At 50.0% G+C, this 51,716-nt stretch carries 45 protein-coding genes and 1 pseudogene (1 of these 46 running past the window's edge); 23 read left to right on the top strand and 23 right to left on the bottom strand.

Annotation, left to right across the window (positions count from 1 at the left end; translation table 11 throughout):
• Positions 1–434 precede the first annotated feature (434 nt).
• Positions 435–962, bottom strand: coding sequence for a molybdopterin-guanine dinucleotide biosynthesis protein MobB (mobB, locus tag A9180_RS08920; protein WP_064528007.1), 528 nt, complete (start codon positions 960–962; stop codon positions 435–437).
• Positions 944–1,528, bottom strand: a complete 585-nt coding sequence (gene mobA, locus A9180_RS08915) for a molybdenum cofactor guanylyltransferase MobA (RefSeq protein WP_064528005.1) — start codon at positions 1,526–1,528, stop codon at positions 944–946. Before mobA ends, mobB begins: the two co-directional genes overlap by 19 nt.
• Positions 1,529–1,597: 69 nt before the next feature.
• Here mobA and A9180_RS08910 point away from each other — a divergent pair, with 69 nt between their 5' ends.
• The 4 genes from A9180_RS08910 (at position 1,598) to A9180_RS08895 (ending at position 5,158) form a co-directional block, all read left to right on the top strand.
• Entirely contained in the window at positions 1,598–1,867 is a 270-nt protein-coding gene (locus A9180_RS08910; RefSeq protein WP_064528003.1) for a YihD family protein, read from the top strand.
• 76 nt (positions 1,868–1,943) lie between these two features.
• Positions 1,944–2,930: a stress response kinase SrkA gene (gene srkA / locus A9180_RS08905; protein ID WP_064528001.1), complete on the top strand. Its 987-nt coding sequence runs from the start codon at positions 1,944–1,946 to the stop codon at positions 2,928–2,930.
• Between the two features lie 16 nt (positions 2,931–2,946).
• A complete protein-coding gene (gene dsbA, locus A9180_RS08900; RefSeq protein ID WP_064527999.1) occupies positions 2,947–3,573 on the top strand; it encodes a thiol:disulfide interchange protein DsbA in 627 nt (208 codons plus the stop codon).
• A gap of 154 nt (positions 3,574–3,727) precedes the next feature.
• Positions 3,728–5,158, top strand: a complete 1,431-nt coding sequence (locus tag A9180_RS08895) for a DUF945 family protein (protein ID WP_064527998.1) — start codon at positions 3,728–3,730, stop codon at positions 5,156–5,158.
• Between the two features lie 40 nt (positions 5,159–5,198).
• Here A9180_RS08895 and A9180_RS08890 read toward each other — a convergent pair whose 3' ends face one another.
• Positions 5,199–6,131 (bottom strand): acyltransferase, encoded by a 933-nt coding sequence (locus A9180_RS08890; protein ID WP_074399502.1) that lies wholly within the window; start codon positions 6,129–6,131, stop codon positions 5,199–5,201.
• 363 nt (positions 6,132–6,494) lie between these two features.
• Between A9180_RS08890 and polA the strand changes: the two genes are divergently transcribed.
• Positions 6,495–9,281 (top strand): DNA polymerase I, encoded by a 2,787-nt coding sequence (gene polA / locus A9180_RS08875; protein WP_064527989.1) that lies wholly within the window; start codon positions 6,495–6,497, stop codon positions 9,279–9,281.
• A gap of 389 nt (positions 9,282–9,670) precedes the next feature.
• On the opposite strand, the gene yihA is transcribed toward polA, so the two are convergent.
• The gene (gene yihA / locus A9180_RS08870; RefSeq protein ID WP_064527987.1) at positions 9,671–10,303 is read right to left on the bottom strand and encodes a ribosome biogenesis GTP-binding protein YihA/YsxC; all 633 of its coding nucleotides are present in this window, start codon (positions 10,301–10,303) and stop codon (positions 9,671–9,673) included.
• Between the two features lie 234 nt (positions 10,304–10,537).
• Between yihA and A9180_RS24225 the strand changes: the two are divergent.
• From A9180_RS24225 to hemN, 3 genes and pseudogenes are all read left to right on the top strand, one after another.
• Positions 10,538–10,766, top strand: a pseudogene (locus tag A9180_RS24225) (hypothetical protein).
• A 118-nt stretch (positions 10,767–10,884) separates the two neighbouring features.
• Positions 10,885–11,394: a Der GTPase-activating protein YihI gene (yihI, locus tag A9180_RS08860; protein WP_064527986.1), complete on the top strand. Its 510-nt coding sequence runs from the start codon at positions 10,885–10,887 to the stop codon at positions 11,392–11,394.
• A 188-nt stretch (positions 11,395–11,582) separates the two neighbouring features.
• On the top strand, positions 11,583–12,956 hold the full coding sequence (hemN, locus tag A9180_RS08855; RefSeq protein WP_064527984.1) for an oxygen-independent coproporphyrinogen III oxidase: 1,374 nt from the start codon (positions 11,583–11,585) through the stop codon (positions 12,954–12,956).
• Positions 12,957–13,095: 139 nt separating this feature from the next.
• Here the strand turns inward: hemN and A9180_RS08850 are convergent, their stop codons facing one another.
• From A9180_RS08850 to glnA, 4 genes are all read right to left on the bottom strand, one after another.
• Positions 13,096–13,206 carry a YshB family small membrane protein gene (locus A9180_RS08850; RefSeq protein ID WP_064527982.1) on the bottom strand — a complete coding sequence of 37 codons (111 nt, stop codon included), beginning with the start codon at positions 13,204–13,206 and terminating at the stop codon, positions 13,096–13,098.
• A gap of 113 nt (positions 13,207–13,319) precedes the next feature.
• Positions 13,320–14,729 (bottom strand): nitrogen regulation protein NR(I), encoded by a 1,410-nt coding sequence (glnG, locus tag A9180_RS08845; RefSeq protein WP_064528037.1) that lies wholly within the window; start codon positions 14,727–14,729, stop codon positions 13,320–13,322.
• An 11-nt stretch (positions 14,730–14,740) separates the two neighbouring features.
• Positions 14,741–15,790, bottom strand: coding sequence for a nitrogen regulation protein NR(II) (glnL, locus tag A9180_RS08840; RefSeq protein ID WP_064527980.1), 1,050 nt, complete (start codon positions 15,788–15,790; stop codon positions 14,741–14,743).
• Between the two features lie 318 nt (positions 15,791–16,108).
• On the bottom strand, positions 16,109–17,518 hold the full coding sequence (gene glnA, locus A9180_RS08830) for a glutamate--ammonia ligase (protein WP_001271717.1): 1,410 nt from the start codon (positions 17,516–17,518) through the stop codon (positions 16,109–16,111).
• Positions 17,519–17,890: 372 nt separating this feature from the next.
• On the opposite strand from glnA, the gene typA reads away from it, so the two are divergent.
• From typA to A9180_RS08805, 4 genes are all read left to right on the top strand, one after another.
• On the top strand, positions 17,891–19,714 hold the full coding sequence (gene typA, locus A9180_RS08820) for a ribosome-dependent GTPase TypA (protein ID WP_001514692.1): 1,824 nt from the start codon (positions 17,891–17,893) through the stop codon (positions 19,712–19,714).
• A 217-nt stretch (positions 19,715–19,931) separates the two neighbouring features.
• On the top strand, positions 19,932–20,642 hold the full coding sequence (locus A9180_RS08815) for a GntR family transcriptional regulator (RefSeq protein ID WP_064527977.1): 711 nt from the start codon (positions 19,932–19,934) through the stop codon (positions 20,640–20,642).
• Between the two features lie 7 nt (positions 20,643–20,649).
• Positions 20,650–21,630 (top strand): sugar phosphate isomerase/epimerase family protein, encoded by a 981-nt coding sequence (locus A9180_RS08810; RefSeq protein WP_064527974.1) that lies wholly within the window; start codon positions 20,650–20,652, stop codon positions 21,628–21,630.
• Between the two features lie 101 nt (positions 21,631–21,731).
• On the top strand, positions 21,732–22,997 hold the full coding sequence (locus A9180_RS08805) for an MFS transporter (RefSeq protein ID WP_064527973.1): 1,266 nt from the start codon (positions 21,732–21,734) through the stop codon (positions 22,995–22,997).
• Between the two features lie 90 nt (positions 22,998–23,087).
• Here the strand turns inward: A9180_RS08805 and ompL are convergent, their stop codons facing one another.
• The 9 genes from ompL to yihU all read right to left on the bottom strand — a co-directional run bounded on the left by ompL (position 23,088) and on the right by yihU (position 33,829).
• Entirely contained in the window at positions 23,088–23,780 is a 693-nt protein-coding gene (gene ompL / locus A9180_RS08800) for a porin OmpL (RefSeq protein WP_064527971.1), read from the bottom strand.
• A 64-nt stretch (positions 23,781–23,844) separates the two neighbouring features.
• A complete protein-coding gene (locus A9180_RS08795; RefSeq protein ID WP_064527969.1) occupies positions 23,845–25,248 on the bottom strand; it encodes an MFS transporter in 1,404 nt (467 codons plus the stop codon).
• 45 nt (positions 25,249–25,293) lie between these two features.
• Positions 25,294–26,679 carry an MFS transporter gene (locus A9180_RS08790; RefSeq protein ID WP_064527967.1) on the bottom strand — a complete coding sequence of 462 codons (1,386 nt, stop codon included), beginning with the start codon at positions 26,677–26,679 and terminating at the stop codon, positions 25,294–25,296.
• A 45-nt stretch (positions 26,680–26,724) separates the two neighbouring features.
• Entirely contained in the window at positions 26,725–28,761 is a 2,037-nt protein-coding gene (gene yihQ, locus A9180_RS08785; protein WP_064527966.1) for a sulfoquinovosidase, read from the bottom strand.
• A 108-nt stretch (positions 28,762–28,869) separates the two neighbouring features.
• A complete protein-coding gene (locus A9180_RS08780; RefSeq protein WP_064527964.1) occupies positions 28,870–29,745 on the bottom strand; it encodes a sulfite exporter TauE/SafE family protein in 876 nt (291 codons plus the stop codon).
• A 60-nt stretch (positions 29,746–29,805) separates the two neighbouring features.
• Entirely contained in the window at positions 29,806–30,708 is a 903-nt protein-coding gene (locus A9180_RS08775) for an aldose-1-epimerase (protein WP_064527962.1), read from the bottom strand.
• Between the two features lie 65 nt (positions 30,709–30,773).
• The gene (yihS, locus tag A9180_RS08770; protein WP_064527960.1) at positions 30,774–32,015 is read right to left on the bottom strand and encodes a sulfoquinovose isomerase; all 1,242 of its coding nucleotides are present in this window, start codon (positions 32,013–32,015) and stop codon (positions 30,774–30,776) included.
• 15 nt (positions 32,016–32,030) lie between these two features.
• Entirely contained in the window at positions 32,031–32,909 is an 879-nt protein-coding gene (yihT, locus tag A9180_RS08765) for a sulfofructosephosphate aldolase (RefSeq protein ID WP_064527958.1), read from the bottom strand.
• A gap of 23 nt (positions 32,910–32,932) precedes the next feature.
• Entirely contained in the window at positions 32,933–33,829 is an 897-nt protein-coding gene (yihU, locus tag A9180_RS08760) for a sulfolactaldehyde 3-reductase (protein WP_064527956.1), read from the bottom strand.
• Between the two features lie 167 nt (positions 33,830–33,996).
• On the opposite strand from yihU, the gene yihV reads away from it, so the two are divergent.
• From yihV to fabY, 6 genes are all read left to right on the top strand, one after another.
• Positions 33,997–34,893 (top strand): sulfofructose kinase, encoded by an 897-nt coding sequence (yihV, locus tag A9180_RS08755; protein ID WP_064527954.1) that lies wholly within the window; start codon positions 33,997–33,999, stop codon positions 34,891–34,893.
• A gap of 33 nt (positions 34,894–34,926) precedes the next feature.
• Complete coding sequence (locus A9180_RS08750; RefSeq protein ID WP_064527952.1) at positions 34,927–35,712, top strand: DeoR/GlpR family DNA-binding transcription regulator; 786 nt, start codon at positions 34,927–34,929, stop codon at positions 35,710–35,712.
• 98 nt (positions 35,713–35,810) lie between these two features.
• Entirely contained in the window at positions 35,811–36,410 is a 600-nt protein-coding gene (yihX, locus tag A9180_RS08745; RefSeq protein ID WP_064527950.1) for a glucose-1-phosphatase, read from the top strand.
• Entirely contained in the window at positions 36,404–37,276 is an 873-nt protein-coding gene (locus A9180_RS08740) for a virulence factor BrkB family protein (RefSeq protein WP_064527948.1), read from the top strand. Before yihX ends, A9180_RS08740 begins: the two co-directional genes overlap by 7 nt.
• Positions 37,273–37,710, top strand: a complete 438-nt coding sequence (gene dtd, locus A9180_RS08735; RefSeq protein WP_000560983.1) for a D-aminoacyl-tRNA deacylase — start codon at positions 37,273–37,275, stop codon at positions 37,708–37,710. Before A9180_RS08740 ends, dtd begins: the two co-directional genes overlap by 4 nt.
• 44 nt (positions 37,711–37,754) lie before the next feature.
• Positions 37,755–38,696, top strand: a complete 942-nt coding sequence (fabY, locus tag A9180_RS08730; RefSeq protein ID WP_001517342.1) for a fatty acid biosynthesis protein FabY — start codon at positions 37,755–37,757, stop codon at positions 38,694–38,696.
• A gap of 7 nt (positions 38,697–38,703) precedes the next feature.
• Here the strand turns inward: fabY and A9180_RS08725 are convergent, their stop codons facing one another.
• On the bottom strand, positions 38,704–39,159 hold the full coding sequence (locus tag A9180_RS08725) for a type II toxin-antitoxin system HigA family antitoxin (RefSeq protein ID WP_064527946.1): 456 nt from the start codon (positions 39,157–39,159) through the stop codon (positions 38,704–38,706).
• Positions 39,116–39,466, bottom strand: a complete 351-nt coding sequence (locus A9180_RS08720) for a type II toxin-antitoxin system HigB family toxin (RefSeq protein WP_064527944.1) — start codon at positions 39,464–39,466, stop codon at positions 39,116–39,118. Before A9180_RS08720 ends, A9180_RS08725 begins: the two co-directional genes overlap by 44 nt.
• 410 nt (positions 39,467–39,876) lie before the next feature.
• On the opposite strand from A9180_RS08720, the gene A9180_RS08710 reads away from it, so the two are divergent.
• A complete protein-coding gene (locus A9180_RS08710; RefSeq protein ID WP_064527939.1) occupies positions 39,877–40,095 on the top strand; it encodes a CopG family transcriptional regulator in 219 nt (72 codons plus the stop codon).
• Positions 40,096–40,310: 215 nt separating this feature from the next.
• On the opposite strand, the gene fdhE is transcribed toward A9180_RS08710, so the two are convergent.
• The 4 genes from fdhE to fdnG all read right to left on the bottom strand — a co-directional run bounded on the left by fdhE (position 40,311) and on the right by fdnG (position 45,957).
• Complete coding sequence (fdhE, locus tag A9180_RS08705; RefSeq protein WP_000027708.1) at positions 40,311–41,240, bottom strand: formate dehydrogenase accessory protein FdhE; 930 nt, start codon at positions 41,238–41,240, stop codon at positions 40,311–40,313.
• Positions 41,237–41,872, bottom strand: coding sequence for a formate dehydrogenase cytochrome b556 subunit (fdoI, locus tag A9180_RS08700; RefSeq protein WP_000829031.1), 636 nt, complete (start codon positions 41,870–41,872; stop codon positions 41,237–41,239). The genes fdhE and fdoI overlap by 4 nt, the downstream gene beginning before the upstream one ends.
• Positions 41,869–42,771 (bottom strand): formate dehydrogenase O subunit beta, encoded by a 903-nt coding sequence (fdoH, locus tag A9180_RS08695; protein WP_000331377.1) that lies wholly within the window; start codon positions 42,769–42,771, stop codon positions 41,869–41,871. The genes fdoI and fdoH overlap by 4 nt, the downstream gene beginning before the upstream one ends.
• Before the next feature lie 126 nt (positions 42,772–42,897).
• Entirely contained in the window at positions 42,898–45,957 is a 3,060-nt protein-coding gene (fdnG, locus tag A9180_RS08690; RefSeq protein WP_149025972.1) for a formate dehydrogenase-N subunit alpha, read from the bottom strand.
• A gap of 193 nt (positions 45,958–46,150) precedes the next feature.
• On the opposite strand from fdnG, the gene fdhD reads away from it, so the two are divergent.
• The 4 genes from fdhD to A9180_RS08665 all read left to right on the top strand — a co-directional run.
• A complete protein-coding gene (gene fdhD / locus A9180_RS08680) occupies positions 46,151–46,987 on the top strand; it encodes a formate dehydrogenase accessory sulfurtransferase FdhD (RefSeq protein WP_064527933.1) in 837 nt (278 codons plus the stop codon).
• 312 nt (positions 46,988–47,299) lie between these two features.
• Positions 47,300–49,135 (top strand): ATP-binding protein, encoded by a 1,836-nt coding sequence (locus tag A9180_RS08675; RefSeq protein ID WP_064527931.1) that lies wholly within the window; start codon positions 47,300–47,302, stop codon positions 49,133–49,135.
• Between the two features lies 1 nt (position 49,136).
• On the top strand, positions 49,137–51,443 hold the full coding sequence (locus A9180_RS08670) for a hypothetical protein (protein ID WP_064527929.1): 2,307 nt from the start codon (positions 49,137–49,139) through the stop codon (positions 51,441–51,443).
• Positions 51,444–51,653: 210 nt separating this feature from the next.
• Positions 51,654–51,716, top strand: the 5' portion of a protein-coding gene (locus A9180_RS08665; protein WP_064527927.1) for a YiiG family protein. The gene runs 993 nt beyond the window's last position; only the first 63 of its 1,056 coding nucleotides appear in the window; it begins with the start codon at positions 51,654–51,656; its stop codon lies off the right edge, out of view.

The following is a 51,716-nucleotide window of genomic DNA, read 5'->3' as shown; positions in this document are numbered from 1 at the left end:
AGAAGTGAAACGCCGTAGCGCCGATGGTAGTGTGGGGCCTCCCCATGCGAGAGTAGGGAACTGCCAGGCATCAAATAAAACGAAAGGCTCAGTCGAAAGACTGGGCCTTTTGTTCTATCTGTTGTTTGTCGGTGAGAACTCTCCTGAGCAGGACGCCCCGCCATAAACGGCCAGGCATCAAATTGAGCGAAAGGCGACTGATGACAAACGCAAAAACTGCCTGATGCGCTACGCTTATCAGGCCTACATGGTTTATGCAATGTATTGAATTTGCATGATTTTGTAGGCCGGATAAGGCGTTCACGCCGCATCCGGCATGAACAAAGCGCACTTTGTCAGCAATCTGAAGGCCATCCGTCAGGATGGCCTTTTTGCGTTGGTGCAGAAAAAATGCCGGATGCGACGCTGGCGCGTCTTATCCAGCCTACTTTTGCTTATCCGCCCTGCTTTTGCATCCACTCCACCACAAAATCAGCCAGCCCCTCAATATCATTAATATCCAGTAACGCGACATCAAGATTAAGCGGTACATCGCTGGCTACGGCAATGACATGCCTGTCTATTACCAACTCTTCAGGGACATGTCCGGCCCCTTCGCGAAACAGCACAATTTTCGCGATCTCTTCATGCTTGAACCCTTCAACCAGAATCAAATCCAGTTTTGAGGCATCCATCCGACCTGCGAGAAAATGTAGATCCAGCTCTTCTTCGTCTGGCGTTTCCGTCATCAAGGCCCAACGTTGCTGGCTGGCAACGATGGTTTGAGTCGCCCCAGCCTTGCGCAACTCATAGCTATCTTTGCCTGGCTTATCGACATCCATATCATGATGCGTATGTTTAATCAGCCCCGGGCGGATCCCTCTGGCGCATAATGACGGGATCAGTTTTTTCAGCAGCGTCGTTTTTCCGGTGCCACTCCACGCGGCAAAGGCGAGTAACGGTATCATTGTCTTTCCTGCCATTGGGCAAGTTCCTCTGGCGTATTCACGTTCACAAATGCCTCTTTATGATCGCTGAAATCAACCGCGTGACCGCCAGCCAGGCGCATAAATGCCATTACCCGTCGCTCTCCGGTTCGTAAATATTCCTGCAACAAAGGCTCAATAGTGCGACTTACCAGAGCAATAGTCGGGTGATCTCGTTCACCGTCATGGACCCACACTACAGGAGCATCTTTGCGCTGGTGATTAAGCCGGGAGACTAAATCCTCGGGAATATAGGGCGTATCGCACGGACAAAACAGAAACCACTCGCCTGCTTCCTGCTGCATTACCGAAAGCATTCCCGCCAGCGGGCCAGGGTAATCCGCCAGTGAATCCGCGATTACTTTCAGACCACTTGCCTGATAGATTTCCTGATGGCGATTGGCATTGACCACAACGTGAGACAGCTGCGTCATAAGTGCGTCAGCGACATGCCGCCACAGCGGTTTGCCGTTTAATTCAAGCAACCCTTTATCCGCGCCGCCCATTCTTCTGGCCTTACCGCCCGCCAAAACAACGCCTGTTATCGTCGTCACCAGATTCACCGATATCGCCTCTTTTATTGTGGGATTGACCCTGCTAACGTGTCTGTCTCAAGAGTAAGGAGCATTACTATGAAATGTAAACGTCTGAATGAAGTTATTGAACTCCTCCAGCCAGCCTGGCAAAAAGAGCCAGACCTTAACCTGCTGCAATTTTTGCAGAAACTGGCGAAAGAGTCAGGTTTTGACGGCGATCTGGCGGATTTGACGGATGACATTCTGATCTATCATCTGAAAATGCGCGATTCCGCGAAAGATGCGGTAATCCCAGGGCTGCAGAAAGATTATGAAGAAGACTTCAAAACGGCGCTATTACGCGCGCGTGGCGTAATTAAAGAGTAAAAGCTTGTAAGCGCTACCAACAAAATCATTGTGAAATGATATCCTTCATCATTCGTAATGTTTTCCGGATGATGGGATGAACAACAGCGCTTTTACTTTCCAGACACTACACCCGGATACCATCATGGACGCTCTGTTTGAGCAAGGGATCCGGGTGGATTCCGGTCTTACCCCGCTTAACAGCTATGAAAACCGAGTCTATCAATTTCAGGACGAAGATCGTCGGCGTTTTGTCGTCAAATTTTATCGTCCTGAACGTTGGACAGCAGATCAAATCCTCGAAGAACATCAATTTGCGCTGCAACTGGTAAACGACGAAGTTCCGGTCGCTGCCCCTTTGGCTTTTAACGGCCAGACATTATTGATTCATCAGGGATTTTATTTCGCTGTTTTTCCAAGCGTCGGTGGTCGCCAGTTTGAAGCCGATAATATTGATCAGATGGAAGCGGTTGGTCGTTATCTGGGGCGTATGCACCAGACGGGGCGCAAACAGCTTTTTATCCATCGCCCGACCATCAGTCTGAATGAATATCTCATTGAGCCACGCAAGCTGTTTGAGGACGCTACACTGATACCTTCCGGGTTGAAAGCGGCATTCCTGAAAGCGACAGATGAGCTGATCGCCACCGTTACAGCACACTGGCGGGAGGACTTTACCGTTCTGCGATTACATGGTGACTGCCATGCTGGAAATATTCTCTGGCGCGATGGCCCAATGTTTGTCGATTTGGATGATGCGCGTAATGGTCCTGCAATTCAGGACCTGTGGATGTTGCTGAATGGCGATAAAGCTGAACAGCGGATGCAGTTAGAAACTATTATTGAAGCTTATGAAGAATTTAGCGAGTTCGACACCGCTGAAATCGGACTGATTGAACCTTTACGTGCCATGCGTTTGGTTTATTATCTTGCCTGGCTAATGCGGCGCTGGGCCGATCCCGCGTTCCCGAGAAATTTCCCATGGTTAACCGGGGAAGATTACTGGCTGCGACAGACGGCGACTTTTATAGAGCAGGCAAAAGTTCTACAAGAACCCCCTTTGCAATTAACACCTATGTATTAATCGGAGAGAGTAAATCATGAAAAAGATTTGGCTGGCGCTGGCTGGTTTGGTTTTAGCGTTTAGCGCATCGGCGGCGCAGTATGAAGATGGTAAACAATACACCACGCTGGAAAAGCCGGTTGCTGGCGCACCGCAAGTGCTGGAGTTTTTCTCTTTCTTCTGCCCGCACTGCTATCAGTTTGAAGAAGTTCTGCATATTTCTGAGAACGTGAAGAAAAAACTGCCGGAAGGTGTGAAGATGACTAAATACCACGTCAACTTCATGGGCGGGGAGCTTGGTCAATCTCTGACACAAGCGTGGGCTGTGGCGATGGCGCTGGGCGTAGAAGATAAAGTGACTGTGCCGTTGTTTGAAGGCGTACAGAAAACACAGACCATTCGCTCTACCGCCGACATTCGCGATGTCTTCATCAACGCAGGTATTAAAGGCGAAGAGTATGATGCAGCATGGAACAGCTTTGTTGTTAAATCTCTGGTCGCACAGCAAGAAAAAGCGGCTGCAGATGTACAATTGCGTGGCGTTCCAGCGATGTTTGTTAACGGTAAATATCAGCTGAATCCGCAGGGTATGGATACCAGCAATATGGATGTTTTTGTTCAGCAGTATGCTGATACAGTGAAATATCTGTCTGAGAAAAAATAATTTATTGTAATTTTCATAAAGCCCGTGAATATTCACGGGCTTTTTTGTTGTTTAATCAATATAAATACTTTCTGATAAATCACCTCGTTTCTGGACATTTTAATATCAAGCGCGGATATTAAAAGTTTTGCTGTTTTATCAGGGAATATTAGAAATGATACGTAAGTCAGCCACAGGCGTTATTGTTGCGTTAGCCATTATCTGGGGCGGTGGAACATGGTATGAAGGGACTCAAATCCAGCCTGGCGTCGAAAAATTTATTAAAGATTTTAACGACAGTAAAAAGAAGGGCGAGCATGCCTATGATATGACCGCCAGCTATAAAAACTTTGATAAAGGTTTTTTTAGCTCTCACTTTCAAATGATTATTACATTTGATAAAGGTGCGCCAGATCTCAATATCAAGCCAGGACAAGGTATTGCATTTGATGTGGATGTCGATCATGGTCCCTTGCCGCTATCAATGCTAAAAAGTGGCAATATCTTACCTGCTATGGCGGCAGCAAAAGTTAAATTAGTCAATAATGAACTGACACAACCGCTATTTATTGCCGCAAAAGATAGAGCGCCCGTCGAAGCGACATTGCGGTTCGCCTTTGGCGGTTCTTTCTCTACAACGCTGGACGTTGCCCCAGCAGAGTATGGAAAACTTTCCTTTGGTGAAGGTCGGTTTACTTTTAATGGCGATGACAGTTCATTGTCTAACCTCGATGTTGAAGGTAAAGTCGAAGATATCGTTCTGGAATTATCGCCAATGAACAAAATCACGGCGAAAAACTTTACCGTTAACTCCCTGACACGATTAGAAGAAAAGAAATTTCCACTTGGTGAAAGCGAGTCGAAATTTAATCAGATTAGCATTATCAATCACGGTGACGAAGTTGCCAAAATCGACGCTTTCGTCGCGAAAACCACACTACAGCGCGTGAAAGATAAAGATTATATCAATGCCAATCTGACCTACGAAATTGATAAGTTAACAAAAGGGAATCAGCAACTCGGTAGCGGTCAGTGGTCATTGATTGCTGAATCTATTGATCCCTTAGCCGTTCGTCAGTTTGTCATCCAGTATAATATTGCGATGCAGAAGCAACTTGCAGCACACCCTGAGTTAAAAAATGATGAAGCTGCACTGGAAGAAATGAATACTGTATTGTTCAAAGAGTATTTGCCGTTATTACAAAAAAGTGAGCCGATCATTAAACTACCTATAAGCTGGAAGAACGCAGTCGGTGAACTAAATGCTAATCTGGATATTAGTATTGCCGATCCAGCCAAATCCTCGTCATCCACAAACAAAGATATCAAATCGTTCAATTTGAACGTGGCTTTACCGCTTAATGTCGTTACTGAAACAGCAAAGCAACTTAATTTATCTGAAGGAATGGATGCTGAAAAAGCTCAAAAGCTGGCTGATAAACAAATCGGAGGAATGGCAACATTAGGTAAGATGTTTCAGTTAATCACAATTGACAACAATATCGCCTCGCTGCAACTGCATTATTTGCCAGGTAAAGTTGTTTTTAACGGTCAGGAGATGAGCGAAGAAGAGTTTATGTCTCGTGCCGGACGTTTAGTGCATTAAAATGATAACTCGCCTCTGCTAATACGGAGGCGAGTTATAACTACTTATCCTGATGCTGTGATGACATCAGTGAAGTCAGAAGTCGGTCTTTTTCCTGCCACAGTGTGTTCAGCCACTGCTGAAAATGACGTTTGAAGCTTTTGTCATTGATATAGTCGCCATGCAACTCTTCAGCAATAGGTTGTAAATCCACATGCACGACAATCCGCGTCAGTTTGCCACTTAACATATCGAAGAATGGCTGGCGGTTATTGTCCGGATAACACAGCGTAACATTGAGTAGTTTATCAAATTGTTTACCCAGCACATTCAGCGTCATCGCGATACCGGCGGCTTTGGGAGGCAGGAGGTTTTTAAATGTCGAGTGGGTTTGCTGGCGTTTCTGTTCAGTAAAACGAGAGCCTTCAACAAAATTCACAATCGTGGTGGGATGCAGGCGAAACTTTTCGCAAGACCGACGAGTAGTTTCAACATCTTTACCGCGTCGTTCCGGATGACGTATCAAATAAGCGCGGGAATAGCGCTTCATAAACGGCATATCCAGCGCCCAGCATGCCAGGCCAAGGAAAGGCACCCAGGCCAGTTGCTGCTTGAGAAAATATTTGTTCATTGGAATATGCTTACGAAACAACACGCACAGCACAACAATATCAGCCCAACTGCGGTGATTACAAATAAGCAGATACCAGTTCTTCTTACTTAGTCCTTCCAGTCCGCGAACTTCCCATTGCAGGTGTGGGTTAAGGTGCAGTAATAGCGCTAATCCTTCACACCAGCAATACATCATAAAATCACAAAAAAGCGATACCTTTCGCCAAATCACTGGCACAGGTAACAATAGTTTTACGATCCCGGCAATGATGATCGGGACAGAACAAAAAATGGTGACCAAAATGGTCAATACGATACTCACCAAAAGTGTTATCGCAGCGAGTATTCTCGTCATAATTAAATTATTCAAAAGGTTAGCCATAGACAGTGCGCTAAAGAAGCGCAAGGCGCAGATTTTAGCAGAAAATGGTCCAAATAACGGATGATCCTTAAATAGAAAAATAATTAATATCTATCCACATTAGAAAAAATCCCTATTACTCAATCACCAGCAATGCTTTTATTTTTAACTTTATGAAAAACAATAATAAACATAATGCTGTAACAAGCATGATAATAAATTAAAAGCGATGTAAATAATTTATACACAAAGTTATCCACACGACCATTTGCGAGCGATCCAGAAGATCTACAAAAGATTTTCACGAAAAGTGGTGAAAAACTCATGTTTTCATCCTGTCTGTGGCATCCTTTACCCATAATCTGATAAACAGGCACGGACATTATGGTTCAGATCCCCCAAAACCCACTTATCCTTGTAGATGGTTCATCTTATCTTTATCGCGCATATCACGCGTTTCCGCCGCTGACTAACAGCGCAGGCGAGCCAACCGGTGCGATGTACGGTGTCCTCAACATGCTGCGTAGTCTGATCATGCAATACCAACCGACGCATGCAGCGGTGGTCTTTGACGCCAAGGGAAAAACCTTTCGTGATGAACTGTTTGAACATTACAAATCACATCGCCCGCCAATGCCGGACGATTTGCGCGCGCAGATCGAACCCCTGCACACAATGGTAAAAGCGATGGGGCTGCCTCTGCTGGCCGTTTCTGGCGTAGAAGCAGACGATGTTATTGGCACTCTGGCGCGCGAAGCAGAAAAAGCCGGGCGTTCGGTATTGATCAGCACCGGTGATAAAGATATGGCGCAACTGGTGACGCCAAATATCACGCTTATCAACACCATGACAAATACTATCCTCGGCCCGGAAGAGGTGGTGAATAAGTACGGCGTACCACCAGAACTGATTATCGACTTCCTGGCTCTGATGGGCGACTCCTCCGATAACATACCGGGCGTACCGGGCGTCGGCGAAAAAACTGCGCAGGCACTGCTACAAGGTCTTGGCGGCCTGGATACGTTGTATGCCGAGCCGGAAAAAATTGCTGGGTTGAGCTTCCGCGGCGCGAAAACAATGGCGGCGAAGCTTGAGCAAAATAAAGAGGTGGCCTATCTCTCTTACCAGCTAGCGACGATTAAAACTGATGTTGAGCTGGAACTGACCTGCGAACAACTGGAAGTACAGCAACCGGCGGCTGAAGAGTTGTTGGGACTGTTCAAAAAGTATGAGTTCAAGCGTTGGACTGCTGATGTCGAAGCGGGTAAATGGTTACAGGCCAAAGGGGCGAAACCAGCAGCCAGGCCGCAGGAAACCATTGTTGTCGACGAAACCCCAGAAGTGACTGCAACAGCGATTTCTTACGATAACTACGTCACTATTCTGGACGAAGAAACTCTGAAAGCATGGATTACGAAGCTGGAAAAAGCGCCTGTATTTGCGTTTGATACCGAAACCGACAGCCTCGATAACATCTCTGCCAACCTGGTAGGGTTTTCTTTTGCTATCGAACCTGGCGTAGCGGCCTATATCCCGGTTGCTCATGATTATCTTGATGCGCCCGATCAGATTTCCCGCGAGCGCGCGCTCGAACTGCTGAAACCGCTGCTGGAAGATGAAAAGGCGCAGAAGGTCGGGCAAAACCTGAAATACGATCGCGGCATTCTGGCGAACTACGGTATTGAACTGCGAGGGATTGCCTTTGATACCATGCTGGAGTCCTACATTCTCAACAGTGTTGCCGGTCGTCACGATATGGACAGCCTTGCGGAACGTTGGTTGAAACACAAAACCATCACTTTTGAAGAGATTGCCGGTAAAGGTAAAAATCAACTGACCTTTAACCAGATTGCCCTGGAAGAGGCCGGACGCTATGCTGCCGAAGATGCGGATGTCACCTTACAATTGCATCTGAAAATGTGGCCGGACCTGCAAAAACACAAAGGGCCACTGAACGTCTTCGAAAACATCGAAATGCCGCTGGTGCCGGTGCTTTCGCGCATCGAACGTAACGGTGTGAAGATCGATCCGAAAGTGCTGCACAATCATTCTGAAGAACTCACCCTGCGTCTGGCAGAGCTGGAAAAGAAAGCGCATGAAATTGCAGGTGAAGAATTTAACCTTTCTTCCACCAAACAATTGCAAACTATTCTTTTTGAAAAACAGGGTATTAAGCCGCTGAAGAAAACGCCGGGTGGTGCGCCGTCAACATCTGAAGAGGTACTGGAAGAGCTGGCGTTGGACTACCCGCTGCCAAAAGTGATTCTGGAGTATCGTGGCCTGGCGAAGCTGAAATCGACCTACACCGACAAGCTGCCGCTGATGATCAACCCGAAAACCGGGCGCGTGCATACTTCCTATCACCAGGCAGTAACTGCGACGGGACGTTTATCCTCAACCGATCCTAACCTGCAAAACATTCCGGTGCGTAACGAAGAAGGTCGCCGTATCCGCCAGGCATTTATTGCGCCGCAGGATTACGTGATTGTCTCGGCGGACTACTCACAAATTGAGTTGCGCATCATGGCGCATCTTTCACGAGACAAAGGCTTGTTGACTGCGTTTGCTGAAGGAAAAGACATCCACCGGGCAACGGCGGCGGAAGTGTTTGGTTTACCGCTGGAAACCGTTACCAGCGAACAGCGCCGTAGCGCGAAAGCGATCAACTTCGGCCTGATTTATGGTATGAGCGCTTTCGGCCTGGCGCGGCAATTGAACATTCCGCGTAAAGAAGCGCAGAAATACATGGACCTTTACTTCGAACGCTACCCTGGCGTACTGGAGTATATGGAACGCACTCGTGCTCAGGCGAAAGAGCAGGGATACGTTGAAACCCTGGACGGACGTCGCCTCTATCTACCGGATATCAAATCCAGCAACGGTGCGCGCCGTGCCGCGGCTGAACGCGCAGCCATTAACGCACCAATGCAGGGAACCGCAGCAGATATCATCAAACGGGCGATGATTGCCGTTGATGCATGGCTACAGGAAGAGCAGCCACGCGTGCGTATGATCATGCAGGTACACGATGAACTGGTGTTTGAAGTTCATAAAGATGATGTCGATGCGGTAGCGAAGAAGATCCATCAGTTGATGGAAAACTGTACCCGCCTGGATGTGCCGTTGCTGGTGGAAGTGGGAAGTGGCGAAAACTGGGATCAGGCGCACTAAGATTTGCCTTAACAAGCCTTTTTTTCGTAACTAAGCAACATAACCAGCCACGATTTGTGATGGGTATTAGAAATTCCTATGCAACAACTGAAAAAAAATTACAAAAAGTGCTTTCTGAACTGAACAAAAAAGAGTAAAGTTAGTCGCGTAGGGTACAGAGGTAAGATGTTCTATCTTTCAGACCTTTTACTTCACGTAATCGGATTTGGCTGAATTTTTTAGCCGCCCCAGTCAGTAATGACTGGGGCGTTTTTTATTGTGCGAAAGAAAAACTCCGTATTGCCGGATGTGTTGTGCTTAACAGGCCTGCGGTGGATGTAACTCATTGAATTTGCATGATTTTACGTGCCGGAAATGCGATATCCGGCACATGCATAAGGGCTATAAAGTTATTCGCCTTCCTGCGTCTCTTCAACGGGTTGCATCTCGCTAAACCAGGTATCCAGTTTCTGGCGAAGCTTATCCACACCTTGCTTCTTCAGAGAAGAGAATGTCTCTACCTGCACATCACCGTTAAACGCCAGCACAGCTTCACGCACCATATTCAATTGCGCTTTACGTGCGCCGCTCGCCAGTTTGTCCGCTTTGGTCAGCAGCACCAGTACGGCGATATTACTGTCCACCGCCCACTCAATCATCTGCTGGTCGAGATCTTTCAGCGGATGGCGAATATCCATCAGCACAACCAGGCCTTGTAGACTCTGACGTTTTTCGAGGTACTCGCCGAGTGCGCGCTGCCATTTGCGCTTCATCTCTTCAGGAACTTCCGCGTAGCCATAACCAGGCAAGTCGACCAGACGTTTGCCGTCAGCCACTTCAAACAGGTTGATAAGCTGGGTACGTCCTGGTGTTTTCGAGGTCCGCGCCAGGCTTTTCTGGTTAGTCAGCGTGTTCAGCGCGCTGGATTTGCCTGCGTTGGAACGGCCTGCAAAAGCCACTTCGATCCCGGTATCGGAAGGTAAGTGGCGAATATCAGGCGCACTCATCACAAAATGCGTCTGTTGATAATTCAAATTAGTCAAAGCGGTCGTCTCCGTCAGTCAAAGCTTTACGGCGATTATACCTGAACCACAATAAAAGACGGATTTTTCGGCGTGAACGGTGTAAGTAAATACCATGTGCTTTGTGAGACATTGCCGATTGCTTTTATGAGAAATCGAAGAGAAATTTCTGCGACGCATGTCAAATAGGCTAAATAAATCATGTGATTAGTTTTATACAATAATCTGAAAATGAGTAAATACTGATGATAGTTTATTGTTTGTTTAACACAGAAGCGTAAAGTAGCACCCATAGAGCGAGGATGCTAACAGGAACGATGACTCAGGATGAGGGTCAGGAGCGCCAGGAGGCGAAGACAGAGGATTGTCAGGAAGACAAACGTCCGGAGACGTCACTAAAGGGAAATGGAATCAACACGGAATGTTCCGGCTAATGGAAAAACAGGGTGTGTTGGCGGCCTGCAAGGATTGTAAGACCCGTTAAGGGTTGTGAGTCAGGAAAAAAGGCGACAGAGTAATCTGTCGCCTTTTTTCTTTGCTTGCTTTCTGTTAGATTCCGCCGCAAATCTATACTAAATAAAACGGCTAAAAGACGAACCATTATGAAACCATCATCTTCAAACTCACGCAGCAAAGGTCACGCAAAAGCGCGTCGAAAAACACGTGAGGAGCTGGATCAGGAAGCTCGTGACCGCAAGCGTCAGAAAAAACGCCGTGGTCATGCACCAGGCAGCCGCGCAGCGGGCGGTAGCGTTACTTCGGGTAGCAAAGGCCAGAATGCACCGAAAGATCCACGTATTGGCAGTAAAACCCCTATTCCATTGGGCGTGACTGAAAAAGTCACCAAACAGCACAAACCGAAGAGTGAGAAACCTATGCTTTCACCGCAGGCTGAGTTGGAGTTACTGGAGACGGATGAGCGTCTGGATGCGCTGCTGGAACGTCTGGAAGCAGGCGAAACCCTGAGCGCTGAAGAGCAATCCTGGGTGGATGCCAAGTTGGATCGTATTGATGAGCTGATGCAGAAACTCGGCCTCTCTTATGACGATGACGAAGAAGAGGAAGAAGACGAGAAGCAAGAAGACATGATGCGTCTGCTGCGGGGCAACTAACAGATTGCCACCGTGGGCCTTCCTGTTCTGCTGATAACCCTTCCGGTTATATGTTATCTGGTGTGGTTATTCGTTAAACTACAGCGGTTGTCGCGGCGACAAAAGTGGCTGCGCAACCGGCTGATGACCCGAAACGGGCATCCGTCGGTACGCCGTAGCCGCCAGAGACGCCATCGGAAGGAGTGAGCATGTCTGTACAGCAAATCGACTGGGACCTGGCCCTGATCCAGAAATATAACTATTCCGGGCCACGATACACCTCGTACCCGACCGCGCTGGAGTTTTCAGAAGACTTCGGCGAACAGGCGTTTCTACAAGCCGTGGCGCGCTACCCTGAGCGTCCCTTATCTCTCTACGTTCATATTCCGTTCTGCCACAAGCTTTGCTACTTCTGTGGTTGCAATAAGATAGTGACTCGTCAGCAGCACAAGGCCGATCAGTATCTGGACGTGCTTGAGCAAGAAATCGTTCATCGTGCGCCGCTATTTGCCGGACGCAAGGTGAGCCAATTGCACTGGGGCGGCGGTACGCCAACGTACCTGAATAAAGCGCAAATCAGCCGCCTGATGAAGCTACTGCGGGAAAACTTCCAGTTCAATGCCGATGCGGAGATCTCGATCGAAGTCGATCCGCGCGAAATCGAACTGGATGTACTCGATCATTTACGCGCCGAAGGCTTTAATCGTCTGAGTATGGGCGTGCAGGACTTCAACAAAGAAGTGCAACGTCTGGTTAACCGCGAGCAGGATGAAGAGTTCATCTTTGCGCTGCTTAACCATGCGCGTGAGATTGGCTTTACCTCCACCAACATTGACCTCATTTACGGTCTGCCGAAACAAACGCCGGAGAGTTTCGCCTTTACCCTGAAACGCGTGGCGGAACTGAACCCCGATCGTCTGAGCGTCTTTAACTACGCGCATCTGCCAACTATTTTTGCCGCCCAGCGCAAAATCAAAGATGCCGACCTGCCGAGTCCGCAGCAAAAACTGGATATCTTGCAGGAAACTATCGCCTTCCTGACGCAATCGGGCTATCAGTTTATTGGTATGGATCACTTTGCCCGCCCGGACGACGAGCTGGCGGTGGCCCAGCGTGAAGGTGTGCTGCATCGTAACTTCCAGGGCTATACCACTCAGGGTGATACCGATCTGCTTGGGATGGGCGTTTCAGCCATCAGCATGATTGGCGACTGCTACGCGCAGAACCAGAAAGAGTTAAAGCATTACTATCAGCAGGTGGATGAACAAGGCAATGCGCTGTGGCGCGGTATTGCGCTAACGCGTGATGACTGTATTCGCCGCGATGTGATTAAGTCGCTAATCTGCAACTTCCGTCTGGATTACGCCCCCATTGAGCAGCAGTGGGATTTGCACTTCGCTGATTACTTTGCGGAAGATCTCAAGCTACTGGCCCCATTAGCAAAAGATGGGCTGGTGGATGTCAATGAGAAGGGGATTAAGGTGACGGCGAAAGGTCGCTTGCTGATCCGCAACATTTGCATGTGCTTCGATACTTATCTGCGCCAGAAAGCGCGGATGCAGCAGTTCTCACGGGTGATTTAAATAGTAAATGGCGCTTCGTTTACAAGTTAGAAAACGAAAGCGCCATTAATGTGCTGAGAACAAGGTTGCCTGATGCGCTACGTTTATCAGGCCTACAAAATCTGTTTTTGTACGCCGCATCCGGCATAGACAACGAGCTTCAGCTAAATAGCCCAATCATTGCGGCACACAGCACGGCAGCAACGGCAGTTTGCGGCGTGTGGCTGTTAACTGCGCCACTTGATAGCAGATTAATTATTGATTCCAGCATAATGATACTCCCCCCGTTTTCCGGGCAAGATCATACTGAACTTATCGGAACAGTAAAGCGCAAAATAACAGCAATTTGCGCTCAATAATCAATCTTTACACGGCGAGCCTGAATCACTCCATTCCCAGTTCTTTTAACTTACGTGTCAGGGTGTTACGCCCCCAGCCAAGTAAGCGCGCTGCTTCCTGTTTATGCCCCTGCGTATGTCGCAACGCGGTAGTCAGTAACGTCCGCTCCAACTCTGGCTGCGCTTCAGACAGCAAGTTTTGATGACCGGAACGTAGCGCCCGATCTGCCCACTGTGCTAACAGCGTTGCCCAACTGTCCGGCTGCATTTGTGAAGTGCTTTCCGGTACGGTTGATTCAAACAATTCGCCAGGCAAATCCTGAATCAACACTTCCTGTCCGGCTGCCATAACGGTTAACCAACGGCAGGTGTTTTCCAGCTGGCGTACGTTACCCGGCCACACCAGACGTGTCAGAGCGGCTTCGGTTTCCGGATGCAGCAGTTTGGCTTCGACACCCAGCTCGCGGGCGGCAACCTGCAGGAAATGGCGTGCCAGACGGGGAATATCTTCCCTACGCTCGCGCAGCGGCGGCAGATGAACACGGATAACGTTCAGGCGGTGGAACAAATCCTCGCGGAACTTGCCTTCCTGTACCCGCTGTTCGAGATTCTGGTGGGTCGCGGCGATAATCCGCACATCCACTTTCACCGGCGCATAGCCGCCAACACGATAAAACTGACCGTCTGCCAGCACGCGCAGCAAACGGGTCTGCACATCCAGCGGCATGTCGCCAATTTCATCAAGGAATAACGTGCCGCCATCGGCCTGTTCAAAACGCCCCTGACGAACGGTATTAGCACCGGTAAATGCGCCTTTCTCGTGACCAAACAGTTCTGATTCGATCAAATCCTTCGGGATAGCCGCCATATTCAGTGCGATAAACGGCGCTTTGGCTCGCGGACTGTGGCGATGCAGGGCATGAGCGACCAGCTCTTTACCGGTGCCGGATTCGCCGTTGATCAGCACGCTAATGGAAGAACGCGAGAGTCGACCGATAATACGGAACACGTCCTGCATGGCTGGCGCTTCGCCGATGATATCGGTCGTTGGGCCGTTAAGCTGAACATTACGCGGCTGCTGCTGCTCCTGGTAATGGCTGATGGCGCGCTCAACCAGCGCCACGGCCTCGTCGATATCAAACGGTTTGGGCAGATAATCAAACGCCCCTTGTTGATAGGCGCTAACGGCAGCATCCAGATCCGAGTGCGCAGTCATAATGATGACCGGAAGCATTGGATGACGCTGTTTAATCTGTTTAAGCAGCGCCAGTCCATCCATGCCGGGCATGCGGATATCCGACAGCAACACATCCGGCGTTTTACTCGCCAGCGCTTCCAGCACTTCTGCGCCGTTCTCAAACGTCGTACAGGTTAAACCCGCCCCAGCGAGCGCACGTTCAAGCACCCAACGGATGGAACTATCGTCATCGACTACCCAGACTATCCCTCGTTGCATAAACGTCACCTTTATTTCCTGATAGGCAGGTAAACCGAGAACTCGGTATGACCTGGCCAACTGGTAAATTCAATTTTGCCTGAATGCTGATCAATTAAATTACGGGCGATGGATAAGCCAAGCCCGGTGCCACCTTCGCGGCCGCTGACCATCGGGTAAAAAAGCGTATCCTGCAAATGAGGCGGAATGCCTGGCCCGTTATCTTCCACATCAATTCGCGCCGCCAGCCGATAACGCTCGCCATGTAAGGTCAGTTGAAACGCGGTGCGGGTACGCAGAATAATTTCGCCGCCTTCCGGTCCCAGTGCCTGTAGCGCATTGCGCACAATATTCAGCAGGACCTGTTCAATCTGCTCCGGATCGTGCGCCAGTTCCGGCAGGCTGGGGTCGTAATCACGAATCAACCGCACGTTGTCCGGCAGTTCCATCGACACCAGCGTCACCACGCGTTCAGCCACTTTGTGAATACTTTCGATGACACGCGTACCGGGCAGTTGTGGCCCCAGCAGACGATCGACCAGATTACGTAACCTGTCCGCCTGTTCGATAATCACTTTGGTATATTCCAGCAGTGACGGGTCGGGCAAGGCTTTGCTGAGTAACTGCGCCGCGCCGCGTAAACCGCCAAGCGGATTTTTAATCTCATGCGCAAGGCCACGGACCAAATCACGGGCAGCAACCTGCTGGGCGTGCTGTAGCTGTTCCTGACTTAAACGGCGCTGGTTATCCATCGGTGCCATTTCCAGCAGAATCATGCCGTCTGGCATGCGCTGGGCCGTCACAGAAAGAATATGCGAGCGCCCGTCGATCACCAGCGTCACTTCGTTATCGGTAAAACCTTGCCCCGCCTCCAGGCTTTCTTGCATCAGCTCGATATTTAGTGAGAAGTAGCTCAACAGTTCAGGTAACGGCGTACCAAACAATTTGCGGGAGCTTTGGGCGAGCAGTTGTTGCGCGGCGGGGTTGGCGTAATGGATCGCCAGGTTGTCATCAATTAACAAAATACTGTTAATCAGCGAGTTGAGGATCTGCCCAGCATCGGGCTGCGTGCCTGTTGCCATAAAGCAGTCTCCTGAACAGGTTGCACCATTTTAGTGCATTATAGCTTTTTACGGATAAAAAGCGCGAAGCATCACAGAAGTTACGGAGAAAAAAGCCCATGCAGAGATGGGCTGAAATTTCCACGGCAACTAAAAACCAGTCCCATCAGGCTATTTTATTTGCCATTTTGAACCTGGGCAGTGCTCGAACTCCTCACGTACTGGTGTACGCTCCGGGTTCTGCGCGCTGTCCGTGTTCAAACTGGCTGCAACAATTACGCCAGATGGGCCTGGTTTGAACCCCCGGCTTTTTAGCACCGGGTATTACAACTTCAACTATTAGACGCTGTAGTACAGCTCAAACTCTACCGGGTGCGGAGTCATACGCACGCGGTCATCTTCTTCGCGACGCAGGGCGATGTACGCATCAATCGCTTCATCAGTGAACACGCCACCGGCTTTCAGGAACTCGCGGTCCAGATCCAGTTCGTTCAGTGCTTCTTCCAGAGAGCCTGCAACCTGTGGGATCTCTTTCGCTTCTTCCGGCGGCAGGTCATACAGGTTTTTGTCCATGGCTTCGCCCGGGTGGATCTTGTTCTTGATACCATCAAGACCGGCCATCAGCAGGGCAGCAAAGCACAGGTACGGGTTAGCTGCCGGGTCCGGGAAACGCACTTCGATACGACGTGCTTTCGGAGAAGAAACCACCGGAATACGGATAGATGCAGAACGGTTACGCGCAGAGTAAGCCAGCATTACCGGAGCTTCGTAGCCCGGGACCAGACGCTTGTAAGAGTTGGTGGTCGGGTTTGCCAGGGCGTTAATTGCTTTAGCGTGTTTGATTACGCCGCCAATGTAGTACAGCGCCTGCTCAGACAGACCTGCATATTTGTCGCCCGCGAACAGGTTGACGCCGTTTTTAGACAGTGACATGTGGCAGTGCATACCGGAGCCGTTATCACCGAACATCGGTTTTGGCATAAAGGTCGCGGTTTTACCGAAGCGGTGCGCCACGTTGTGAACAACATATTTGTAGATCTGAATTTCGTCAGCTTTTTTGGTCATGGTATTGAAGCGGGTTGCCACTTCGTTCTGACCTGCAGTTGCAACTTCGTGGTGATGAGCTTCAACCACCAGACCCATCTGTTCCATCACCAGACACATTTCAGAACGAATATCCTGAGCTGAGTCTACCGGTGGAACCGGGAAGTAACCGCCTTTCACTGCCGGACGGTGACCTTTGTTACCACCTTCGTATTGGGTGGAGGAGTTCCACGCGCCTTCGATATCGTCGATAGCAACGTGAGAACCGGAGATAGAAGAGCCGAAACGGATGTCATCGAACAGGAAGAATTCTGGTTCTGGGCCGAACAGTACGGTATCGGCAATGCCAGTGGAACGCAGATAATCTTCAGCGCGCTTCGCAATAGAACGCGGGTCACGGTCATAGCCTTGCAGGGTGCCAGGTTCAAGGATGTCGCAACGGATAATCAGGGTAGAGTCGGCGAAGAACGGGTCAATCACTGCGGTGGATGCGTCTGGCATCAGCACCATGTCGGACTCGTTAATGCCTTTCCAGCCGCCAATCGAGGAGCCGTCAAACATTTTGCCTTCTTCGAAGAATTCAGCATTCACCTGATGAGCAGGGATAGTGACGTGCTGTTCTTTACCTTTAGTATCGGTGAAGCGCAAATCAACAAACTTCACTTCGTGCTCGTTCAGCATCGTCAGTACGTGTTCAGCGGACATACTTTAACTCTCCTGGATTGGTCATGGTCGTCGTGGTAACGAAATCTGCAATTATTTTGGCCGTGTCGCCGTAAAAAAGATAAAGCGAAATCTGTGCCAACTTTTAAATTACCCCTAAAAGGCGTTATCATGCTTAACATCGTGCAAAAGGGCTGCACCATGTTGAGAATCTTGCACCAATATAGTGCTCTAATGGAAACACTAAGCACCATATTGGTGCAATGACCTTTGGATAACCCTTTTTATGCTCCGTGAAAGCGATCACAAAGGAACTCTGCAATACTTGTTTGCGGAGGATGTTTGTGATCCTGTTTTGTAGTGCGATTAATCCGTGTACAATAACGCGCTATTTCTAATGCCTGAGGCAAAGTTGTGATCGAAAAATTGCGTAACATCGCCATCATCGCGCACGTCGACCATGGTAAAACCACCCTGGTAGACAAGCTGCTCCAACAATCCGGTACGTTCGACTCTCGTGCCGAAACCCAAGAGCGCGTGATGGACTCCAACGATTTGGAGAAAGAGCGTGGGATTACCATCCTCGCGAAAAACACCGCTATCAAATGGAATGATTACCGTATCAACATCGTTGATACCCCGGGGCACGCCGACTTCGGTGGTGAAGTTGAACGTGTAATGTCCATGGTAGACTCAGTGCTGCTGGTGGTTGACGCATTTGACGGCCCAATGCCGCAAACGCGTTTCGTAACCAAAAAAGCGTTTGCTTATGGCCTGAAGCCTATCGTTGTTATCAACAAAGTTGACCGCCCTGGCGCGCGTCCTGACTGGGTTGTGGATCAGGTATTCGACCTGTTCGTTAACCTCGACGCGACCGACGAGCAGTTGGACTTCCCGATCGTTTACGCTTCTGCGCTGAACGGCATCGCGGGTCTGGACCATGAAGATATGGCGGAAGACATGACCCCGCTGTATCAGGCGATTATTGACCATGTTCCTGCGCCGGACGTTGACCTTGACGGTCCGTTCCAGATGCAGATTTCTCAGCTCGATTACAACAGCTATGTTGGCGTTATCGGCATTGGCCGCATCAAGCGCGGTAAAGTGAAGCCGAACCAGCAGGTTACTATCATCGATAGCGAAGGCAAAACCCGTAACGCGAAAGTCGGTAAAGTGCTGGGCCACCTCGGCCTGGAACGTATCGAAACCGATCTGGCGGAAGCTGGCGATATCGTGGCGATCACGGGCCTTGGCGAACTGAATATTTCTGACACCGTTTGCGACACGCAAAACGTTGAAGCGCTGCCGGCACTCTCCGTTGATGAGCCGACCGTTTCTATGTTCTTCTGCGTTAACACCTCGCCGTTCTGCGGTAAAGAAGGTAAGTTCGTAACCTCTCGTCAGATCCTGGATCGTCTGAACAAAGAACTGGTACATAACGTTGCGCTGCGCGTAGAAGAAACCGAAGACGCCGATGCGTTCCGCGTTTCTGGTCGTGGCGAACTGCACCTGTCTGTTCTTATCGAAAACATGCGTCGTGAAGGTTTCGAACTGGCGGTATCCCGCCCGAAAGTAATCTTCCGTGAAATCGACGGTCGTAAACAAGAGCCGTACGAAAACGTGACTCTGGACGTTGAAGAACAGCATCAGGGTTCTGTGATGCAGGCGCTGGGCGAACGTAAAGGCGACCTGAAGAACATGAATCCAGACGGTAAAGGCCGCGTACGTCTCGACTACGTGATCCCAAGTCGTGGCCTGATTGGCTTCCGTTCCGAATTCATGACCATGACTTCCGGTACGGGTCTGCTGTACTCCACCTTCAGCCACTACGACGACGTACGTCCGGGTGAAGTGGGTCAGCGTCAGAACGGCGTACTGATCTCTAACGGTCAGGGTAAAGCGGTAGCGTTCGCCCTGTTCGGTCTGCAGGATCGCGGTAAGCTGTTCCTCGGTCACGGTGCAGAAGTTTACGAAGGTCAGATTATCGGTATTCACAGCCGCTCTAACGACCTGACTGTAAACTGCCTGACCGGTAAGAAACTGACCAACATGCGTGCTTCCGGTACTGACGAAGCCGTTGTTCTGGTTCCGCCTATCCGCATGACTCTGGAACAAGCTCTGGAGTTCATCGATGATGACGAACTGGTAGAAGTGACTCCGACCTCTATCCGTATTCGTAAACGTCACCTGACGGAAAACGATCGTCGCCGCGCGAACCGTGCGCCGAAAGACGATTAATTTCGCTTTTTAGTCATAAAAAACCTGCCAGCGATGGCAGGTTTTTTTTTTGCCTGTCGTAAGTCCTCACCAGTGCGAGCATCTCCCTTATAAGTCTGTGGTTACGTCAATAGAGAGCTTTGTCACAATTATCTGCAAAGTCATACGCCGTTAATTGCTTTCTTTTTTGGCGTAAGCGTAAGATGCCACATCTGGTTTAAACCAAAAGGATTAAACAATGACGGGAAACCAATCCACCGTAGAAAATGCAAAAGAGAAATTGGATCGGTGGTTAAAAGATGGCATCACCACGCCGGGTGGAAAACTCCCTTCAGAAAGAGAGCTGGGAGAGCTGCTGGGCATTAAACGTATGACGTTACGCCAGGCGTTGCTGAACCTTGAGGCAGAATCCAAAATCTTCCGTAAGGATCGTAAAGGTTGGTTCGTGACTCAGCCGCGATTTAATTACAGCCCGGAGCTGTCGGCAAGCTTTCAGCGGGCCGCTATTGAACAAGGGCGGGAGCCTTCCTGGAGATTTACTGAGAAAAAACGTACCCGCGACATTCCTGAAACGCTCATGCCACTGATTGCAGTGACGCCGTCAACCGAACTCTACCGCATTACCGGTTGGGGGGCGCTGGAAGGACATAAAGTTTTCTATCACGAAACGTATATTAATCCTGAAGTTGCCCCTGGTTTTATTGAGCAACTTGAAAACCACTCATTTTCTTCAGTCTGGGAAAAATGCTACCAAAAAGAAACGGTAGTAAAAAAATTGCTTTTCAAACCCGTCAGAATGCCGGGTGATATCAGTAAGTTTCTTGGCGGTTCAGCGGGCATGCCTGCGATATTAATTGAAAAACATCGCGCCGACCAGCAAGGGAATATTGTCCAGATAGATATTGAATATTGGCGATTTGAGGCCGTGGATCTCATCATTAATCTGTAGGTGTTTTATGGTGACAATAAATAACGCAAGAAAGATTCTACAACGTGTCGATACTCTACCTCTTTATTTGCATACCTATGCTTTTCATTTAAATATGCGGCTGGAAAGAGTATTGCCGGCTGATTTACTTGATATTGCGAGTGAAAATAATCTGCGAGGCGTCAAAATTCATGTTCTGGATGGCGAGCGTTTTTCTCTGGGCAATATGGCAGATAAAGAACTCTCTGCCTTTGGCGATAAAGCCCGCCGTCTGAACCTTGATATTCATATTGAAACCAGCGCCTCAGATAAGTCATCTATTGATGAAGCCGTCGCCATCGCGTTGAAAACCGGGGCATCGTCCGTGCGTTTTTATCCGCGTTATGAAGGTAATTTGCGCGATGTATTATCGATCATCGCTAACGATATTGCCTATGTGCGGGAAACGTATCAGGACAGCGGCCTGACCTTTACGATCGAGCAGCATGAAGATTTAAAAAGCCATGAACTGGTGTCGCTGGTCAAAGAAAGTGAGATGGAGTCTCTTTCCTTACTGTTTGATTTTGCGAACATGATCAATGCAAATGAGCATCCAATGGATGCCTTAAAAACGATGGCACCGCATATTACCCAGGTCCATATCAAAGATGCCTTGATCGTTAAAGAACAAGGTGGCCTGGGGCATAAAGCCTGTATTTCAGGTCAGGGTGATATGCCATTCAAAGAATTATTAACGCACCTTATCTGCCTGGGTGATGATGAGCCACAGGTGACGGCATATGGCCTGGAAGAAGAGGTTGATTATTATGCTCCGGCGTTCCGCTTTGAAGACGAAGATGATAATCCGTGGATCCCATACCGGCAGATGAGTGAAACACCATTGCCAGAAAAGCATTTGCTGGATGAGCGGTTACGTAAAGAAAAAGAAGATGCGATTAATCAGATAAATCATGTGCGTAACGTACTACAACAAATCAAGCAAGAGGCAAGCCATCTTCTGAATCACTAATAAGTTTCAACTCAGACGCAGTTAATAAAACCATTCCATAAGAATGGTCGGTATCTTATTGCCTTTAAAACAGTGATTTTAAAAATCGCTTAGGGGATGTTATGCTCACGAAAAAGAAATGGGCGTTATTTAGTCTATTAACACTGTGTGGCGGTACAATTTATAAATTACCGTCGTTGAAAGATGCGTTTTATATCCCGATGCAGGAATATTTCCATTTGACCAATGGTCAAATTGGTAATGCTATGTCGGTAAACTCATTTGTCACCACAGTGGGCTTTTTTCTGTCTATTTATTTTGCCGATAAACTACCGCGCAGATACACCATGTCATTCTCACTCATTGCGACGGGATTACTGGGTGTTTATCTGACGACAATGCCGGGTTATTGGGGCATCCTCTTTGTCTGGGCGCTATTTGGCGTTACCTGCGACATGATGAACTGGCCTGTTTTGCTCAAGTCGGTGAGTCGATTAGGCAATAGCGAACAACAAGGCCGTTTGTTTGGTTTCTTCGAAACAGGGCGTGGCATTGTCGATACCGTGGTGGCATTTTCTGCGCTGGCAGTATTTACCTGGTTTGGCAGTGGATTGTTGGGCTTTAAAGCGGGTATTTGGTTCTATTCCCTCATTGTGATCGCCGTGGGCATTATCATTTTCTTTGTCCTGAATGACAAAGAAGAGGCACCTTCCGTAGAGGTGAAAAAAGATGAAGATGCATCGCAAAACACCAGTATGACTTCGGTGCTGAAAGACAAAACCATCTGGCTTATCGCTTTCAACGTCTTCTTCGTTTACGCGGTTTACTGTGGCCTGACATTCTTCATTCCATTCCTGAAAAATATCTATCTGCTGCCCGTTGCGCTGGTGGGGGCTTACGGCATCATTAACCAATACTGTCTGAAAATGATCGGTGGACCGATTGGTGGCATGATTTCAGATAAGATCCTGAAATCGCCGAGTAAATATCTATGCTACACCTTTATCATCAGCACCGCGGCACTCGTTCTATTGATTATGCTGCCGCACGAAAGTATGCCGGTCTATTTAGGGATGGCATGTACGTTAGGCTTTGGCGCGATTGTCTTTACTCAGCGTGCAGTGTTCTTTGCGCCTATTGGCGAAGCAAAAATTGCTGAAAATAAAACAGGTGCGGCGATGGCGTTGGGTAGCTTTATCGGCTACGCCCCGGCGATGTTCTGCTTCAGCCTGTATGGCTACATTCTGGATTTAAACCCGGGGATTATTGGCTACAAAATCGTGTTTGGCATTATGGCCTGCTTCGCATTCTGTGGTGCGGTGGTTTCCGTAATGCTGGTTAAGCGCATTAGCCAGCGTAAGAAAGAGATGCTGGCGGCTGAAGCTTAATTAATGGCCGGATGTGCTTCATCCGGCCAACGAAAACCGTATCAGCCGTAGGCCGGATAAGGCGTTTACGCCGCATCCGGCAGTTTCACATCAGAAGAAATACTTCGTACCGATACGAATCTGGTTTTGTTCGCGGTGATACGGCTCGACGTTGCGGTCTAACCAGCGCAATTCAATATAGGGCAGCCAGTGCTCATTAATGCGGTAACGGAAGGTGTTAGTGATTTCCCAGTGGTGCTTCGTACCATTGCTGCTATTGAAATCATTAACGTTATAAAAATAGTGCGGCTCAAAGGTATATGAGAACTTATCGGTAATAATAAAGTTCCAGTAGTTACCAATCTCGTAGCTGTCATTATTATCCAGATCACCGTTCAAATCGGTTGAGCTGTAGTTATTATGGTTAAAACGGTTACGCACCGTCAGGTTAAACCACGGGGTAAATTTGTAGTTAACATCCAGATAAACGGCCCCCCCCGAACCGGCGCTCTTATCATTAATTAAGCCACCGGGCTGGATGGTTAATTTATCGGTTGGTTTGAATAAAGGATACCAACCTTCAATTTCGTTATATCCATGTTTTAGTTCATCTTCGCGCTGAAAGTTGTAGGTATTGGTTAACATAATACCCGCGCCCATATCGAAGTTATAACCCACACGTAGCATAACCTCGCCCTGATCGGAGGCAAGATTATATGCCTCCCTGTTTTCGACATATGCGCCTGCGAATACCGATGCGGAAGTCAGAGAGGATAATAAAATTATTGCATTTATTTTTTTCATAATAAGTCCATTTTTAAGCGTAGGGGGCCGCCACCCATCAGGATGGAAATAGCGGCTATCGACGTTATAATGTTACGGAAGCAGTTTTTTCTTCTGTAGCCATACCTTTGTTTTTACGTTGGTTAATTTCCTCAATAATCAGCGCAAAACGTTTCTCATTGAGCGTGTAAAAGAATCCCATCGTCAATGCAGCAATAATTGCCAGCGCACAAGGCCAGATAAAAATGAGCTGACGCAAACCCTGTAATGTCGCATCGCTTTGCGCGATGTTGGGAACATAACCGATTTGCGTCAGCATAATGCCTGGCAAGAAGCCAGCAAGTGCGGCGGAAATTTTACGAAAGAAGGTATAACCGGTATAAACAGAACCTTCGGCACGAATACCGGTTTTCCATTCACCGTAATCTACGGTGTCAGGAACTAACGCCCAGTTCAGGCTGTTTACAAAGGCAGTGCCAAAAAAGGCGACGCAAGAGAACATGACGAAAGTGAAAGAGTTACTGCCCCAGAAATAATTCAGGATATCACCCACCGCCCACAGCACCATGCCTGCCAGATAAACCTGTTTTTTACCAAAACACTTTACGCTTAATGGCACCAGTAATACGCCGATGAGAATACATCCCATACTGAAGAATCCCATCCACGATAATAAGTGAATATCATTCAGCACATACTGGGTGTAATAGACCTGAATCGCCAGCTTGATATTAAATGCTGCCAGGGTACACAGGTTAGCAATGCACAACACCAGCAAAGGCGGATTACGAAATATCGCGAAAAATGATTTGAGAATACTGGCCTTATGTCCGGAGGGCGTCGTGTCCACATAATGCTCTTTGACACCTTTGTAGCACAGCATCATAAAAATAAAGCCGCCAATGGAGAACATCAGCGCCGCGCAGGCGTAACCGACGGAGGCGTCAGAAAATAGCGACTGCAACGGAATAAATGCCACGGTGCAAATTAAAAGACCTATGGTTGCACCACCCTGTCGGTAGGCTGCGAGCTGCGCGCGCTCATTAGGGTTTTTGGTAATGGCTGGGATCATTGCGCCATACGAGCAGTTCATCAGACTGTATGAAAGTCCAAACATCATAAACAGCGCGGTAGCAATCGTCGTTTTAACCGGCAAACTAAAGGTGGTGGCGATAAACTGGAGCGTTGCAATTAACGCTGCCGGAACCGCAGCATATAAAATAAAGGGACGAAATTTGCCTTTTGGCCCAATATTCTTGCGCGAATCGAGTAAAAATCCGGTGAGCATATCGGTAAATGCGGTAAAGAATTTCGCCACCAGAAAGATAATCCCACCGTAATAAGCAGGCATCCCTAATTCATCGGTATAAAATTTGAGGAGATACAGAGTACCGATGCACAACATTAAATTCGAACCGACGTCGCCCATACCATAGGCGATTTTTTCCCGTATGTTCAGTTTTAATGTCAGTGGATTATGGTCAGACATAATCACTCCTTATAACGCCCCGCAGGGCGTCGTTTATTATCATTATTACGCCGTGCGTTTACGGGCTTCTATTTCTTCAACAATGCGGACGTACATCTTCTCGTTAAGACTGTAGAAGCAACCCATCGCAAAAATGGTGACTACCGCCAGCGCGCTTGGGTAGATGAAGATCAACTGGCGCAACCCTTCGATGGTGTGGTCAGCCTGTGCGACGTTCGGTACATAGCCAATTTGTGTCAGCATCCAGCCAGGGAAGAAGCCCGCCAGCGCCTGAGAAACTTTGCGGAAGAAGGTGAATCCGGTGTAGACCGTCCCCTCCGAACGCACGCCGGTGCGCCACTCGCCGTACTCGACGGTGTCGGAAACCAGCGCCCAGTTCAGGCTGTTAACGAAGGCCGAGCCGAAGAATGCCAGGCAGGAGAACGCCACAAAGCTGACCGAGCCGCCGCCGAAGAAATAGTTGAGCAGATCGCCCAGTACCCAAATCAGCAGGCCGCCAATGTAGACCTTCTTCTTACCAAAACGTCTGACTGCGCCAGGCATCAGGAACACGCCGATGAAAATACAGCCCATGCTGAAAAATCCCATATACGACAACAGAATGGGATCGTTAAGCACGTACTGGGTGTAGTAGACCTGAATGGCGAGCTTGACGTTAAACGCCCCTAAAGTGCAGAGGTTGGCAATGCACAAAATAAACAGCGGGCGGTTACCGGCAATCGCACGGAAAGATTGCAACAGGCCAGGCTTTTGCGCCGGATTGGCAGGCTGGGTTTCGACATAACGCTCTTTCACGCCCGAGTAGCAGATCCACATAAACAGCAGGCCGAACAGTGAAAACAGCGTGGCGGCGAAGACGTAGCTTAGTTGCGGGTTACCTTCGATAATATTCATCACCGGCACGAATCCCACCGTACACAGCAGCAGGCCCAGCGTAGCGCCACCCTGACGCCATGCCGCCAGCGACGCGCGTTCGTTGGGGTTTTTGGTAATAGCGGGGACCATCGCGCCATACGAGCAATTCATCATGCTGAAAAACAGCCCGTAGAGCATAAACAGGATGGTGGCCATCACCGTTTTACCGGTGACATCGAACGGCGTGCCGATAAAGTTGGCGATCGCCAGTAAGGTGACCGGGAATGACGCATACAGAATAAAAGGACGGAACTTCCCTTTTGGACCGATCTTGCGTCTGGAATCCAACATGATGCCGGTACCCATATCGGTAAAGGCGGTAAAGAATTTCGAGATCAAAAAGATAATGCCGCCATAGGTGCCAGGCAGCCCCAGAACGTCGGTATAAAACTTCAAAAGATAAAGCGTGCCGATATCCAGCAGAATGTTAGAGGCCAGGTCGCCGATACCGTAAGAGAGTTTCTCTTTAAAGGGCAGGCGTAAAGTAGCCGGATCTTCCGTTGTGATGTGACTCATCGTTGTTCTCCCTGTACCCGTGAGTTTCCCCACGGGCGGACGTGATTAGATGCTTTTTAACGAAGCGAAGAGTGCCGCCCATTCGCTATCGGCGCGATAAAACACCGGCGGCTTACCGATAGACGCTTCAACGGTTATCTCCCCACCGTGGAAGGTTTCTCCGCTCCAGGCATGTACCCAGTTATCCTCTGGTAGATAGAGCGTCCAGTCGCTGCGTCCTTGCTCGTGCACCGGAGCGACCAGAATGTCGCGACCTAACAGGTACTGATATTTCAGGGTGTAGGTGTGCGCGTCGTCTTCGTAATGCAGGAACAGCGGGCGCATAACAGGCAGGCCGGACTTCGCGTTCTGCGCGACAGCCTCTTTGAGGTAAGGTTTCAGGGTGGTGAAGACGGTGGTCATGCGGGCAAAATGGGCGATAGTTTCCGCGTCGCCATCAAACTGCCAGTTGTCGCCAGGACGGTTGCCTTCGTGGGTGCGCATCATCGGCGTGAAGGCACTGAAATCGCACCAGTGCAGCAACAGCTCTTTGCTGCGCTTCATCTCAAACAGGGTGGTGTAACCGCCGATATCACTGTGATGCAGGCCATGTCCGGTCATTGCCAGTGACAGCGCCGCCGGGACAACGGACGCCAGGCCATCGTCCAGACTCCAGTCCACGTTCTGGTCGCCTGCCCACATCATGGTGGAGTATTTCTGGCTACCGGTAGAACCGGCACGCATAAAGAAGAGGATCTCGCCGAGCTTGCCCGTTTCTTCAAGGGCTTCGTAGTTACATTTCGCCCACAGTGCGGGCCAGGCGTTATGCATAATTTCGGCGCTGATGCCGTTATGTAGGTAAGTGTCGGTGGGCAGATACTCGCCGAAGTCAGCCATCCAGCCGCCGCAGCCGAGTTCAATCATGTTCTTTTTGATCACTTCCTTGAACCAGGCGTAGGCTTCAGGATTAGTGAGATCGACCACGCCGCCGTAGAACTCGCCAAATTCCACCAGATAATCGCCACCGGCGGCATCTTTTGCCAGATAGCCGCGCTTTGCCGCCTCTTCGCAGAGATCTTTATCGCTGGCCACATACGGGTTGATATACGCCAGGAACTGCACGCCCTCTTTGTTCCACTGCTTAATGCGTGAGTCCAGTTGCGGGTAGTTTTCGCTGTTCCACTTCCAGTTCCACATTACGCGTTTGCCAAAAGAGGTCATACGGATCCCGGACCAGTCCTGCGCCCATATTCCGTTGACCTTCACGCCCGCGTTGCGCATGGTGTCCAGTTTCTTCTGGCACACTTCCGTCCCGCCCTGAATACCGAGCGTTACCCCGTCATAAATCCAGTCGGGCAGTTCTGGCTGGCGTCCCAGCAGAGCGGTTAATTTTTCTAGCAGAGAAATATATGTGTCAGCACATTCAAAACGTAGTGTTGCTTTGTCTTCCCACAGTGCCAGTTCGTGGTAATCCGGCGCACTGAAGTCGAAGTTCATATAACAGCTGTTATCAACATGGCAGTAATACTTCTGCGTGCTAACGAACGTAGGCTGCGGGAAGAAAGTCCAGTAGTAATCCCCACCCGCGTTTTCTTTGCAGTCGGCCTGCCAGGTGACATAACTCTGTTTGTTACGCCCAACACCTTGTTCGCTGGTCCATAATGGGAACGGTTTTCCACGCAGATCAAAGTATGAGAACTGCTCCCCACAGCCGTAGATATGATCTTCTGGCTGTGCGGCAAGGCGCAGCCAGATGCGGTTGTGGTGAATGTCGTCGTTTTGCAATTCCAGCAATAAATGGCCTTGATCGTCGGCGGAGATACGCATCGTGGCGCTAATGTCAGAACCACGGCTGAAATGGATTAACCAGCCATCTGGTGACTGGCTGACGATGGCGTCGGTAAGCGCAATTTTCTCCAGCAATTTATCTTTAATGCTGAAATTTCCGCGGAACATATCGATATCCGCGATACCTGAGCCAATCCATAAACAAGGATTATCTTTACTATGTGTTAAAATAAGACGTTGTTGGAAATGTAGGGTAAAACTGTCGTTATTTTGATGAAATTGAAAATCTGGTAACTGTGGGCGTGGCGTATCCATAAATAATCTCCATAGAGTATAAAACTAATATTTCATGCCATCCTGTTATTACAGGTTTCATTAATTAAAGAATGTGGTGCGGGTATAAATTAAAACCTGCACAAATGATTATTTACTTTCTTCAGCCCGGCGGATTGCCGCCACTTTTTTACCAAATGCCAGTTGCAGTATAACTAACAAGGTAAACGGAGGCAGAAGTGCGGCAGCGGCGGGAATTCCCAGCGCGCCTTTTATCAACATGGAACCGGAGGCAATCAGCAATAAAAAGACCATCACTCGGAACACTTTGACCGAAATGCGTTTATGCACATATTGCCCAACCAGTGAACCGAGGATCATGGTGGGAATACAAAACAGCACCAGTTTAAAGATAGAGACAGTCAAAATTCCGCTGGTTGCCAGCCCGCCGATCACCGCGATGTTGTTTGCGGTGAAGAAAGCGTTCAGAGTGCCGCGAAATGCCGCCGGGCCTAAATTACGCAGCATACCGTAGATAACCATCGGCGGTCCGTTGGTTGAGAACGCCGCGCCTAATGCGCCAGCTACTGCGCCTATAGGTGCGGCGATCCAGTTGCGGTCATAAATTGGCAAGCGAGGAATAAACATGCTGTAAAACGAGTAGAGGATAAGGAATCCGCCTAATCCCACTTTCATAAAATGGTCGGGTAAATACGATAGCGCATATAAACCGACGGGTATTCCCAGAAACGAGAAAATAATCAACACCATTGCTGAACGCCAGTCCGTTTCTTTGCGTGACAGCCAGGTGGCGTACAAGGCGGTCGCGGTGCCGACAATCACTGAGAGCGGTGTTGCCATTTTTACGGGGAGCATTAACGTGACGAGCGGCATGGTGGTTAAACCGCCGCCAAACCCCGCGCATATCCCCACAAACGTATAAAGAAACATTAACGCGATAACGATACATACCACGTTTGTTTCCAGTATGGCCCCATCCGGCGAAAATAAAGTAAAAAAGTCCATAATATTTCCTGTTGTGTAAATACAACCCTAAACAATGTTCTCGTTCTATTCTTAATAAAATTAATTGCGCTGCCCGTGAATATTAAAAAACAGGCGGTGCGTTTTTCCTGGTTCCAGTAATAATAAGTCGGTGCCGGAATTAAAGGCGTTCGGTGGGCAACTCATTGGTTCTACCGCTAATCCCTGGCGTTGCAATTTTTCACCGCTATAAATTTGTACCCAGGGTTGATCGGAACAGAGACTAACAGTAAGCGCCTGTTGCTGATGGGTAATGATTATTTTCCAAAGGTCATTAACGGTTTTGAAAGTATGGTCGATTCGCGTATTCGCGATTTTTTTCGTCTGTATAAAATTTAAATCCAGTTCATCAACGTGGTGGAGCGTTGTTGGATTAGCGTGCTCATCGACGGCATAGACCTGGATTGCCGGAAGCTCTAATAAACAATCATCGACGGACATTAAATTACAGGTTAAATAGGGATGAATACCCGCCCCATAAGGCGCTGCTACTGTACCGATATTCTGGCTAGAGATTTCAACGGCCAGGCCGCTTTGTGCATTAAGTGAATAAACAACCTGCGAAGCCAGCATAAACGGATAGCCATAACTGGGCGGCAGAAACGCCGTCAAAGTGACGCTGGTGGCGGTTAGTTCGCTGATTTGCCAGTCACGCCACGCGAGCAGCCCATGAATAGAGGCTTTTGAACTATGTTCATTAATGGGTAACTGATATTCCTGCCCTTGATAGCAATAACTGCCGTTAGCAATCCGGTTAGGCCACGGAATAAGCACCTTACCCAGATGCGCCAGCGGCATCTCTTCGGGTTTATGTGGAATGACTAAATGACAGCCCTGAAAGGTTAATTCAGCCAGACCTGCGCCAACCGTCACGATAGTCGCGTGATAATCCCCCGCGGCAAGTGAAACGGTCTGTCCACTGCAATGCATTTTGGTGATTTGCATACGAGGCACCTTTGTTGAAAAACGACATATCTGGTGTGCATTCTGATATGCCGTTTTTCAGTCAGTTATTTGGCATTAACATCAAGCAGACCCGCCGCAACCGCCGGAGCCAGGCCAGGCGCTAACGGGATACGCGGGATCACCAGGCAATGCAGCAGGTGATAAATATCCTGTTTGCCGTCCCAGACTTTCGTGGTGACCTTATTGTCCGGGTCCAACTCCTGCCACCATGAACCATTTTCGTAGTCCATCAGATACTTAATGCAGTAGTCCCACCATGTTTGATACCAGGTTTCATACTGGCGATCGCCAGTAACGGTATAGAGCGCGTAAGCCGTACCCATCGCCTCGACGATAGGCCAACGTACACGTTCACGGACCACTGGTTTGCCTTCCCAGTCAACGGTATAAACAATGCCGTCCGCGCCATCGGGCGCCCAGGCATCGCGCACGGTGGCGTTGAACAGACCTTTGGCATCTTCCAGCAGCCAGGCCGGCGGCTGCTCGCTACGGGCTTCCAGGGCGGCGTGGATGTGCAGCATTAAACGGCCCCATTCGATCCAGTGGCCCGGAGTACCACCGAACGCGCGGAAGCGGTGCGCCGGGTTGTCTTTGTTGTAATCTGGCAGCGGGGTCCACTGGGTATCGAAGTGTTCGTTAACGCGATAATGATTATTTCTGGCGACGTCGTGAATAATGACGGAAGCCACGCGAATCGCGCGATCCAGCCATTTTTTGTCATGCGTTACGTCATAAACAATCAGGAAGGCTTCCACCGCGTGCATGTTGGCATTGCCGCCGCGGTACTCTTCGGTTTTGCTGAAGGCTTCGTCCCAGGACTCAAGGCACATCTGCTCTTCTTCACTCCAGAAATATTTATCAATAATTTCAATGGTGTAATCAAGCAGCTTACGGGCTTCCGGGTGACCGGTAGTGACGGCGCTGGCGGCGCCCAGCAGGGCGAAGAAGTGCTGATAACCCTGTTTGGAGGCATCCACCACGCCCTCGTCATTCACGCAGGCATACCAGCCGCCATATTTTTTATCGCGCAGTGCGCCGTTCATGGCTTTGATACCGTGATCAACCAACGAGTAAGCGCCAGGGCGGCCCATCGCCGCAGCAACGGAATAAACGTGCAGCATACGGGCGGTGATCCACAGATGTGTACCCATCTCTTCTTTGATTTGCCCTTTATTGCCCAGCCAGCCAAAACCAGTCGGTACTACGGCATTTTTACCAAAATCAAAGATGCGATCGGTTTCCTGTTCCAGCCAACGGTTGTGACTTAAGGTGTTAAACCATTTCATATCTGTATCCTCATCTTAACGGCGTTTAGCCATCATTTCGTCGACGATATCGCCAAGTTGTTGTAATTTCGGTGCGCAAACGTCACGCAACATCAGCTCGTTGTCTGGTAAACCGACGACCGACGCCCAGACGGCCCGACCGGCCAGGAAACCTGATGCGCCCGCCGTCATTGCCACGCGCACGGCACGTGGGAACAGTTTTTCGTCGACGCCGGAAGAGAGGATCACCCACGGCATATTGATATGGTCATTCAGACGTTGTGAAGCACTGAGAAGCTCCTGTTGCGGACCTTTACCGTAAAGCGGCATTTCAACTTTGTAGAGGTCTGCACCGCTGTCGCCCAGCTCTTTGGCGGCATCGATGATCGCTTGTTCGCGATCGAAGTTATCGCCACGACGCGGTGGGCGGACGACTGGCTCAATGATGCTCACCAGACCGTGCGAGTGGCACAGTTCGTTGAACTCTTTCACCATATCCAGGCGTTGCTGCGCATCTTCATCACTACGCCACAGCACCAGCAGTTTTAAGGCTTTGCCACCGTCTTGTTTGATTTGTAGCGGGTTGATTTTGCGGTCAATGACTACGCTATCTACCGGAATACCGTTGCCTGGGATGAACTCATCGGCGGCGACAATCATGGCGCAACTTGTGGCAATCGCGTTTTGCTCAACCACCTGGCGGTAGCAGAACTGTTGATCCACCAGAATCGCCGAGGCATAAGGTGAAAGGGCCTTCGCGGCGTTAACTTTGAAATCAGTTAAAACGCTATCGGCTACCGGAGTTGGCGCGCCAGCCGCAGCAAACATCATGCGCATGGCTTCGCGCTGATCGACTGCCAGCATGGCGAAACCGCCCGATGCGCGCGTAATGTCGTTGATGGTGTACTTATTCATTCATTTATTCCTTTATCCAGTCGTTACATTTTTACTTTGGCAGTCATCCCGGCACTGACACGGACCTGTTCCAGAATGGCGGACCAGTCCTGGCGACCGCGACCCGCTGCACGCGCCTGGTTGTAAACCTCCCGTGAGGCGGCCCCCAGCGGCATCGGCACATGCAACTGGTTGGCGACATCAAGGGCGATACCAAGATCCTTATGGGCAAGATCGATCATGAAGGCGGGAGAAAGATCCCCGCTGAGGACTTTGTTCGGCCAGGAAGTGGTGAAGTGACCTTTACCGGCAGCAGTGCCGCTCATTACCTTGACGGCAACATCGAAGGGAAGATTCAGGGCTTCGCACAAAACGGCGGCTTCTGCCGACAGCGCATTGAGCGCGATGCTCATGTAGTTGTTGATGAGCTTAACGCGGATACCCATGCCCGGACCGCCTGCGTTGATCAATTCGCTGCCCATTGCCATCAGCACGGGTGTAGCGCGTTCAACCTGTTCAGCAGTGCCGCCAGCCAGCAGTAGTAGAGTACCGGTAATGGCATTTGCGGAAGTACGGCCTACCGGAACATCCATCATGCTGAAGCCTCTGGCTTGCATATCGGCAATCAATTTATCGGTTTGCAGCGGATGGATGGTCGACATATCGATAACCAGCGCATCGGTAGATAAGCTTTCGCAAACGCCGTTTTCACCGAACAACACGCTGCGCACCAGATCGCCATTCGGCAACATGGTAATGATAAATTCGGCATCTTTAGTGGCCTGCGCCGGGTTGGCGGCGGGAGTCGCGCCTTTGTCTACCAGATGCCGCACGGCTTCGGCGTTCACATCGAAGACGTGAAGTTGATGCCCTTGCTGCAATAAATTGCTCGCCATTGGCGAACCCATTTGCCCTAAACCGATAAACGCGATTGCTGCCATAACTCTCTCCTGAATACAGTGATGTCACTTTTTGTCATTTATGACACGCTTTGTTTGTCTGTTTTTGATCGTATTTGTAATTTATGGTCAAAAAATTGACAGCCGTCACTTTTTAAACAATTGGTGAAATTAAAATGGACGTATCCAAAAATGCTTAAGGAATGACCATGATTCGTATTGCTTGTGTAGGTATTACCGTGATGGATCGCATCTATTACGTGGAAGGGTTGCCGAGCGAGAGCGGTAAATATGTGGCGAAAAATTACACCGAAGTCGGCGGCGGGCCTGCGGCAACGGCGGCGGTTGCGGCGGCAAGGCTGGGAGCGCAGGTCGATTTTATTGGGCGCGTCGGTGATGACGACACCGGCAACAGCCTGCTGGCAGAGCTGGAATCCTGGGGCGTTAATACCCGTTACATCAAACGGTATCACCAGGCGAAATCTTCGCAATCCGCCATCATGGTGGATGCCAAAGGTGAGCGGATAATCATTAACTATCCCAGCCCGGACCTGCTGCCTGACGCAGAGTGGTTGGAGGAAATTGATTTCTCTCAGTGGGATGTTGTGCTGGCAGACGTACGCTGGCACGACGGCGCTAAAAAAGCCTTTACCCTGGCGCGGCAGGCGGGCGTGATGACCGTGCTGGATGGTGACATTACGCCGCAGGATATCAGCGAGTTGGTGGCATTAAGCGATCACGCGGCCTTTTCAGAACCGGGTCTGGCGCGCTTAACTGGCGTGAAAGAGATGGCCAGCGCGCTAAAACAGGCACAAACGCTCACAAATGGTCATGTCTATGTTACCCAGGGCAGTGCAGGCTGTGACTGGCTGGAAAATGGCGGGCGTCAACATCAACCGGCCTTCAAAGTTGATGTGGTAGATACCACAGGTGCGGGCGATGTTTTTCACGGCGCATTGGCGGTGGCGCTGGCAACAGGTGGAGGTTTATCGGAGTCAGTCCGCTTCGCCAGCGGTGTAGCGGCGTTAAAATGCACGCGTCCCGGTGGACGAGCTGGGATCCCTGACTGTGATCAAACCCGATCTTTTTTGTCACTTTTTGTATAAAATGCCAGGGTGATGGTTTTTCGAGGAATTTTCATGAGCCTTACCGAACTAACCGGTAACCCGCGGCACGACCAACTCCTCATGCTGATCGCCGAGCGTGGGTATATGAATATTGATGAACTGGCAAATCTGCTGGATGTCTCCACGCAGACGGTTCGCCGGGATATTCGTAAATTAAGCGAGCAAGGACTGATTACGCGCCATCACGGTGGCGCAGGACGAGCTTCCAGCGTCGTCAACACTGCTTTCGAGCAGCGTGAGGTTTCGCAAACAGAGGAAAAAAAAGCCATCGCGGAAGCGGTGGCTGACTATATTCCTGACGGATCGACGATTTTTATTACTATCGGCACCACGGTTGAGCATGTTGCCCGTGCGTTGCTCAATCATAACCACCTGCGGATCATTACCAATAGTCTGCGTGTGGCGCACATTCTTTATCACAACCCGCGCTTTGAAGTGATGGTACCAGGCGGCACGTTGCGTTCGCATAACAGCGGTATCATCGGCCCTTCTGCGGCGTCGTTTGTTGCTGATTTCCGCGCTGATTATCTGGTTACAAGCGTTGGTGCGATTGAGAGTGATGGCGCGTTGATGGAATTTGATGTCAATGAAGCCAATGTTGTGAAAACTATGATGGCGCATGCGAGAAATATTCTGCTGGTTGCCGATCACACCAAATATCACGCGTCCGCAGCGGTAGAGATTGGCAATGTAGCGCAGGTCACCGCGCTTTTTACCGATGAGGAACCACCCGCCGCCTTGAAATCGCGCTTACAGGATAGCCAAATCGAAATCATCCTTCCCCAGGACGACGCGTAGATTTTTGTGACAGCTTGCATACCTTCACATGTGGGCGCGTAGCCAAACCCCTCCTTTCCCGCTACAGTTAATTTCCTGTGGCGAGAAAGGAGGCAAAAATGCTCTATATCTTTGATTTAGGTAATGTGATTGTCGATATCGACTTTAACCGTGTGCTGGGAACCTGGAGCGATTTAACGCGCGTTCCGCTGGCATCTCTGAAGAAGAGTTACCATATGGGCGAGGCGTTTCATCAGCATGAGCGCGGGGAGATCAGCGATGAAGAATTCGCTGAAGCGCTGTGCCATGAGATGGCCCTACCGCTAAGTTACGAACAGTTCTCCCACGGCTGGCAGGCGGTGTTTGTCGCGCTGCGCCCGGAAGTGATCGCCATCATGCAGAAACTGCGTGAGCAGGGGCATCGTGTGGTGGTGCTTTCCAATACCAACCGCCTGCATACCACCTTCTGGCCGGAGGAATACCCGGAAATCCGCACCGCCGCCGACCATATCTATCTGTCGCAAGATCTGGGCATGCGCAAACCTGAAGCGCGAATTTACCAGCATGTTTTGCAGGCAGAAGGTTTTTCACCCAGCGATACGGTCTTTTTCGACGATAACGCCGATAATATAGAAGGAGCAAATCAGCTAGGCATTACCAGTATTCTGGTGAAAGATAAAACCACCATCCCGGACTATTTCGCGAAGGTGTTATGCTAAAAACGATTCAGGAAAAAGCCAGGCATCGTACCCGTCCGCTATGGGCCTGGCTGAAACTACTCTGGCAACGCATTAATGAGGACAACATGACAACCCTGGCAGGTAACCTTGCCTATGTGTCGTTACTCTCATTAGTGCCGCTGGTTGCCGTTGTTTTTGCGCTTTTTGCCGCTTTTCCCATGTTCTCAGACGTTAGTATCCAGCTGCGTCACTTTATTTTTGCCAACTTTCTGCCTGCCACAGGCGACGTTATTCAGCAATATATTGAACAGTTTGTTGCTAATTCCAACAAGATGACCGCCGTCGGGGCATGTGGTCTGATCGTCACAGCGTTACTGTTGATGTATTCCATCGATAGCGCACTAAATGCCATCTGGCGCAGTAAGCGGGCGCGCCCCAAAATTTACTCATTTGCTGTGTACTGGATGATCCTGACGCTGGGGCCACTGCTGGCGGGGGCCAGTCTGGCGATCAGCTCCTATCTGCTCTCCCTGCGCTGGGCGAGCGATCTCAATACTGTCATCGACAATGTGCTGCGCATTTTTCCGCTGCTGTTGTCGTGGATCTCCTTCTGGTTGCTTTACAGTGTTGTTCCCACCATCCGTGTACCGAATCGCGACGCGATTGTCGGCGCGTTTGTCGCCGCACTCCTGTTCGAAGCAGGAAAGAAAGGTTTCGCGCTTTATATCACCATGTTCCCGTCATATCAGCTCATTTATGGCGTCCTGGCAGTGATCCCCATTCTCTTCGTCTGGGTCTACTGGACGTGGTGTATCGTCTTGCTTGGCGCGGAAATTACTGTCACTCTCGGGGAATACCGCAAACTAAAACAAGCAGCTGAACAAGAAGAAGACGACGAACCATGATTGCATTAATTCAACGCGTAACCCGTGCCAGCGTCACCGTGGAGGGAGAAGTGACGGGCGAAATTGGCGCGGGACTTTTGGTGTTATTGGGTGTCGAAAAGGATGACGACGAACAGAAAGCAAACCGTCTGTGCGAGCGAGTGCTCGGCTATCGCATCTTCAGTGATGCCGAAGGCAAGATGAATCTCAACGTGCAACAGGCGGGCGGCAGTGTGCTGGTGGTTTCCCAGTTCACCCTTGCCGCAGATACCGAACGAGGGATGCGGCCAAGCTTCTCCAAAGGCGCATCGCCGGATCGCGCAGAGGCGTTATATGACTATTTCGTCGAACGCTGCCGTCAGCAGGAGATGAACACGCAAACAGGACGCTTCGCTGCCGATATGCAGGTATCGCTGGTCAATGATGGTCCCGTGACATTCTGGTTGCAGGTATGAGCCAGCTTCCAGGATTGTCACGGGAAACAAGAGAGAGTATCGCTATGTATCACCTTCGGGTTCCACAAACAGAAGAAGAATTAGAGCGCTACTATCAGTTCCGCTGGGAGATGTTGCGTAAGCCCCTGCATCAACCGAAAGGTTCTGAACGCGACGCATGGGATGCGATGGCGCATCACCAGATGGTCGTCGATGAACAGGGTAATCTGGTGGCGGTGGGGCGTCTGTATATCAATGCCGATAATGAAGCCTCCATTCGCTTTATGGCCGTTCATCCCGACGTGCAGGACAAAGGTCTGGGGACGCTGATGGCGATGACCCTGGAGTCGGTAGCGCGCCAGGAAGGCGTTAAACGCGTGACCTGTAGCGCCCGTGAAGACGCGGTGGAGTTTTTCGCCAAGCTGGGGTTTGTTAATCAGGGAGAAATCACCACACCGACTACTACGCCGATTCGCCATTTTTTGATGATTAAACCCGTCGCCACTCTGGATGATATTTTGCATCGCGGCGACTGGTGCGCACAGCTCCAGCAGGCGTGGTACGAACATATCCCGTTAAGCGAAAAAATGGGCGTGCGCATTCAGCAATATACCGGGCAAAAATTTATCACTACCATGCCGGAAACCGGCAATCAGAATCCGCACCATACGCTGTTTGCCGGGAGTTTATTCTCGCTGGCAACGCTCACCGGTTGGGGGCTTATCTGGCTGATGCTGCGCGAAAGGCACCTCGGCGGCACTATTATTCTCGCTGATGCGCATATCCGTTACAGCAAGCCAATTAGCGGTAAACCACATGCGGTAGCCGACCTTGGCGCGTTAAGCGGTGATCTCGACCGTCTGGCGCGCGGACGTAAAGCGCGGGTACAGATGCAGGTCGAAATCTTTGGCGACGATACGCCAGGTGCGGTGTTTGAAGGCACGTATATCGTTCTGCCCGCAAAGCCATTTGGCCCGTATGAAGAGGGTGGGAACGAAGAAGAGTAGGGCGTTTTTACTTATCAATAAACGCTTCAGCCGGGAGGTTAAAACGCTCGCTTAACGCCTTGATATGGCGAACGGTGAGCGCCCGGCGACCATTAAGAATATTACTCACATTGGATTTAGAGCCAAGTTCTTGTGCCAAATCAGCCGCTTTAAGTCCATGTTGATCCATGAGGATCCGTAACAGACTTACGCCGCACGGGGTCGATGCTAATCGTTGATTGAAATGCTGAAATTCCGGAGCGTTATTTTCATATTCGCGGATACGCGCGCTGAGTAATTCAAACAAAGGGTTTTCCAGATCGTCACGATCGACTAAAAATTCGATCAGTTTCAGCGCCTTATGGTATTCCTCTTGATCCGCTTTAGGGCCACATAAAGGGATGTCTTTTACTGCGTGGGTGAAGGTCTTAACCAGCATTTCAAAATTGGCCGAGTCTTCTGCTGGAGTGTGATGGGTTCTCATTTTTATGGCTCCGGTACCAGGTTGTGAGTCGGTCATATTCATTGTGGGTAACAATATGTTTGACAAAACATTTTTGGAGCCTGAAATCGATATAGGCTATAAGCCGTAAATGATTGCCTGCAATATTAATAACCCACCATTTATCTCTGTATTTAAAGTTATCCAGAGAGGAAATATATCTTTTCATCTCACCCGGATCGCTAAACGCTCTTTTCTCAAGGAGATTTAATAAATCAATAAGTGCATCCTCGTAAAGTGGAAAGCGTTTTATCGCCTCGTTAAAAGGCTTGTGGCTGATAACATGCATGGTGTAATTCCATTACGAGTTTTCAACCTGAAAACACTGTAAAGCAGACCTGTGATATTTTCAAGTTGAAAACAAATTTTCTCTGGATCCGGAGCTATCTGCCTGCTCTCCAGGCCACATCCCGTAGCGCCGTACGCGCTGCCTCGCTGATAAAATCACGTGGGTGACCCGTGGTGATAAACTCTGCAATTCCTTTTTCAAGTGCCATTATAGAACTCATTTTACTGTATGAATGTACAGATTTATACGCCCGTTTTTGCTGGATGGAAACAGGGAAATTCGCGGGCGTTAAAATTCTGGAAAGCGCCTCGCAAAAACAAAACAACATGCAAAAATCAGCTTTTGTTAATTAATTTTCTGACGTAATTTTCACACATAAATTAATGAACAATATATGTAAGGTAGTGGTAATGGCGATGAATACGGTTTTTCTTCATTTATCAGAAGAGACAATTAAACGGCTGAATAAACTCAGGGGCTGGCGTAAGGTTTCGCGATCTGCAATTTTACGCGAAGCGGTAGAGCAATATCTGGAGCGGCAGCAATTTCCGGTGCGTAAAGCAAAGGGTGACAGGCAAAGGGGGGAGGTAGTTAGTGTTGACGATCAGTGTAAGGAGCATAAGGAATGACAAAAAATTTTCATTCTTGAATATAAAAAAGCCAGATGCCCTTATTCTGGTATTAATACAAGGCTGTTTTACTTGAACTTATAATAACTGCAACTGTTACATCGTATCTGGAAAACGCCTCGCGCAATACGAGAGATTTTGCGGGAATAGCAGGTGTCGTCACACCCTATGAACTGTAATCCGGGCGACCTGCGCCACCCGGAAAACTTCAGAGATTACTCTCCTTCCCCCGGAAACAGGAACGGGTTGATGGAACTACGGGCATAGCCTTCTTGTTCCATTCGCGCGTCCAGCACCAGAGAGGCGAGGTCATCTGCCACGGCTTCAACTTTTGGCTCTTTTTCCTGATAAAGAATCTTCAGGTAAGTGCCGCAGTCATCACAGCTTTCGGCTTTAATTGCAGCCTGTTCGTCATCCAGCGACCAGTAGTGCAGTTTGCCGCTCTGTTCGCAGTTGCTGCATTTTACGCGCACTACGTGCCATTCGGTTTCACACAGGTTGCAGTGCAGATAACGTAGCCCCTGAGTGGTGCCAATTTGCACCATGCTGGAAACCGGCATGGAACCACAAACCGGGCAATATTGACGTTGTTCGCCGTATTCTGCGCGGGCTTTGCCGGGGATCAGGTTGGCCATCTGCGCCCAGTAGAGTGACAGTGCCGCCCAGATAAACGGCGCTTTATCACTGCTAACGGACGAGAAATCAGAGGCAAACAGTGCGCTGGCCATATCTTCCAGCTCCTGAGTTGATGCCTTCTCCAGATTCTCAATCACTGCCAGCGCCGGGCCGCTCATTTCTGGTTTCAGTTCAGCAATCAGCGCCATCAGTAGCTTTTGCCAGTGCTTATCACGCGGCAGGACGTGAATATCCAGCGGTGGCTTGCCTTGTGCGCTGGCTTCTTTAATGCGCGCAGTCAGATCCATCTCCAGCGGATGGTCGTACAGCACCACTTCCTGGGCATGAGCGATAAGCGCAGCAAAGCGCAGATAATCACCTAGCGGATTATTTTCTGCCAGTTCGCGCAGACGCTCGGCGCGGCGGTTGTATAAATTTTTGAGCCGAGGGAACAATAACGGCGGAATCATATCCGCCGTACGTTTCTCGCTCGAACCCAGCTCATCTTGCGGGATTATGCGAATACTCATTCAGCTTTCTTTTCCGTTGTCTTGCGGACCTCACGGTACCAGCGAGGGTGATGTTTCTTCGCCCATGCGCTGGTAACCCATCCTTCCACCATGGCGGTAATCGTGCCTTTCACCCAAAGGGCGGCGTAGATATGCACCATGATAACCACAATTAACGCCACTGCGGCAAATGAATGCAGCATTAACGCGAATCGGATCACCGGGATTGAGAAAGCAGGCGCAAAATAAGGACGCCAGATAATCACACCGCTCACCAGCAGCAGGACCAGGAAAATAATCGCCGCCCAGAAAACGCATTTCTGACCGAAGTTATAACGCCCGGTGTCACCTACTTCCTCGTTGACGACGATCTTACGAATATTCTTCGCCCAAAAGATATCATCCCGATTGATTAGGTTGTGATGCCAGTAACGGAAAAACATGATGATGAACGAGGCAAACATAACCACGCCGACAAACGGGTGCAGAATTCGCGCCAGTTGCGGTGTGCCCATGATTTGCATCAACCAGTTGAAGGACGGGAACAAAAAGCCCAGCCCGCTCACCGCCGCCAGGATGAAGCAGAAGGCGGTTACCCAGTGGTTGATACGTTCCGGCGCGGTGTAGCGCACGATGGTGTCACGTCGTTTCATTTGCGCTCCTCGTCTTTCTCTTCGTGCAGATTGTTCTCTTCCTCATCCGCACGGTTCGGACCGACACCCACGTAGTGGAAGATACTGGCCGCAAAGGTAGCTGCAAAACCAACAGCCGCGAGCGGTTTCCAGATGCCTTTCCAGAACTTCACGGTTTCGCTGATTTCCGGGTTCTCCGGCAAGCCATGATACAGATTCGGCTTGTCAGCATGGTGCAGCACGTACATCACGTGTGTACCACCAACGCCTGCCGGATCGTACAGGCCCGCATTGTCGTAACCACGGGTTTTCAATTCAGCCACGCGCTCGCTCGCCAGCGTTTTCATTGACTCTTTCGTACCGAAGTGAATCGCCCCCGTCGGGCAGGTCTTCACGCAGGCCGGTTCTTGCCCAACTACCACGCGGTCAACGCACAGCGTACATTTGTAGACGCGGTTGTCTTCCGGGTTGAGGCGCGGGATATCGAACGGACAGCCCGCAATGCAGTAACCGCAGCCAATGCACTGCTCGGACTGGAAGTCGACGATGCCGTTGGCATACTGAATAATTGCCCCTTCCGCCGGACACGCTTTCAGGCAGCCCGGATCGGAACAGTGCATACAGCCGTCTTTGCGGATCAGCCATTCCAGTTTGTCGTTCTGCTCCACTTCCGAGAAGCGCATTACCGTCCACGATTTGGCGCTTAAATCATTGGGGTTGTCGTACACCCCAATGTTATTGCCAACGGTATCGCGAATGTCGTTCCACTCTGAACACGCCACCTGACAGGCTTTACAGCCGATACAGGTGGTGACGTCGATAAGTTTCGCCACTTCTTCCTGGAAGTCCCGCGCCTGAGGCGCGGGGGTCAGACCGTTAGTCGCGGAACGACGAATGATATCTTGAGATTGGTAAGCCATATTTCGTCTCCGTTTACCCTTCATCTTTCAGCTTGCAGGTTCGCTGGCTTCCTTATTCATCCCGGTCACATAGTGTTTCTATGCTCCCGGTCTTCATGGCGTCGCCAGCTCCCTGCAATCTGAAATCTATTGGGTATCCACCTTTTCCACATTCACGAGGAAGGATTTAAACTCTGGCGTCTGCGTGTTCGCATCACCAACGAATGGCGTTAACGTATTGGCAATAAAGCCTTTTTTCGCAACGCCTTCATAGCCCCAGTGAATCGGAATACCGATGGTATCGATATCTTTGCCGTTCGCTTTCAGCGTGCGAATACGTTTGGTCACCACCGCTTTGGCTTTGATATAGCCACGGTTGGAGGAGACTTTCACGGTATCGCCCTGGGCAATGCCCAGTTTATTCGCCAGCGACTCACCGATTTCCACAAACTGCTCTGGCTGCAAAATCGCGTTCAATAGCGCGTGTTTGGTCCAGTAGTGGAAGTGCTCGGTCAGACGATAGGTGGTTCCGACATACGGGAATTTATCGGCTTTACCTAATGCTTCGGCGTCGTCTTTAAAGATACGTGCAGCCGGATTCGAGATAACGTTTGGATGCAGCGGGTTAGTTCCCAGCGGCGTTTCAAACGGCTCGTAGTGTTCCGGGAACGGACCTTCCGCCATCTTATCGAGGGCAAACAGACGCCCCATGCCTTCCTGCTGCATGATAAACGGCCCGACGCCACTGCCCGGAGGCGCTGCGCTGTAGTCCGGAATATCCCAGCCGGTCCACTTGGTGCCATCCCATTTCAGCAACTGACGCTTCGGATCCCACGGGTTACCCTGCGGGTCTGCGGAGGCGCGGTTATACAGAATGCGGCGGTTAAGCGGCCATGCCCATGCCCAGCCCAGCGTGTTACCGAGGCCAGACGGATCGGCGTTATCGCGACGCGCCATCTGGTTGCCTTCCGGCGTCCAGCTACCGGCGAAAATCCAGCAGCCACAGGAGGTGGTGCCGTCATCGCGCAGCTGGGCGAACGAGCTAAGTTGTTGGCCTTTCTTAACGATAACCGCACCGGTTGCCGGATCGGTAATATCGGCCAGCGCCTTACCGTTGCTCTCCATCGCTACTTCTTCAGAAGATGGCTCATGCGGAATGGCGTAGTTCCAGGTCATGTTCAGCACCTGATCCGGGTTCGCGCCACCCTGTTCGGCATACATCTTGCGCAAGCGCAGGAAGATACCGGAGAGGATCTCGCCGTCAGTCAGCGCAATCCCCGGGGCGTCCGCACCCTTCCAGTGCCACTGTAACCAGCGACCGGAGTTAACGATAGAACCGTTCTCTTCCGCGAAGCAGGTCGATGGCAGACGGAACACTTCGGTCTGGATCTTCGACGAGTCAACTTCGTTCAGCTCACCGTGGTTCTGCCAGAAGTTGGAGGTTTCAGTGTTCAGCGGGTCGATGGTCACGAGGAATTTCAGTTTCGACAGACAACCGATCACTTTGTTTTTGTTCGGGAATGAGGCAACCGGGTTAAAGCCCTGGCAGATATAGCCATTGACCTTGCCCTCTTTCATCATCTCGAAGTATTGCAGGACGTCGTAGCCTTTATCCCACTTCGGCAACCAGTCAAAGCCCCAGCTATTTTCCGCCGTCGCTTTATCACCAAAGAATGCCTTCATCATCGAGACGAAGAATTTCGGGTAGTTGCTCCAGTAGTTTACCTGACCTTCCAGCAGCGGTTTCGGTGTGCTGGCGGCGAGGTAGGTTTGCAGATCGGTCTGCTTCTCGCTTGGCAGCGTCATGTAACCTGGCAGGCTCTGTGACAGCAGCCCCAGGTCCGTCAGCCCCTGAATGTTGGAGTGACCGCGCAGGGCGTTAACGCCGCCGCCAGCCATGCCCATATTGCCGAGGAGCAACTGGATCATCGCCATCGTACGAATGTTCTGCGCGCCAACGGAGTGTTGCGTCCAGCCGAGGGCATACAGGAACGAGGCAGTTTTATCGTGAGCACTGGTTTCTGCGATGTATTCGCAGACTTTCAGGAACGCGTCTTTTGGCGTACCACAAATGTTTTCAACCACATCTGGCGTATAGCGGGAAACGTGCTGTTTCAGCAAATTCCATACACAGCGCGGATGTTGCAGCGTGGTATCGCGTTTGGCGAAGCCGTTTTCGTCCAGCTCGTAAGTCCAGCTGGATTTATCGTACTTGCGTTTTTCCGCGTCGTAGCCGGTGAACAGGCCATCTTCAAAGCCGTAATCCTCACGCACAATCAGGCTGGCGTTGGTATAAGCTTCGGTGTATTCGCGGTTGAATTTTTCATTGTTCAGCAGGTACAGCAATACGCCTGACAGGAAAGCAATGTCAGTACCGGAACGAATAGGGGCATAGTAGTCAGCCACCGCCGCCGTACGCGTAAAGCGAGGATCGATAACAATCAGCTTTGCGCCGTTGTGAATTTTGGCTTCCATCGCCCAGCGGAACCCGACCGGGTGAGCTTCAGCGGCGTTACCGCCCATCACCACGACGAGGTTGGCGTTCTTGATGTCGACCCAGTGGTTGGTCATCGCACCGCGACCAAATGTTGGAGCAAGACTTGCTACCGTTGGTCCGTGTCAGACACGCGCCTGGTTGTCGACCGCGAGCATACCCAGCGCGCGGGAGAATTTTTGCGTTAAATAGCCGGTTTCGTTACTCGACGCGGAAGCACACAGCATCCCGGTGGAGAGCCAGCGGTTAACAGTCACGCCTTCGGCGTTTTGCGCAATGTAGTTAGCATCGCGGTCTTCTTTCATCAGTTTGGCGATGCGATCAAACGCTTCTTCCCAACTGATTTGCTGCCATTTATCAGAACCTGGCGCACGATATTCCGGGAACTTCAGACGGCTTTCGGAGTGGATGAAATCCACCAGGCCAGCGCCTTTCGGACAAAGCGCACCGCGGTTTACCGGGTGATCCGGGTCACCTTCGATATGGAAGATAGATGCTTTGGCGTTTTTTGCTCCGTCACCGAGGCTGTACATCAACAGCCCGCAACCAACAGAACAATAGGTGCAGGTATTACGGGTTTCGCGGGTGCGCAGCAGTTTATACTGCCGTGTTTCCGCTAGCGCTACGCCGGGCGCAAAGCCCAGTGCCGCTGCCGTGGTGCCTGCCATACCGCCAGCGCAGATCTTAAAGAACTGCCTTCTGCTGACCTGCATGGATTGCTCCTTGTTTCGACATTGTCACGTCCCATTTACATTCGCTTGCTGAGTGTGCAGGGAGTGGGAGTTATTTTTCTTTGCGGAAGGGGCCGCAAAGGTCCAGAATTGGCTCAATTTCCCTCCATCCAGGAAGGGTTTGTAACAGAATACCATAATGTTGGTGTGCGTGTTCTTATCTGGTTAAGAGAAAGTGAAAAAAACACAGCAAAAAGAAATCAAAAATGTGACAAATGTCACAGGCGTTAGCCAAATTGAGTTATGGCGTCGTGACGATTTACAACACCCTCGGTTGGACGAGGTGGCGGAAGAAGTTCCCGTTGCGCTGGTGTACAACGGTATTTCGCATGTGGTGATGATGGCATCGCCCAAAGACCTTGAACTTTTTGCGCTCGGTTTTTCGCTTTCCGAAGGAATTATCGAAAGCCCACGCGATATTTTCGGTATGGATGTTGTTCCTTCCTGTAACGGTCTGGAAGTGCAAATTGAGCTTTCCAGCCGTCGCTTTATGGGGCTTAAAGAGCGCCGCCGGGCGCTGGCCGGGCGCACGGGCTGTGGTGTATGTGGCGTAGAACAGCTTAATGACATCGGTAAACCGGTACAGCCGCTGCCGTTCACCCAGACGTTTGATCTCAACAAACTGGATGACGCTTTGCGCCATCTCAACGATTTCCAGCCAGTGGGGCAACTGACCGGTTGTACCCACGCCGCCGCCTGGATGTTGCCATCTGGCGAACTGGCGGGCGGACATGAAGACGTGGGCCGCCATGTGGCGCTGGATAAACTGCTGGGTCGCCGGGCGCAAGAGGGCGAAAGCTGGCAGCAAGGTGCGGTGCTGGTTTCCAGCCGTGCCAGTTATGAAATGGTGCAAAAGTCGGCGATGTGCGGCGTAGAGATTTTGTTTGCGGTGTCTGCCGCGACCACGCTTGCTGTAGAAGTCGCCGAGCGTTGTAATTTGACGCTGGTGGGCTTTTGTAAGCCGGGTCGGGCCACGGTTTATACTCATCCGCAGCGGTTGATTCATAATTAAAGAAAAACCGCAATTCGCAGTCTGGATTGCGGTTTTATTTTTCTATTAAATAATCCTCAATATATTATTCAGCAGTTAAATAATAATTGCACTACAAGAAATTATCTCGTTAACTCCGGTTTATATCGATATACTCCAGTCGCATTAATCCTTTAAGGATTAATCATTATTTATATAAGACATTTTGTTTTAATCATCGCGTCAATAAATAAATGTTTCCGATGCGTGAATGAAAATAACAAACCTTGCACCGGTTGTAAAAAACAGCAATGTATTTTCAATAAGTAGGTGATGGATTATGAGTATTGAAAAATGAGTACATTACAGTTACCTGGCAGTTCATATTCTACAGAAGTTAATTTAAACGGCTTAATTGAGGTGCTCAGTAAGCATCTTTACTCCACTCCCGTGGTTGCCGTGCGCGAGCTGGTGCAGAACGGCCATGATGCGATCGTGCGTCGCAGGATTGAGCAGCCCGATGCGCCGACAGATAACATGATTCGTGTGGTGGCAGATGTGGCGAAGTCCACCATCACCATTACCGATACCGGTGCGGGTCTGACAGAAAGCGAAATTCACGGCTTCCTGGCTACAGTGGGCGTGGGTTATACCCGAATGTTGCGCCAGCAAGATGATGACACAGGGCTTATTGGTATGTTCGGCCTCGGGTTTTTGTCAGCGTTTGTGCTGGCAAAAGAGGTCACGGTGTTGACCACATCCTGGCAAACACCGGGTCAGAGCTGGAAATACCACTCTACTGACGGGCAAAAATATACCGTTACGCCGCATCAGTCCTCGGAAACGGGTACGCAGGTGATCCTGACGCTTAAAGAAGAGTACAGCCATCTGGCGAGTAACAATTTGCTGAACCGCGTTCTTTCCCGCTACTGCATATTGCTGCACGAACCGGTCTTTGTCGGCGATGCCAGCGAGTCGGTAAATAAACTTCAACCACCATGGCGTGAAGTTGCCCCCGAAGGCGTGACCATGCACCGCGCGCTGGTGCAGCGTAAAAATCTCGCCTTTGCCGCCCAGTTTGAATCCTCCTTCGAACCGATTTGTACTATTCCGGTGGTGCCAGCAGGGATGAGCGATGCAGTGGGGATTTTATGGATTCAGGATGGCGCAACCTACGGCACCAGCGATAACCGCAACCTGTCGCTGTTTTTGCGCGGCATGTTACTGGATGACGAAGCGCGTGAGCTGTTACCGCCCTGGGCCGGATTTATTGGCGGCGTGATTGAGTCATCGAAACTGACGCCGACGGCGAGCCGGGAAGATCTCCAGCGCGACGAAACCTGGGTTGCGGTGCAGGAGGCGTTAAAAGAGGCGCTGATTTCTGGTTTGTCCGATCTCGCACAAAATCAGCCAGAAATCTGGCGGCGTGTATTAATGCGCCATAACGAAGCGTTGCTTGGCGCAGCGTTGTGTGATGACCGTCTGTTTGATTTGCTCAAAGACCGTTTGCAGGTGCCTACCTCAAAAGGTGCGCTGCTGGCAAAAGATTTACGCATTAATAACAGCATTCATATTCTGTTAAGCCGCGATGGCGGTTTTGAAGAGATGTTGTTCCACATTCTGCAACGACCCGTTGCGCGTGGCGATCGCTATGCCGTGGTGCCATTTTTACGCCGCTGGGCGCTGTTATATCACTGCCGGATTATTGAAGTCGGTACACAAACGGGTAATGAACAGTTGTTCAGCCTTGCGGAATTACCCGAAGAGCAGATTGCTTATCTGGAAGAGCATCTTTGCGACGGTGAGCAATTAATCATCTCCCGCTTCGAACCCGCCGTTTTACCATTAGTGGTAACACCAGATCGCGAAGCAGAATTAAAACAAATTCTCGAACAGGATGACGCGGATAAACGTATTAGCACCGCAGCGTTAATGCTGGCGCGGCAATTCACCTCGCAAATCCAAAAGACCAAAACGTCAAGTCTGTATATCAATCTCAATAACCCCTGCATTATGCAACTGGTGACGGCATTACAACATCAGCAACAGCCAGCGGCGGCATTACGGTTATTAAAATCGCTGAAAGTGATTTTGTGCTCCAGCGGTAATAAAGAACAGCAATGGGATTTACACCAGGCACTGGAAGATTTTACTCAGGTTATTCCTGTCTTAATTAATCAAGGAAAATAAAATGGATACATGGGAGTGGTACAACAAATATAGCCAGGAGTTGCGTGATGCCGGGCAGGAGTATATTCCGCAGATAATTGATGATTTTTCTGAAGGTGTTTTACATCTGCAAATGGAAAAGTGCGATTCGTTATTACCGGAAATGAAAGCATTGAATCAAGTGGCCAAAAATCCGTGGCTGGAAATATTTATCGGGCACTGGGAGATGCGCCATCGTCTGACTAACTACGAAGAAGGCGAAAAAGTACTGCCAGACGTAGTGGCGCTGTTTGAAAAAGCGCACCGGGAAGAGGCAAAAGATTGCCCGCAATCTATCTGCGTCACGCAGGATTTATCCGCTTGCTACGAGAATATAGATGCCCCTGGCTGGGCCAATGAACGTATGGCGGTATGTGAAGAAACCATCGCGCGCATTGATCCGACCTGGAGCTGCTTTATGTGTTTATCCTGCGAATATGCCAGTGCGCTGATGGATTCCAACAGAACAGAAGAGGCGTTGGCTTATATCGACAGGCAAATCGACGCGGTAAAAGCATCGGGGAGTGAATATTTAGAAGCACTGCTGGCAACCCGTGCCGATATTTTGGTTGCCCTTCATCGTTACGATGAAGCGCGAGAAGTGATTGATGAACTGGCAAAAGAAAATGATTATTGGGGACGCGACCGCATCAATTATCAACTCAAAAAACTGTACATCATGGCGTTATGCGGGCAGGACAAAGAAGTCTGGGAGGAATTGCCGCGTTGGTCAGATCTGACTCCCTATTCATGGGGACCATGGCTGAAGATTATTACTGAATTACTTCCCCGCAATCCACAAAGAAACCACTGGCAACTGGCGCGAATCATTCAAAAAATGCTGGAGCACCGTTCACAGGCCGGGGCGCACCGCAAAGTGGTTGATCTGGCGAAACTGCAAATTACCCTGGCGCTGGAGCGAGAATCTGTCTGGGTTGCCAAAATGGCGATGAAACTGGCTCAGCGGCACATACCGAAATTACGCGCGTTGCTGGGCGTTGATCGCGAGTTTCTTGAACTTAGTGAAAAAATCGTCGCTAAAGAGGCGGAACAGCTTGCTCGACCGGTGGTAGAAATACCTGAAAACAGTGATGAAGAAACGCAGCCCGATCCGGAAAAAGACGTCGAAATATTCCGCCGCGCTTACCTGAACACGCCAGATGATACGGAATTGCTGGGCAAGCTGGTCAATGCGTTAAACGCCTGCAATGCGATTGATGAATCGATTGAACTCCTGCAACGCTACGTTGAAAGCCACATCCAGGAAGATAACAATCTCTGCTTTGATCTGCTGGATCTCCTGCTTAACCGTGGCGATCAGCAAGCGATCGAACACCTGGCGAAGCAGTATGAACAGGCGGAGTTACTACATATGGCGTTGTGGTTCCGTGCGCGGGTGATCAACCAACAGGAAGACTGGAGCGGGCTTGAGGTAATTGGTCAACAATTGCTGGAAAACGAAAAAGGGCGTGAGTGGCCAGGCGTTTATCGCATGTGCTCCTGGGCAGCACAAAAACAGGAAGCCTGGGATCGGCAGCTGGATTATTTACAGCAATTGCAGCAACTTATGATTAGCCGTGAAGAAGATATTCGTAATCTCCAGTGGGATATCATGGCGACCGCCAGCATCTTACAACAATGGGATTTGGTGCGAACTATCGCCGCAGAACTGGAAATCGAACTCACGGAAGGCGAAGGTTTTATCGACGAAAAATGGGGACTACTGAATATCCGTTTCCGGGAAAACTTCGAATACCGCTATTACTATGCCCAGCGGATTGGACCGGTAACGGCAAGGATCATTGAACCAACCTACCGGACAGATTACCCACAACATGTTGATGAAATTGTCGTTTTCGATGCGGAAATGTTGAATACCCGACCTGAAGACGAAGAAGAGCAGAAGAATTTCACGCCACTTTATGGGTGTCTGAAAACCATTATCCCGACCGAGTACGGCGAGTCCTGGTTCTGTGAAGGCGTTATGCCTGGTGAAGAAGAGTTTAATGCTTTCCGTGAGGCGCTCCGTGAACGAAACTGGTACTACTGGAGCAACAGTAATGATGACTATACGTTAACTGATAGTCATCAGGGAGAAGATGCAGAGCCGCTGCCTGCGTTCTACTTTGTTATCAGCGCACCGCGTTCGGTTGCCAAAGCCGATATCGATAAAACGTTAAGCACGCTAACCGCTGACTGGGAACATCCGTTGTGCTGGTGGCGTCTTGCCAAAGAAGCCGGAGCGAATGAAGAGAAGCATGCCGCTATTGCCGAACGCTACGGGATGTAGTGCATGATTAATAGCGGGGGGCATGACACTCCCTCCTGCAAAGGTTGTGCTGTTAATTAAAATAAGTCCTGTGATTTATAAATTAAATTACAGGGCTTATTCACTTTGTGAATATTATCGATTTATTTATAAACAAAACGCGTGTAGTGACATTTTCTTTTTTCATTTATTATATTCACTCTCTTATTTATCTATTTATAAGGCAATTAAATGAAAAGGAATTTATTATCTTCCGCTATTATAGTCGCCATAATGGCCCTCGGTATCACTGGT

It is taken from the genome of Escherichia sp. B1147 (assembly GCF_001660175.1).
Lineage (GTDB): Bacteria > Pseudomonadota > Gammaproteobacteria > Enterobacterales > Enterobacteriaceae > Escherichia > Escherichia whittamii.
The sequence above is the reverse complement of the archived record's forward strand: the minus strand, read 5'-3'. Positions and strand labels throughout refer to the sequence as shown.

Coding starts and splice junctions, on each gene's coding strand:
- mobB (WP_064528007.1), bottom strand. CDS start 962: ATGGCAGGAAAGACAATGATACCGTTACTCGCCTTTGCCGCGTGGAGT.
- A9180_RS08910 (WP_064528003.1), top strand. CDS start 1,598: ATGAAATGTAAACGTCTGAATGAAGTTATTGAACTCCTCCAGCCAGCC.
- srkA (WP_064528001.1), top strand. CDS start 1,944: ATGAACAACAGCGCTTTTACTTTCCAGACACTACACCCGGATACCATC.
- dsbA (WP_064527999.1), top strand. CDS start 2,947: ATGAAAAAGATTTGGCTGGCGCTGGCTGGTTTGGTTTTAGCGTTTAGC.
- A9180_RS08895 (WP_064527998.1), top strand. CDS start 3,728: ATGATACGTAAGTCAGCCACAGGCGTTATTGTTGCGTTAGCCATTATC.
- A9180_RS08890 (WP_074399502.1), bottom strand. CDS start 6,131: ATGGCTAACCTTTTGAATAATTTAATTATGACGAGAATACTCGCTGCG.
- polA (WP_064527989.1), top strand. CDS start 6,495: ATGGTTCAGATCCCCCAAAACCCACTTATCCTTGTAGATGGTTCATCT.
- yihI (WP_064527986.1), top strand. CDS start 10,885: ATGAAACCATCATCTTCAAACTCACGCAGCAAAGGTCACGCAAAAGCG.
- hemN (WP_064527984.1), top strand. CDS start 11,583: ATGTCTGTACAGCAAATCGACTGGGACCTGGCCCTGATCCAGAAATAT.
- A9180_RS08850 (WP_064527982.1), bottom strand. CDS start 13,206: ATGCTGGAATCAATAATTAATCTGCTATCAAGTGGCGCAGTTAACAGC.
- glnG (WP_064528037.1), bottom strand. CDS start 14,729: ATGCAACGAGGGATAGTCTGGGTAGTCGATGACGATAGTTCCATCCGT.
- glnL (WP_064527980.1), bottom strand. CDS start 15,790: ATGGCAACAGGCACGCAGCCCGATGCTGGGCAGATCCTCAACTCGCTG.
- glnA (WP_001271717.1), bottom strand. CDS start 17,518: ATGTCCGCTGAACACGTACTGACGATGCTGAACGAGCACGAAGTGAAG.
- A9180_RS08815 (WP_064527977.1), top strand. CDS start 19,932: ATGACGGGAAACCAATCCACCGTAGAAAATGCAAAAGAGAAATTGGAT.
- A9180_RS08810 (WP_064527974.1), top strand. CDS start 20,650: ATGGTGACAATAAATAACGCAAGAAAGATTCTACAACGTGTCGATACT.
- A9180_RS08805 (WP_064527973.1), top strand. CDS start 21,732: ATGCTCACGAAAAAGAAATGGGCGTTATTTAGTCTATTAACACTGTGT.
- ompL (WP_064527971.1), bottom strand. CDS start 23,780: ATGAAAAAAATAAATGCAATAATTTTATTATCCTCTCTGACTTCCGCA.
- A9180_RS08795 (WP_064527969.1), bottom strand. CDS start 25,248: ATGTCTGACCATAATCCACTGACATTAAAACTGAACATACGGGAAAAA.
- A9180_RS08790 (WP_064527967.1), bottom strand. CDS start 26,679: ATGAGTCACATCACAACGGAAGATCCGGCTACTTTACGCCTGCCCTTT.
- yihQ (WP_064527966.1), bottom strand. CDS start 28,761: ATGGATACGCCACGCCCACAGTTACCAGATTTTCAATTTCATCAAAAT.
- A9180_RS08780 (WP_064527964.1), bottom strand. CDS start 29,745: ATGGACTTTTTTACTTTATTTTCGCCGGATGGGGCCATACTGGAAACA.
- A9180_RS08775 (WP_064527962.1), bottom strand. CDS start 30,708: ATGCAAATCACCAAAATGCATTGCAGTGGACAGACCGTTTCACTTGCC.
- yihS (WP_064527960.1), bottom strand. CDS start 32,015: ATGAAATGGTTTAACACCTTAAGTCACAACCGTTGGCTGGAACAGGAA.
- yihT (WP_064527958.1), bottom strand. CDS start 32,909: ATGAATAAGTACACCATCAACGACATTACGCGCGCATCGGGCGGTTTC.
- yihU (WP_064527956.1), bottom strand. CDS start 33,829: ATGGCAGCAATCGCGTTTATCGGTTTAGGGCAAATGGGTTCGCCAATG.
- yihV (WP_064527954.1), top strand. CDS start 33,997: ATGATTCGTATTGCTTGTGTAGGTATTACCGTGATGGATCGCATCTAT.
- A9180_RS08750 (WP_064527952.1), top strand. CDS start 34,927: ATGAGCCTTACCGAACTAACCGGTAACCCGCGGCACGACCAACTCCTC.
- yihX (WP_064527950.1), top strand. CDS start 35,811: ATGCTCTATATCTTTGATTTAGGTAATGTGATTGTCGATATCGACTTT.
- A9180_RS08740 (WP_064527948.1), top strand. CDS start 36,404: ATGCTAAAAACGATTCAGGAAAAAGCCAGGCATCGTACCCGTCCGCTA.
- dtd (WP_000560983.1), top strand. CDS start 37,273: ATGATTGCATTAATTCAACGCGTAACCCGTGCCAGCGTCACCGTGGAG.
- fabY (WP_001517342.1), top strand. CDS start 37,755: ATGTATCACCTTCGGGTTCCACAAACAGAAGAAGAATTAGAGCGCTAC.
- A9180_RS08725 (WP_064527946.1), bottom strand. CDS start 39,159: ATGAGAACCCATCACACTCCAGCAGAAGACTCGGCCAATTTTGAAATG.
- A9180_RS08720 (WP_064527944.1), bottom strand. CDS start 39,466: ATGCATGTTATCAGCCACAAGCCTTTTAACGAGGCGATAAAACGCTTT.
- A9180_RS08710 (WP_064527939.1), top strand. CDS start 39,877: ATGGCGATGAATACGGTTTTTCTTCATTTATCAGAAGAGACAATTAAA.
- fdhE (WP_000027708.1), bottom strand. CDS start 41,240: ATGAGTATTCGCATAATCCCGCAAGATGAGCTGGGTTCGAGCGAGAAA.
- fdoI (WP_000829031.1), bottom strand. CDS start 41,872: ATGAAACGACGTGACACCATCGTGCGCTACACCGCGCCGGAACGTATC.
- fdoH (WP_000331377.1), bottom strand. CDS start 42,771: ATGGCTTACCAATCTCAAGATATCATTCGTCGTTCCGCGACTAACGGT.
- A9180_RS08675 (WP_064527931.1), top strand. CDS start 47,300: ATGAGTACATTACAGTTACCTGGCAGTTCATATTCTACAGAAGTTAAT.
- A9180_RS08670 (WP_064527929.1), top strand. CDS start 49,137: ATGGATACATGGGAGTGGTACAACAAATATAGCCAGGAGTTGCGTGAT.